This is a genomic window from Nocardia heshunensis (assembly GCF_054782115.1).
The window spans coordinates 1,015,003-1,071,310 of sequence record NZ_BAAGTC010000009.1 but is presented as its reverse complement, the minus strand read 5'-3'; the positions used below and the strand labels follow the sequence as shown (position 1 = coordinate 1,071,310).

The following is a 56,308-nucleotide window of genomic DNA, read 5'->3' as shown; positions in this document are numbered from 1 at the left end:
ATCTCGTCCGGGGTGTTGATGGCCTCGGCCATCACATCCAGGATCGTGTAGCGAGCGTCCTTGGCCTGGTTCAGCGCACCGGCCAGCACCTGCGACGGGATGCCGTCGAGCTTGGTGTCCAGCTGCAGCGCGGTCACGAACTCGCGGGTACCGGCGACCTTGAAGTCCATGTCGCCGAAGGCATCCTCGGCGCCCAGGATGTCGGTGAGGGCCACGTAGCGGACCTCGTCCTCACCCTTGTCGTTCTTCACGGTGTCCGACACCAGGCCCATGGCGATACCGGCGACGGGGGCCTTCAGCGGCACACCGGCGTTCAGCAGCGACAGGGTCGAGGCGCACACGGAACCCATCGAGGTGGAACCGTTGGAGCTCAACGCCTCCGAGACCTGACGGATGGCGTACGGGAACTCCTCCTGCGACGGCAGCACCGGCATCAGGGCGCGCTCGGCGAGCGCGCCGTGGCCGATCTCGCGGCGCTTGGGCGAGCCCACGCGGCCGGTCTCACCGGTGGAGTACGGCGGGAAGTTGTAGTGGTGCATGTAGCGCTTGGAGGTCTCCGGGCCGAGCGAGTCGACCTGCTGCGCCATCTTCACCATGTCCAGGGTGGTGACGCCCAGGATCTGGGTCTCGCCACGCTCGAACAGCGCCGAACCGTGGGCGCGGGGCACCACGGCGACCTCGGCGGACAGGGCGCGGATGTCCGCGAGCCCACGGCCGTCGATGCGGAAGCTGTCGGTCAGGATGCGCTGGCGGACCAGCTTCTTGGTGACCGAGCGGAACGCCGCGCCGATCTCCTTCTCGCGGCCCGCGAAGGACTCGGCCAGCTCGGAGAGCACATCGAGCTTGATCTCGTCGATCTTCGCCTCGCGCTCCTGCTTGTCCGCGATGGACATCGCCTGGTTCAGCTCACGCTTGGCGGTGCCCTCGACGGCCTCGTAGGCGTCGGCCTGGTAGGGCAGGAAGACCGGGAACTCGCCGGTCGGCTTGGCGGCCAGCGCGGCCAGGTCCGACTGCGCCTTGCACAGGCGGGCGATGAACGGCTTGGCGGCCTCGAGGCCCTCGGCCACAACGGTTTCCGTCGGCGCGGTGGCACCGTCGGCGATCAGGGTCAGCACGTGGCTCGGGGCCTCGGCCTCGACCATCATGATGGCGACGTCACCCTCGACCACGCGGCCGGCGACGACCATGTCGAACACGGCGCCTTCCAGCTGCTCCACGGTCGGGAACGCGACCCACTGGCCCTCGATCAGCGCGACGCGCACGCCGCCGACCGGACCGGAGAACGGCAGGCCCGCGATCTGGGTGGACGCCGAGGCGGCGTTGATCGCGACCACGTCGTACAGATCCTTGGGATCCAGCGACATGACGGTCACGACGACCTGGATCTCGTTGCGCAGGCCGTCGACGAAGGACGGACGCAGCGGCCGGTCGATCAGGCGGCAGGTCAGGATGGCGTCGGTGGAGGGACGGCCCTCACGACGGAAGAACGAGCCGGGGATGCGGCCCGCGGCGTACATGCGCTCCTCGACGTCCACCGTCAGGGGGAAGAAGTCGAACTGATCCTTGGGCTGCTTGGAGGCGGTGGTCGCCGACAGCAGCATGGTCTCGTCGTCGAGGTAGGCGACCACGGAACCCGCGGCCTGCTTGGCCAGGCGGCCGGTCTCGAAACGGATGGTGCGAGTTCCGTAGCTGCCGTTGTCGATCAGGGCGACGGACTCGAAAACGCCGGGCTCGACCTCGGCGGCGGAACTGGTCTGTGTGTCAGACATGTGTTTTATCTCAACCTCTCGTCTTCGCCGGGGTTCGCACATTCGTCTCGTGCGATCCGGCTCGTCGGCCGTACCCGACATGGGCGCGCGCCAACCCTCGTGGTCGGCGCACGCACACCCGGCCTGATCCCTGGGAAGGGCGACGCGGAGGCGATCATCGATCGAAGCCCTCCGGGCGCGCATGGTTCATCTCACTTCGCGCCCCGAAAAGCCACTACCGAAGACCGACGCCACGCGGCGGGTGCATACGGCTTCTGTTGGCGTATACCCGTCTCGACCTCCCCCTCCTGGGGAAATCGGACACATATACGAAAGGCCAACGAGGAGATTCTATGCCTCCTCGTCGGCCGGTTCGTCAACTACCTCCGCCCGCACAGGCATGTCGCCCCTGCATGACGGAATGACGTCACTGAAATCAGCGACGCAGGCCCAGACGCTCGATCAGCGAACGGTAACGCTCGATGTCGTTGGCCTGCAGGTACTTCGACAGGCGACGACGGCGACCGATCAGCGCGAGCAGACCGTGGCGGGTGTGGTGGTCGTGCTTGTGCACCTTGAGGTGCTCGGTGAGGTCGGCGATCCGCTTCGACAGCAGCGCGATCTGAGCCTCCGGGGAACCGGTGTCAGTCGGGTGCAGGCCGTACTCGGCGAGAATCGTCTTCTTCTGCTCGGTGGTGAGAGCCACTGAATCTCCTTGTTTCAGTCCGCGCGAAAAAGGTGACCGGGAAAACCCGATTGGGCAGCAACCGCGGACCGCAGCAAACCCGACGTGCCACCTTACCGGAGCGGTTGTTTCCGGCGGAAATCGGCCCTGCCAACCCGGTCCGAAGGGGCGAGGCTATTCACCGGTCTCGTCGTCGAGCACCTTGCGGGCCTGATCGACGTCCTTGCCGATGGCCTCCACCAGATCCTCGATGGAGTCGAATTTCCGCATGCCGCGCAGCTGTTCGACGAAATCCACCGCGACGTGCTTGCCGTAGAGGTCGGCGTCGAAATCGAGGATGTGCGGCTCGACGGTGCGATTGCGGCCGTCGAAGGTCGGATTGGTGCCCACGGAGATGGCGGCCATGTGTCGTTCGCCCGCCAGCGCGTCACCGGGTTCCAGCACGGTGAACCAGCCCGCGTACACGCCGTCGGCGGGGATCGCCGCATGCATGGTCGGGGCCACGTTCGCGGTCGGGAAGCCCAGGCCCTTGCCGCGGCCGTCGCCGTGCACGACCACGCCCTCGACGCGGTGCGGGCGGCCCAGCGCCTCGGCGGCCGCACCCACATTGCCGTCGCCCAGGCAGCCGCGAATGTAGGTGGAGGAGAAGGTGACCGCGTGCTCACCGAGCAACTGCACGCCGTCGACATCGAAGCCGTGCTCGCGGCCGAGTTCGCGCATGGTGTCGAGGGTGCCCGCGGCCTGCTTGCCGAAGGTGAAGTTGTCGCCCACCACGACCTCGGACACGTGCAGCCGATCGACGAGCAGCTCCTCGACATATTCCTGCGGGGTGAGCTTCATGAAGTCGCGGGTGAACGGCATCACCACGAACACGTCGATACCGAGTTCCTCGACCAGTTCCATCCGCCGGTGCAGCGTGGACAGCTGCGCCGGATGCGAACCGGGTCGCACCACGTCCAGCGGATGCGGGTCGAAGGTCATCAGCACCGACGGAACACCGCGCACCGCAGCGGATTTCACCGCGCGGCTGATGAGCTGGGCGTGACCGCGGTGCACGCCGTCGAACACCCCGATCGTGAGGACACACCGGCCCCAGTCCGCGGGCATCTCGTCGAGGCTTCGCCATCTCTGCACAGAGGAAGCCTACGCAAAGCGCGTCACAGACAATATTCGGCCGTGCCGATCTTCACGGGTGGAAGCATGCCCGTCACCGTGCGTTCACCGGGGCGGGGGCTTGCCGCGGCACGGTGCCTGCGCTCTGGACAACACGGTCCCTGCGCTCGGCGCGGCATCGCCCCTACCAGCGTGCGAGCCGATGTGGGAAACCGCGCCAGGTGTGCCTAAGCTCGGGTACGTGCCCGGAAAACGAGACATCGCCACCCGCCGCGAGTTGGCCGATACGTCCGCATCTTCCGAATCTCACGGGACCACCACGACCCATGCCACCAGCATCGCGCCGGAGCTGTCCTCGGTCGCGCAGGACTACCTGAAGGTGATCTGGACGGCCCGGGAGTGGTCGCAGGAAAAGGTGACGACCAAGCTGCTCGCCGAGAAGATCGGGGTGTCCGCGTCGACGGTGTCGGAGGCGGTGCGCAAGCTGGCCGACCAAGGACTCGTCGAGCACGCGCGCTACGGGTCCATCACCCTCACCGAGGACGGGCGCCGCGCCGCCATCGCCATGGTGCGCCGGCATCGGCTCATCGAAACCTTCCTGGTCAACGAGCTCGGCTACGGCTGGGACGAGGTGCACGACGAGGCCGAGGTGCTCGAGCACGCGGTCTCCGAAACGCTGATGGAGCGCATCGACGCCAAACTCGGCCACCCCGACCGGGATCCGCACGGCGACCCCATCCCGTCGGTCGACGGCGCGGTCCCCACTCCCCCGGCCCGGCAGCTCAGCGATTTCGACGCCGGTGAATCCGGCCGGGTGGCCCGCATCTCCGACTCCGACCCGGCCATGCTGCGCTACTTCGATTCCCTGGGCATCGCCCTGGACACCCCGATCGCGGTGGTCGAGCGCCGCGACTTCGCGGGCACCATCGCCGTGCGCGTCGAGGAACGCACCATCGACCTCGGCAGCATTGCCGCCGAGGCCATCTGGTTGAGCGAGGCGCACTAGCGGGTCAGACCAGCCGGTGGCCGCCGTCGACGTGCAGCACGGTGCCGGTGATGAACGGGTTGTGGATCACCGAAAGCACCGCCGCCGCAATGTCTTCCGGGCGCCCCAGGCGCTGGGCGGGGAGCTTGTCGGCCATGGCCCGCAGGCGCTCGTCCTTGTCGTCCCAGGGCATCGCGTCCCAGATGTCGGTGAGCACCCAGCCGGGCGAGACCGCGTTAACCCGAATCGGGCTCAACTCCACCGCGAGTGCCCGCGCCAAGCCCTCGAGCGCGGCGTTCACCGCGGCCACCATGGCCCCGCCGACCGCCGGGCGGTAGGCGGCAATGCCGGAAATGAAGGTGAGCGAGCCGTTCTCGCTCAGCCGCGCGTGCTTGGCCAGCAGCATCGTCCCGATCAGCTTGGTCTCGATCATGCCGCGGCCGTGTTCGAAATCGAAGTTTGCGATGGGCCCGTAGGAACCCCTGATATCCGCAGCGGTGGTGATGACGTGATCGACGGTCCCGACCGTCTCGAACAGCCGCGCAACCTGCTCCTCATCGGTGACGTCCGCGGCGATGGCGGTGAGTTTGCCGTCGCCGAGTTCGCGGACCGCGTCGGCCAGCCGCTGCTCCGAGCGCCCGACGATGATCACCTCGTTACCCTCGGCCAGCAGCGCGTCGGCGATCGCCTGGCCCATTCCGGAGCCGCCACCCACGACCACCACTCGGCCGGTCCGTCCTTCGAATCCCTTGTCTGTCATGACTTTCAGTCAACTCGCAGCGCGCATCACGGTCCACGACGCGCGATCGAAGGCGTGTGAGGCCCGGGCTAACGCCGGAGGTGATGTGGCCGAATCGGTCGCATATTGGACGAGTGACCAGTATGGTCCCCGGGTGTGAAACGTTCACGAGTCATGTGCTCGATGTTGACCGCGCTGGCCGTCATCGCCGGGAGTGCCGCCGTCGCCGCGGCGGACCCCGCCGACATCGCCGGGTCCGGCAGTTCCAGCGGGTCGGGTAGTGGTTCGGGCAGCGGGTCGGCCTCCGGGAGTGCGAGCGGGTCCGGGACCGGTAGCTCGGGCGCGCCGACCAGCGTTCCAGCGCTGGGGCCGGACTTCCTGTGGGGCGTGGCCATGGCGGGGTTCCAGTCCGAAGGGCATGCACCCGACAGCAATTGGCTGCGGTATGCCAATTCCGGGAAAGCGCATGACACGTACCGGAATTCGGTCGATTTCTACGACCGGTATGCCGAGGACATCGATCTGGCCGCGGGCATGGGGCTGAAGGTGTACCGGCTGTCCATCGAATGGGCGCGGGTGCAGCCGCAGCCGAACACCTGGGACGAGAACGGCTTCCAGTTCTACGACCGGGTCATCGCGAAGATCAAGGCGGCTGGGATGCGGCCGATGCTGACCCTGGACCACTGGGTGATTCCCGGCTGGGAGGCCGATCGCGGTGGCTGGAAGAACCAGGGCATGGTGGCGGATTGGCTCACCAATATGCGTCGCGTCGTCGACCGGTACGCCGCCGACGACCCGATGTGGGTGACCATCAACGAGCCGATGGGCTATGTGGCGCAATCGATTCAGATCGGCGACATCGGGCTGCTCGACGCCCCGGCCATGTTCGATCGGCTGGTCGCCGCGCACAGCGGCATCTACGACTACATCCACCAGCGGCAGCCCGGCGCACGCGTGACCAGCAATATCGCGCAGTACCCGATGGTGCAGAACCTGACCGACCTGCTCTTCGCCGACCGGGTCAAGGGCAAGCTCGATTTCGTCGGCCTCGACTTCTATTACGGTGTGTCCCTGCAGCATCTGCCCAGCGCCTCGCTGGTGGGCAGCGACCTGTGGAACAACGCCATCGAACCCGAGGGCATCTACTACGACCTGCGCACCTACGCCGAGAAGTTCCCCGGCCTGCCGCTGTATGTGGTCGAGAACGGCCTGCCGACCGATGACGCGGCACCACGCGCAGACGGCTACGACCGCGCCGATCATCTCCGCGACACCGTCTACTGGCTGCAACGCGCCAAGGCCGACGGCATCGACGTCATCGGCTACAACTACTGGAGCCTCACCGACAACTACGAATGGGGCAGCTACTCACCGCGATTCGGCCTCTACACCGTCGACGTCCGCAACGACCCGAGCCTGACGCGGCACCCCACCGACGCGGTACCCGCCTTCAAAACCATCACAGCCGCCCAGGGCGTGCCCGCCGACTACCGCCCGACCCGTAAACCGGCCCTCTGCTCGATCGTCACTCCGTTGGAGAGCTGCCTGCGGCCCGTGTCGGTCCCCTGACGGTCAGGCGGATCAGTCCGAGGACAGCCGCAATCCGCCCGCGAGCGCGTCGGCCATGGTGTGCAGCAACGGGTTGCGGGTGGTGGCGCGCCAGGCGGCCGCGTAGGTGATGACCAGCGGGCGCGGCTGCAGCGGCCGCCAGACCAGGCCGGGCACCGCGGCGGTGCGGGCGGAGCCCACGCCGATGGCTTCGGGACGCAGCGGCAGCAGTTGCAGCATCTGCGCGTGGCTCATGGCGCTGTCGCTGAGCACCACCGAGGCGCCCCGCTCCCGCAACTGCTCGAGCACCGAGTCGTGGACCTCCGGTGCCGCATCGCGGGCGAACATGATGAGTTCATGGCCGCCGATGCGGGACGGTTCCACCGAACCCGCTGCGGCCAGCGGATTCTCCCGGGACATGACGATCCCCAACTCCTCGTCGGCGATCGGCGTGCAAGTGAGATGGTCGGCCAGGCGCACCGGCAGGCGCAGCACCGCGAGATCGACCTCGTCGCGATCGAGCAGTCGGGCCTGATCGCCGCTCGTGCCGGTGGTGAGGGCGACCCGCACCCCCGGCTGCCGCGCCTTGAGCAGCGCCTCCATCCGGCCGGGCAGCCATTTCGGCGCGCCGTTCACGATGCCGAGCCGGAACACCGCATTGCCGGGCTGCGCGATCGCGCGGGTCTCCCGCAGCGCGATCTCGGCGGCCTCCAGGACATTTCGGGCATTCTTCAGCAGCACTTCCCCGGCCGCGGTCAACTCCACCCCGTGGTTGCCGCGAATGAGCAACGGCCCGCCCACTTCCCGCTCGATGGCGCGAATCTGCTGGCTCAACGTCGGAGTCGAAATGAACAATCGCTCCGCCGCCCGCCGAAAATGCAGCTCCTCCGCCACCGCGACGAAATACCGCAACTGCCGCAACTCCACCCCTGAACCGTACGCGGCCCCCACACCCGAACCACAACCCCGCGGAAACCCGCCGTGCGCGACACCCCGCGCGCGACCAGCCGGAACCGCCGCCGCCCACCGGCATTCGGCGACCGTGTCGAGGGCCGGTGACACGAAACGGCCCCGGGACGGTGATCCCGGGGCCGTGCACGTCGCGAGGGCAGGATTCGAACCTGCGATCTCCGGCATATGAGACCGGCGAGCTGACCGGCTGCTCCACCCCGCGTCGAGGGTTCTCACGCTACGGAGGACGTCGCCACGCGGCCAGCGAATTACGGCGCGACCGGTGTCGCGGAACGGCGACGGCCCCGGGCTGAAACCCGGGGCCGTCGGTCGTAGCGGGGGCGGGATTCGAACCCGCGACCTCTGGCATATGAAACCAATGCGCTGCCTAACTGCGCTACCCCGCGTCGAGGTATTTCACGCTACGCTCGCGGGCTCGTGCGTCGCCAGCGATTTTCGGTCGCGTCCGCACTGCTTGCCGCCGAATAGGTTGTCGGACTTGGGGTTACGCCCAGCCGGGATGCGGTGAAGGCTGGGTGACGGTGGCCCAGCGTTCGGCGATGCGGCGGCCCTGGAAGCGCCAGAGGACGAAGCCTTGGAAGGTCATGGGCTGGCCGGTGGCGCGGTCGGTCCAGCGCCAGATGTTGCGGCACATGACTTTGTCGCCCTCGGCGAGCATGTCGACCACGGTGACGTGCAGGTCGGGCATGGCCTCGTACATGCCGAGCATCATCTTCTCGTCGCCGGTGAGGTCGGTGGGCCTGCCGCCGGGGCCGTCGTGGTCGAGGAAGTCGGGGGTCATGTTGCGGTGGATGACCGCGGCGTTGCGCCGGTTCACGAACTCCTCGAAGTGGTCGGCGACAAACTGCTTCATGGATTCCTGCGACAGGTCGGTGGCCATGATCGCCTCCTCTACGCGGCCGAACGACCTTTCCATGGTGCGCCCGGCAGCATCGACCGCGGGCACGATTGGGCAGTGCCGGGTCGGCGGTTGGGCAGTGCCACGCGGAGATTCGCCGTCGGCGGTGCTGCGCGGCGATTCGCCTCCGGCGGGTCCCGCGCAGAGTTACACCGCTCAGAGGTTGGCGGGGCGCACCACCATCACCGAGGCGGCGCGCTTGCCGGACTCCTTGATCAGCGCGACAGCGTGTCCGGCCGGGTCGATGGCGGCGTAGACGCCTTGCAGACCAATCGGTTCCAGCCAGCGGCCGTTGCGCAGATCCCCCGCCTCGGCCTCGGTGATCTCACGGACCTCGAAGGCGGTGCGTACGGCGGCATCGATATCCAGGCTCAGCATGGGCTCACCGGCGGCGGCCGCTGCGGCCAGCTGTTCGAGGGTGCGGGCATGCTCGAGGGTGAAGGGGCCGACGCGGGTGCGCCGCAGCGCGGTGAGATGTCCACCGACGCCCAGCTTTTCACCCAGATCGCGGGCCAGCGCACGAATGTAGGTGCCCGACGAGCACTCCACCTCGACATCCAGGTCCACGAATTGTGTTGTCCCGGTGTCGATATCGCGGCGCTCCAGCACCTCGAAGCGGCTCACGGTGACGGGCCGGGCGGCCAGCTCCACCTCTTCACCGGCGCGGGCGCGGGCGTAGGCCCGCTCACCATTGATCTTGATCGCGCTGACGGTAGCGGGGACCTGCTGGATGTCGCCGGTCAATTCCGCGACGTACTTTGCGATCTCGGCATCCTCGAGATGCCCGGCCGCGGTCGTCGCGGTGACCTCGCCCTCGGCGTCATCGGTGATCGTGGACTGCCCCAGCCGGATGGTGGCGGTGTAGGCCTTGGTGGTCAGGATCAGCTGGCCGAGCAGTTTGGTGGCGCGCTCCACGCCCAGCACCAGCACGCCGGTGGCCATCGGGTCCAGGGTGCCGGCATGCCCGACCTTCTTGGTGCGCAACAGTCCTCGACCCTTGGCGACCACGTCGTGACTGGTCCAGCCACCGTCCTTGTCGACGATGACCAAGCCTCCGAACGCATCGACGAGCGGCGGCAACTTCTCGCGCCGGGGCGGTCGCGGCTCACGGGTCCGCTTGTCCCGCTTGCCCTCGGCGGACATCTCGCGTGTGTCCACGGTGGCCTTGTCGCGCTCCTCCGCGGCAGGCTTGTCCGGCCCGTCCCCGGTGGACTCGGCGCGCTCGTCCCCAGCGGGCTTGTCCAGCCCGTCCGTGGCGGACTTGTCGTACTCGGCCGCGGCGGGCAGGGTGCCCGGATCGGTCATCATCACGCCTCCACGATCGCGGTCAGGATGAGGCCGTCGCTGATCAGCCAGCGGCCGTCGAACGAGCTCAGCGGGGTGCCGCCGTCGGTCACCTGGCCGGGGATCAGCAGGTCGGTGTGGAAGGTGCCCGCACCGCCGCCCGCGGACTCCTCGTCCACGGTGAAAGTGATGTGCGCGTCCTCGAATCCGAGCCAGCGGCCGGTCAGCGGACGCCACGCCTTGTAGGTGGCCTCCTTCGCGCAGAACAGCAGCCGGTCCAGGTGCAGGTCGGTGCCGGGCAGCACGGCGGCCAGCCACTCACGCTCGGGCGGCAGGCTCACCGATTCCAGCACCCCGTCGGGGAGCCGGTCGTGCGGTTCGGCGTCGATGCCGATGGATCGCACCCGCAGCTTGTGCCCGAGCGCGGCGGCCTTGTACCCGTCGCAATGGGTCAGGCTGCCGACGATGCCGCGCGGCCAGGCGGGCGCTCCGTCCTCGGCCTTGCCGATGGCGACGGCCGGTTCGCCGAGCTGCGTGAGCGCCTGCCGGGCGCAGTACCGCGCGCCGATGAAGTCGCGCCGCCGTTTCTCCACCGCGCGGGCGATCAGATGTTCCTCGCCGGGATGCGGTTTCAGGTCCTCCGGGTACACCGTCAGCTCGGCCGCGGCGACCCCGTTGGGCAGAATCCTGCCGAGTATGCGCGCCGACTCCGTCGCCGCGACTGCCCGCTCCTCGATGACCGCCTCCTGCTCGCGTCCTGCACTGCCGGATCGAGCCTACCGGGCAGGCCGGGACCGCCTGACCGCTCGTACCGGCCGCGATCGTGGCCGCGCGCACTCTCGCGAACGTTGCTAGGCTTTTGCCAGCTCATCCCAACCGCAGTCCGGCAACCATCGCGGTACTCCTGCAGTCCGCGAGGCAGGAGGCGAGGCATGACAGTCGAACCGTCGAAACGGACCGGCATCGCACCGGCCGAATTCATCGGGCCCACCCGCACCATGACCACCCTGCGCGTCAACGGCCACGAGTACTACACGGTCCTGGAACCACGCACCAGCCTGCTGGACGCCCTGCGCGAGCATCTGCACCTGACCGGCACCAAGAAGGGCTGTGATCAGGGTGGTTGCGGGGCCTGCACGGTGTGGATCGACAACCGGCGCGTGCTGGCCTGCCTGACGTTGGCGCTGGCCGCCGAGGGCCGCGAGATCACCACCATCGAGGGCATTGCCGACGGGGACCGGCTGCATCCGGTGCAGCAGGCGTTCCTGGAGACCGACGGATTCCAGTGCGGCTACTGCACTCCCGGGCAGATCATGTCGGCCATCAAATGCATCGAGGAGGGCCACGCCGAATCCGGCGCCGAGATAGCGGAGTGGATGAGCGGCAATATCTGCCGGTGCGCGGCGTATCAGAACATTCGTGACGCCGTCTGCCAAGGCCGGGATGCCATGCTCCAGGACCGAGATACCGTGCGGCGCCAGGGCGGTGCGTCATGAAGCCGATCGCCTACGCCCGCCCAACCACCGTCGAACAGGCCGTCAGCACCGTGACCGCCAGGCCCGCAACGGTTTTCCTGGCCGGTGGCACCACGCTGGTGGACATGCTGCGCATCGGCGCGATGGAGCCGGACAATATCGTCGACATCACTTGGCTGCCACTGGGCGGCATCACCCATACCCCCGATGGCGGGCTGCGCATCGGCGCCCTGGCCAAGATGAGCGAGGTGGCGGCGGAACCCGGTGTGATGGAACGCTATCCGTTCCTGTCGGTGGCCCTGTGGAAAGGCGCGTCGGCGCAGTTGCGCAATATGGCGACCATGGGCGGCAACCTCATGCAGAAGGTGCGCTGCTCGTACTTCCGGGAGCCCGAAAGCGCCTGCAACAAGCGCGATCCCGGCTCGGGCTGTGACGCTGTCGACGGCCTGCACCGCGGGCACGCGATCCTGGGCACCAGCCCGCAGTGCTTCGCCACCCATCCCTCGGATGTGGCGATCCCCCTGGTCGCCCTGGATGCGATGGTCACCGTGTGGGGTCCGCGTGGGGAACGCCGTATCGCCTTCGGCGACTTCTTCCTGCTGCCCGGCACCACCCCGCACCTGGAGCATCCGATCGCGGCCGACGAACTGATCACCCGCATCGACGTGCCCGCCCTGCCGTTCGCGCGCCACTCGCACTACCTGAAGGTCCGCGACCGGGAGTCCTACGAATTCGCTCTCACCTCCGCGGCGGTGGCGTTGAGCGTCGCGGACGGCACCGTGCTGGATGTGCGGATCGGGTTGGGCGGCATCGCCACCAAGCCGTGGCGGGCCCGCATCGCCGAGCAGATGCTCATCGGCGTCTCGGCCACCCGGGAGAACTTCGCCAAGGCCGCCGCGACCGAACTGCAGGCCGCCGACACCTCGCATCCCATGAACGCCTTCAAGGCCGAACTCGCCCAGCGCACCCTGGTGCGAGCACTGGAAACGGTAGCGCAGCAGCTGAATTCGGGAGGCAAACGATGACCGCCACCGCGGCCCGGCCGCTGGTCGGGCAGGGCTTCGATCGCATCGACGGGCGCGCCAAGGTGACCGGCGCGGCGCAGTACACCGCCGAGGTGCCGTTGCACGGACTGGCGCACGCGGTGCTGGTGGGCGCTCGAATCGGCAGCGGCACAGTGCTGTCCGTCGATGTCACCGCGGCGCTCGCGGCCGGGGCGGTCGCGGTCTACACGCACGAGAACCTGCCCAAGGTGGCGGCGATCCCGCCGCAGTGGCCGTCCGGGTTCGGCGGCCCCTCCCCCGGGCAGACCTTCTTTCCCATGCAGGACACCGCGATTCACTACTACGGCCAGCCCATCGCGGTGGTCGTGGCGGACACCTTCGACATCGCGCAGCACGCGGCGGAACTCGTCACCGCCCGCTACGACGAGGGCCACCCGCTCATCCGGCTCGCGGACGGACGCCACGCGCAGTATCAGCCGGAGAAGGTGTTCTGCGATCTTGTGCCGGCGGTGCAGTCGCGCGGCGACTTCGACTCCACTCTGGCCTCCGCCGCCCATTCGGTCGATCTCACTTACCATTTCGCCGCCAACCACCACAATCCCATCGAATGCTCGGCCACGGCCGCGAGCTGGGACGGCGATACCGTCACCGTCTACGACGCCACCCAGGGCGTGTCGGCCACCCAGGCCACCGTGGCCGCCTACCTGGGCATGTCACCCGGCCACGTGCGCGTCGTATCGCACTATGTCGGTGGCGGTTTCGGGGCCAAGGCCCTGATCTGGCCGCACGTCACCCTCGCCCCCATGCTCGCCCGCGAGCTGGGGCGGCCGGTCAAGGTGGTGCTCACCCGCGAGCAGATGTTCTACGGCACCGGATTGCGCGAGGAACAAGAGCAGCGCGTCACCATCACCTGCGACGACCGCGGCACCTTCACCGGTCTGCGGCACCACAAGCTCTCGGTCACTTCACCTTTCGACAACTGGGCCGAGGTGTCACTGGGCGTGGCCGGGCAGGCGTACGCGATTCCCCACTGGGACGGCCAATATCGCCTGATTCGCGGCAACACCATGACCCCGACGTTCATGCGCGGGCCCGGCGAGGCGTCGGGCATGCTCGCCCTGGAATGCGCCGTCGACGAGCTCGCGACCGCGATCGGACGCGACCCCATGGCATTACGGCTGCACAACCACGCCACCATCGACCCGGAGAGCGGGCATCCGTGGAGCTCCGACGGGTATGCCGAATGCGTGCGTGTCGCCGCCGAACGCTTCGGCTGGCCCGACACCGGTCGCGGTCCGGCCCGCACCGACGGGAGCTGGGTCCTCGGCTGGGGCATGGCCACCGCCGGATATCCGGTCTACGAACCGGGGCAACCGCAGCGGGCGCACGCGCGGCTGCTGGCCGACGGGGCATTGATCGTGCAGGCGGGCACCCAGGAGTTCGGCACCGGCGTGGCCACCACCATGGCGCAGGTGGCCGGGGACGCCATGGGCATCGAATTCGACCGCATCCGAGTCGATATCGGCGATACCGACTATCCGAACATCGCCGCGGCGGTCGGGTCCATGGGTGCGGGCATGATCAGTGCGGCCGTGCACACCGCGTGCACCGATCTGCGCCAGCAGGTGATCGCGCTGGCGGTGGGTGACCCCGAGTCGCCGCTGCACGGCCGGATCGCGCTGGAGATCGAAACCGTCGCGGGCCGGTTGCGGGTGCGGTCGAATCCCGCGGTGGGCGAGACGTATTCGGCGCTGCTGGCGCGGCATCACCTCACCGATGTGGAGACCATCGGCACCTGGCATCCCCCGGCCGCGGATCTGCCGTTCGGCCGCATCAGTTTCGGGGCACAGTTCGCGGAGGTGGCGGTCGATCCCGAGCTCGGGTTGGTGCGGGTGCGGCGGATGGTCGGCGCGTACGCGCCCGGGCGGGTGCTGAATGCGAAGCTGGCGCGCAGTCAGGTGCTGGGCGGGATGAACTGGGGGCTGTCGCAGGCCCTGATGGAGGCGACGCTGCCGGATCGGCGCAGCGGGGCGTGGGCCAATCCCTCACTGCTGGAATATCTGCTGCCCGTCAATGCGGACGCGCCCGAGGTCGACATCAGCTTCGTCGAGGTCGCCGACGGGATCGTCAATCCGCTGGGTGTGAAGGGACTCGGCGAGCTCGGGATGATCGGGGCGGCCGCGGCCATCATCAACGCGATTTCGCACGCCACCGGAAAACACCTGCGCGAGATCCCGGTTCGTATCGAACATCTGCTCTGAGGGTCAGCCGGTCACCAACTGGTCGACCTCGGCGGCGAACAGCGCGGCCGGGTCGAAGTCCATCCCGGTGAAATGCCCGGCCAGCTCCAGCGACAGCACACCGTGCACCCGGGTCCAGAACGACAGGGCCCGGGGCAGGGCCTGCTCGGCCCGGACCGGCAGTTTGGCGTGGGCGGCGCTGAGCACGGTCATGATCTCGTCGGAGATCAGCGTGGTGTCCGCCGGCGCGTGATAGCCGGGGACGGGTGTGCCGTAGAGCAGGAAGTAGCGCTGCGGATCGCACAGCGCCCATTCCCGGACCACGTGCGCCAGTCCGGCCACGTCCGCGCCCGCGTCGAAGGCGGTACGGACGGCGTCGGCGAGGCTGCGATACGCATCGCGGATGAGCTCGGTGATCAAGTCGTCGCGCCCGGCGAAGTACCGGTAGAGCGCGGGACCGCTCATGCCGACCTGCTTGGCAATCGCATTGAGCGACAAGGCGGAAGCGCCGGAGGTCGCGATCTGCTCCCAGGCGCGCTCCTTGATCTCCGCACGGATCTGCTCGCGATAGCGCTCCCGCGAACTCGTCGCACCCACCACAGCGGCTCCTCGGTTCAGCTCGTCGGCGTCGTTCAGTTAGAGGTTATCACTTTCCCTATTGACTCTAACCATCGATCGGTTATAGCTTCTAACTAAATCGATAGCTTCTAACAAGTCGCGAATCAGGAGCAGCATCATGAACCGCACCCCCGCCCCGAAGTCCCGCCGCCGCGCAGCCCTGCTCGGCCTCGCACTGACCGCCGGAATCCTCGGCGCCACAACCACTCCCGCCGCCGCCGACACCCCGGAGCCCGCCCCGCTGAACTGCGAGGGACAGACCATCGACCTGGCCGCCCCCATCCACTACCGGACCGAGGCGCTCATCAAGGCGCCCCTGGACACCATCTGGAACCTGCAGACCGACGTCGAACGCTGGCCCGCCTGGCAGCCCCCGGTCGCCACCGTGCAGCGCCTGGATTCCGGTCCGCTGCAGCCGGGTTCGAGCTTCCACTGGACCACACCCGTCCCCGCCAGCGCCTCGACGCCCGCGACCACCCTCGGCATCACCTCCACCGTCCAGCAGGTCGGCGATCACCGATGCCTGCGCTGGACCGGACCCGCCGTCGGCGACGGGTTGACCATCGAGGGCGGCACCCATGTGTGGACATTCACTCCCGTCGCCGACGGCGTCCTCGTACAGACCGAGGAGAACTGGACCGGAGCGCAGGTAGAAGCGGACATTTCGACCTCCACCGGGTTCCTCGGCGCAGGCCTGGAAGCCTGGCTCACCGAGCTCCGAACGGCAGCGGAACACTGAACTCGCGCAGCGCAAACACCGGGGTGAGGACGGGGAGTCGTATTGTCGACGGCAATCCCCGACGGGGCTCACCGCTCGAGAAACCCTCCCGCGATGGCCCGACAAGGGATGATCAAGAAAGTGACGGGCATCCTGACCGTCATTGCTCGTCCCCCCTCATACGAAATGAGTTTGGCTATGGCCGACAGGCAGAGCGGGACCGTGAAGTTCTTCAACGACGAAAAGGGGTTCGGCTTCATCGCACCCGATGGTGGAGGCGATGACCTGTTCGTCCACTTCAAGGCGATCGAGAGCGATGGCTTCCGATCCCTCAAGGACGGCCAGCGCGTGTCGTTCGTCGCGGCCCGCGGCCAGAAGGGCATGCAGGCCGAACAGGTCCGCCCGGAGTGATTCAGCAGTGAACCCTGAGTAATTCAGCGGTGAATCGGGCCGTCCCCCTCATCGAGGGGACGGCCCGAAGCTCCGCCTGCCTCCGCGATGATCTGGGCGGCGATGGACACCGCGGTCTCCTCGGGGGTCGAGGCATTGAGGTCCAGGCCGAGCGGACTGCGCAGGCGGCCGAGGCGGTCGGGTCCGATGCCCGCGGCCGCCAGCCGCGCAACCCGGTCCCGATGGGTGCGACGCGATCCCAGCGCTCCGACGAAGGCGAGGCCGGGGAGCTCGAGCGCCGCGGCGAGCATGGGGACATCGAATTTGGCGTCGTGGGTGAGCACGCATACGACGGTGCGGGCGTCGAGGCGACCGCAGTCGTGTTCGCGGCGCAGATAGCGGTGCGGCCAGTCGACCACGACCTGCTGAGCGGCGGGGAATCGGGTTGCGGTGGCGAAGGTTTCGCGGGCATCCACGACGGTGACCCGGTAGCCGAGTTGCGCGCCGAGCCGACTCAGGGCGCGGACGAAATCATTGGCCCCGGCCAGGATCATGCGCGCGGGGGAACCGAAACTCTGCACGAAGGCGCGCGGCGGGTAGGGCGGCTCGCAATCCGCGGAACCGATGGTGCCGGTGCGACCGGATCTGGCCATGTTCACCGCGTCCCGGCTGATGTCGGCGGCCGTGTCGACGGGCCCGATCAGCTGCCACGCGGGTGAGCCGGTGAGGGTGGTCGCCAACGCGATGGACCGTCCGTCGTGAATCGCCTGTTCGAGCGCCTCGAGGTCGGGCAGGCGCTCGGCTCCGACGGGTTCGATGAAGACTTCCAGCTCACCGCCGCAGGTCAAGCCGATGGCGATGCCGTCCGGGTCGGCGATGCCGTAGTGCTCGAGCACCGCGCATCCGGTGGCCAGGACGTCGCCCGCCGACTCGACGACCGCGGCCTCGACACAGCCGCCCGACACCGATCCGATGACCTCGCCGGTGGCGGTGACGACCATGGCGGCACCGAGTTCGCGCGGCCCGGCACCGGTCACGGCCACCACTCGCGCCAGCGCGACCGGGCCCTGCCGGACCCGATCGATGAGCTGCGCCAGCACATCACGCACGCCCACCATCTTCACAGCTCAATAGCCTTGGCGCACGCCGTGCCACGCGCAGGGCAATGCTTCGGCTACCCGCCGGGGATGGACCGCTCAGACGCCGCGACGCCGTTCGGCGGTTTCCTTCATCTTCAGGGCGGCCGCCCGCATCTCCGGGGTGATCTTGAAATGGCCGCCCCACTCGTTGAGGGTGTCGCCGTAGTCCGGGACGGGCAGGATCTGGCGCAGCAGCGGGTCGGGCACGCCGCGGCGCTGCCATTCGCGCGGGTAGCCGAGCGAGACCTCTTCGAAGCGGACCCCGTCGTACCAGGTGGTGCGCGGAATGTGCAGGTGGCCGTAGACCATGCACACCACGTTGTAGGTGGTATGCCAATCCGAGGTGAGGTCGGTGCCGCACCAGAGCGCGAACTCCGGGTACCACATCATGTCGACCGGCTGGCGGACCAGCGGCCAGTGGTTGATGAGCACCAGCGGGGTCTCGGCGGGCAGCGCGTCGAGGCGGCGCTGGGTGTACTGGACGCGGGCGTGACACCAGGCATCGCGGGTCAGATACGGCTCGGCCGAGAGCAGGTATTCGTCGGTGGCCACCACATTGCGGTCCTTGGCGATGGCCAGGCCCTCGGCCTTGGTCTTCGCGCCCTTGGGCAGCCACGAGTAGTCGTAGAGCAAGAACATGGGGGCCAGCGTCACCGCGCCGCCGTAGTTCTCCGCGCCCGCGCCCTCCCACACCGGGAACGGGTCCTCCGGGGTGATCACGTCCGCGTCCCGGCACAGCGACACCAGGTAGTCGTAGCGGGCCGCGCCGTGCATCTGCACGGGATCCTTTGCGGTGGTCCACAATTCGTGATTGCCGGGCACCCAGATGACCTTGGCGAAGCGGGCGCGCAGGGTCTCCAGCGCCCAGCTGATGTCATCGGTCTTCTCCCCGACGTCACCGGCGAGAATCAGCCAGTCCTCGGGCGAATCCGCGCGAATCGCCTCGACCACCGGCTTGTTGCCCTGATGACCGACATGGATGTCGCTCACCGCCATCAACTTCGGAGTCACCCGGTTCCGCCTCTCTGTTCACGACCGATCACTGCGGCAACAGCCCCGGCCCCCACCAGATTCCCACGCCCGTCGCGAGCGGTGCTCAGCGCACCCAGCGGATGCGGGCGGCGGCGGCGAAGCCGGTAGCGACGGTGAGGCTTCCGCCCGTGTCGCGGCGGCAGGAGGCGATGGCGATGTGGCAGGGGCGCGGGATCTCGGGCGGGATGCGGACGCCGCCCTCGATTTCGTAGCGCATGTTGGTGACCTTCCAGCGGCGGGCATGCGGATCGTGCGGGTCGACCGGGGGCGCGTCGGGGCGGGCCACCACCATGACCTCGGTGATGCCGGTGGGCCACTCGAAGACCAGCAGGCCGCGCTGTTCGGTCAGGCCACGGACCGTGGGCATGCCGCTGGGGCGGTCGTCGGCGGTGCCGCGCGCCGTGTCGGCGTCCGATGTGCCGTCGGAGCGGGTCATTTCGGAGGTGCGGCCGGAGATCGACGCGACCACGCCGTAGACGGGCACGGCACCCGTGGAACCCGCGCCGCCGTCCTCGAGCGCGGTGCCGCGCGTGCGGCCCACCACTCGCCAGGACCCATCGACCAGCAACCGGGTCACCCGGTATTCCACCTGCTCGGTGGCCGAGGCGAGCCAGGCGATCACCACGGTCCCGTCCGGTTCCCGGCTGGCCGTCACCCGACCGGGCGCACCGACTCGCAACTGCGCCAGCGCCGCTCGCGCCTCCGCGTGATCGGCACACACTTCCAGCACGGCCAGCACCGCCCGCAATCGCGCGTCCGGCGGCTCCGCCGGCGCATCCTCGAACATTCGCCCCGCCTGAATAACCGCCGCCCGCGCCCGCCCGCTCAGCAGTTCCCGACTGGCCCCTCGCGGATCCGGATTCACGACATCCATCGCCCGCCGCTCCAGGAAATCCAGATGCTCGGTCAACGCCTCCACGAATCGTCGCCCCGCACAAGCGGATACAGCCGCCCGCCAATGCACCACCGCCTCGTCCAGCACGCGCCGAACCTCCTCGGCCACCGCCCGCACCGCTGTCGCCCCGACCGCATCGTCGCCAACGCCGCGCCGCGCATCCTCGACAAACCCGGCCGCCTCCCGAGGCCGCCCCGCCCGCAACGCCCCCCGCGCCGCCCGCAACGCCGCTTCCCACGGACGCCCGGCCCGCGCACCGGCCCCGAATGCTCCGGTCGCATTCTCCCGCGCACCACCGCCGCCATAGGGCGTCCGCTGCCAGTGCGCCGGATCGGGAGGACCGAACCCGCGCTCGCCACCCGAATCCCGGTGCGCGCCGGTCGCACTCGAAGAGCCACCGGCTGCCGCACCCGCGTCGCGGGACGAGGCCCCGCCGCGCCGCGAATCCTGCCGCGCTCCACCGGTTTCCGTCGCCTCGTTCGACGCACGAGTGGCGGCCTCGCTCGAATCTCCCCGCGCGCTGCGACCATCCGCCGATCCGCGTTCCGCCCCGCCGGGGGTGACGTTTCCGGAGGCCGTGCCGCCGGGTGGGGCGGCGAGGTGTTCGCGGCCTTCGACGATGGTGCCGAGTTCGTCGGTGAGGGAGATGAGGATTCGTTCGGCGGTGGGGCGGTCGAGGCCGGCGGTGATGGCTTGGCCGAGGAGGTAGTCGAAATCGGCTGCTACGAGGAGGTCTTCGACCAGGACGGCGGCGCGGACCTGGGGGCGGAGTTGGTCGGTGACGGCGTCGATGACGGATTGGAGGTAGGCGTCGACCAGGTCGCCGCCGGGTTCGAGGAGGTCGGCGATGTGGACGAGGAGTTCGTCGAGGACTACTCGGATGCGGCCGGGTGGGAGTTCGCGGGTGCGGGCGCGGAGAGCGTCGGCGCGGAGGCGGATCTCGGCGGTGTGGTGGGCGTCGGCGAAGTTCAGGCCGAGGACGTAGAGCAGGGTGGGGACGGGGTCGTCGTCGCGGAGGCGCTCGAGTTCCAGCAGGAGTTTACGGATCTCCCGGCGGCGTTCGGGGCTCAGTTCGGGTGCGGCCGGAGGCGGTGTGGGCGTGGGTGATTCGTCGATGATGCGGTGGCGGCGGACGTGGGCGGCGATCTCGGCGGGGGTGAGGCCGCCCATCCGGCCGATGTCCTCGAGCCCGGGAATCTTGCCCGCGGGAATCCCGCCGTAGCGCTGCACCAGTCGGTCGATCGCGGCATCGAGCATCTCGAAGCGTTCGGCCTCGCGCCGCGCCCGCAACTGCCGTACCCGGTCGGCCTCGATGAGCCGGGACCCGGTCTGTAGCAAGGGTTCCGAGAGTTCGCGGTGCGCGTCGACCAGCAGCCCGGCCAGCACCCGGAATTTGGGATGGTCGCGCAGCTTCTGCCACAACGTCCACACCTGCTGCACCCGCGCCGCCACCTCGGCATCACTCAGCCGCGCGGCCTCCGCGAGCGGAATGTCGTAGAGCTCGAAGGCATCCGACTCCTCGATGCCGCCCCGGCGTTCGACGGCGGCGAGGACGCGTTTGCGATAGTCGTTGGGATCGAAGGCGTGCATGGCTTTTCGTCGACGGCGGCTTCAGGAGTTCCGGCGGCGGGTGCGCTGCAGTTGATCCAGTTCCCGCTCGACATCCGCCTGCGACAGAGTGGCCCCGGTCTGCACCGACAGCGTCAGCGGAATATCGGCGTCCACGTGATAGGCGGTCACGTGCAGCACCCCGTCGAAGCCCATCTCGAAGGTCACCCGGACCTCACTGCCCTCCGGATAGCCGGGTGGAATATCGCTGATCCGCCCTTCCACCAAGACTTTCGAGTCTTCGGGCCGGGTCGAGGCCGCCTGCCCCTGCTGCTCGACGATGGTCAGCTCGATCTGATCCTGATCGGCGCGCACCGTCCCGTAGGAGCGCTTCACCTTGATCGGCAGCGTCTGATTGCGATGCACCAGCCAGCTGGCCGCCAGTCCGTTGAACGGGTCCAGCGCCAGCACCCCGAACCCGCGCGATACCACGGTGTCGACCTGGATCTCGAGCATGCGCCGCACCAGACCCACCGGCTGCGCGAAGGAGTCGGCGACCCGTTTGAGCGCCGCCTCGAAATCGACCGGGTCGGCCTCGAAAAGCGCTGCACCGTCGCGTAGTCGGCCGCGGGTGATCAGGTCGGCGGCCACCAGCCGCTCCATCTCGAGCTTCTCGCCGTAGAGGGCGGCGCCGCGCGCCACCGACAGGTCCGGGTCGCTCAGCTCGCCGAAGAGCCCGAATTCCTTCTGCAGTTGTTCGGCCACCATCGGCATTCGCGACGAGCCGCCGACCAGCAGTAGCCGATCCACGTGCCGCACCCCGCGCTGCCCGGCCGCGGCCAGCACGGCCCGGGTGAGGTCGAGGGTGCGCCGCATGAGCGAGGCGGTCATGGCCTCGAGTTCGCCGCGGGTCAGCTCGATGACGGCCCGCGCGCCGTCGTGCGCGATCACCACCTCGGTGGACTCGGCGGTGGTGAGTTCGTGTTTGGCCTGTTCGGCGGCGAGGACCAGCAGCTGGGAGCCGACCGAATCGTCCAGCGGGTCTTCGGCATCCGGGTTGGCGGCGCAGAAGCGTTGCGAGAGATGCAGTGCCAGCCGCTCGTCCCAATCCGCGCCGCCGAGTTGATGGTCGCCCTCCACGGCCAGCACCGAGATGCGCCGGTCGGCCAGTTCGATGACGGTGGCGTCGAAAGTACCGCCGCCGAGGTCGTAGACGAGCACGGTCTCACGGGTCGGACCCTTGTCGATCTCGATGCCGCCGTCCAGCCGCCCGAAACCGTAGGACAGTGCCGCCGCGATGGGTTCGGACAGCACGCCCGCCACATCGAAGCCCGCATACGTACCGGCCTGGATGGTGGCGCGGCGTTCCTCGTCACCGAAGTAGGCGGGCACCGTGATCACGACTCGCCGCACCGGTTCACCGCCGCCGAATTCGGCATCGGCGGCAAGGCTTTTGAGAATGAGCGAGGACACCGCGGGCGCGGACCACAGCTGCCCGTGCGCGCCGAAGCGCCATTCCGCATCCCCCATGCGGCGTTTCACCAGCGTGCAGACGTGGTCGGGGTCCAGGCGGGCCTGTCGCCGCGCGCCCTCCCCCACCACGTGATCGGTTGCCGAGGCGAACAACACGACAGACGGGACGGTCGGTTCGCCATTCAGTCCGATCAGCACCTCCGGCCGGCCATCCGCGTCGATTGCCGCAATTGCCGAATTCGTTGTGCCAAGATCGATTCCGTAGACCCCCACGTCGGCGATGGTAGCAGCCGGGACCGACGGCTGGGTCTATCGTTCCAGCATGACCGATCCAGCCCCGGCGGCCGCGATGACCGAGGTATCCGACGCCCCCGCGCCGCTACCCACGACCAGCCTCGACCGCATTACCGAACGCATCGACGATCTGGCGCGGGTCATCGCGCGGCAGGCCGCCACCATCGAGCGACTAGCCGACGAGGCGAAGGTGCAGATCCGCGACGAGCGCGCCGAGGCGGACGCACCGATGCTGCGGGATCTGTTCGCCCTGCACGGGCTGGCCCAGACGTTTGCCTCCACCTCGAATTCGGAGGCCGACCGCCCGGGCTTCGAGGCGATCAGCCGCCGCGTGGAACGCATGCTGACCGAACGCGGCGGTCAACTGGTGACGCCGTTCCGGGGTGCGGCCTTCGATCCGGACGTCATGGAGGCCGCCGAGCTCTCCGATACCGATGACCCGGAGGCGGACCGGACCGTAGAGTCCGTTATTCAGCCCGGCCTGACCGTCGGGGATCGGTCCATTCGCCCGGCGAAAGTCGTTGTCCGCCGGTATCGCCGGGCCTGATTCGGCCACGCCCGAAAACTGACACTTGTTCTATTAATCACAAGTGCTTAACCTCGGGCACATGACCTATTCCTCCGCGACCGCGATCGTGACGGGTGCCGCTTCCGGCATGGGGCGCGCGCTCGTCACCCGGCTGCTGACGCAGGGCGCGGCCGTCTACGCGGTGGATCGCGAAGTGGCGGGGCTGGATTCACTGGCGGCCGACAGCCGCGGCGATCTCACCACCATGGTCGCCGACGTCACCGACCGCGAGGCCCTGGCCGAGGTGGTGGACCGCGCCGTCGCCGAACACGGGCGGCTGGATCTGATGTTCAACAATGCGGGCATCGTGGTCGGCGGCGACTTCGCGGAGATGACCGACACTGTCTGGAACAAGATCGTCGACGTCAATTTCTGGGGCGTCGTGCACGGCACCCAGCTCGCCTACGCGCACATGCTCAAACAGGGTCGCGGGCACATCATCAACACCGCCAGCAGCGCGGGCGTCATGCCCGTCGCGCGCTCGACCGCCTACGCCGCGACCAAGCACGCCGTGGTCGGCCTGAGCACCTCGCTGCGCGCCGAGGCCGCTGCACACGGCATCAAGGTCAGCGTGGTGCTGCCCGGCGTGGTCGATACCGGCATCTTCGACAATGCCGTCAACCTGCCCGGCTACAACTACCGCGCCACCATCGACAAACTCCCCTTCGCCAAGGTGACGCCCCTGGCCGCCGCCGACGCCATTCTCGACGGCGTCGCGAAGAACAAGCAGTTCATCAGCTTTCCCGCCTACAACCGGATCATTATCGGGCTCAATCGAATACTGCCCGATGTGATGGCCCCGATCATCAATCGCGGAGGACGGCAATGAGTCAGAAGTATCGCAGCATCGATGTCGGCGAGCCGATGACCCGATTCGCCCGGGGCTGGCACTGCCTCGGGCTCGCGGAAACCTTCCGCGACGGACAACCCCACTCGGTCAACGCCTTCGGCACCAAAATCGTGATCTGGTCCGACAGCAAGGGCGAATTGCACGCGCTCGACGGGTATTGCCGCCACATGGGCGCAGACCTCGCCTACGGCAGCGTCAAGGACGACAATATCGCCTGCCCCTTCCACGATTGGCGCTGGCGCGGCGACGGCAAATGCGCCGCCATTCCCTACGCACGCCGCGTTCCGCCGTTGGCGCGCACCCGATCCTGGACCACCTGCGAGGAGAACGGGCAGTTCTTCGTCTGGAACGACCCGGAGGGCAATCCCCCGCAGCCGGAGGTCGCCATCCCGCACATCGAGGGCATGGGCACCGACGAGTGGAGTCCCTGGGACTGGAACAGCCTGCTCATCGAGGGCGCGCACTGCCGCGAAATCATCGACAACAACGTCGATATGGCGCACTTCTTCTACATCCACTTCGCGTACCCGGTGTACTTCAAGAATGTCTTCGAAGGGCATGTGGCCACCCAGTACTTGCATTCCAAGGGCCGCCCCGACATTCACGCGAAATCCAATTACTCGCAGGAGATGTCGCTGTTGCGTTCGGAGGCTTCGTATTTCGGGCCCTCCTACATGATCAACTACCTGCACAACGACTTCGGCGACAACACGGTGGAAGTGGCGCTCATCAACTGCCACTACCCCGTCACCCACAATTCCTTCATGCTGCAGTGGGGCGTCAGCGTGCAGCGCATCAAGGGCCTGCCGCCGGAGAAGTCCGGCAAACTCGCCAAGGCGTTCGGCAAGAGCTTCGGCGTCGGCTTCCTGCAGGACGTCGAAATCTGGAAGCACAAGACCCGCATCGACAATCCGCTTCTCACCCAGGAGGACGGACCCGTCTACCAGCACCGCCGCTGGTACGAACAGTTCTACGTCGACGTCGCCGACATCAAACCCGAAATGACCGACCGCTTCGAATACGAGGTCGACACCACCCTCGCCAACCAGCACTGGGAGGCCGAGGTCGCCGAGAACCTCGCCAAACAGGCCGCGGCCCAGGGCAACGGCTCCGGCGACTGACCTGCTCGGCTACACGACGCCGGTAACGCCACCCTCGGCTGCCGACCGCTCGATCGCGGCCAGCAGCCGGTGGTGGTGTAGCGCTGTCTCGAAACTCGGATGCGGTTGCCGCCCTTCGGCAATGGCGCACGCGACCTCCCGGTAGAGGGCCGCGATATTCGCGGGTGGACCCGACCGCACCTCGGCCGGGACGGTGCGATAGCCCTCGGGCACGGCCAGCACCTCGTCACCGATCCGAATATCCCAGTCACCCCAATGGATGAAGGTCCCGGGCTCGACCGGAGTGGCGATCAATGTCGCGTCGCTGCCCACGAATTCGAGCCGGAACCCGTCCCGAGCGGGCCCGTTGCCGCCGTGCACGGCGACGAGGGCGGTAGCGCCACCGGCCAGCAGTCCGTGCAGCAGCACGTGACTGGGCGTGGCATTGGGCACCGTCCGATCCGTCCCGGCAACCAGCACCCGATCGTGCGGCCGAGGCAGCCGGGCGGTCACTTCGATCAGCGGACCCGCGACGCGTTCGAGAGTGGCCAGGAAGTGACCGGCCATGATGGTCAGAACATTGGATCCCTCGGCCGGATCGAGGCCGAACACCAGGCTCGGCCAGATCCGGTTACCACCCCACGGTGCGCCTTCCGCCAGCAGCGCCACCGATTCGAGGGAGCCGATTCGCCCGTCCGCCAAGAGATCCGCAACGAAGCGGGCACTCGGCGAGTGATGGCCCTGCAACACGACCGCATGCACGACACCGGCGGCCTCCGCTGCCGCGGTCAGCTCGTCCGCCTCCTCGGCGTCGACGCCCAACGGCCATTCGGACACGACATGCTTGCCCGCCGCGAGCGCGGCCCTGATCAGCGCGGCATGCCCGGACGCCTTTACCGACACCACGACCAGGTCCACGTCGGGATGCGAAATCAGTTGGCCCGCATCCGCGAACGCGTGCCGGACACCGTGCGCGGCGGCTACCCGGTCCGCGCTCGCCTGGCCGGTGGTCGCGACCGCGGTCACCTCGAACTCCTCGAGTGCCGTGAGCGCGGGCAGATGTGAACTGTCCGCCCAACCGCTGGCTCCGACGACTCCGACTCGGATCATTCGCACCACTCCCTCAGTTCTGTACCGTCCGGTAAGAAATTAGGTGGCGCGACGCCCGTCCGCAAGAGGTAATGTACCGATAGGTAAAGAACTCGTAGGGAGTGAAGGAGGACGGTATGCCCGGCGGACGCCCCCGCTCGTTCGACGCCGACGCCGCCCTCGACCAGGCGCTGGAAGTGTTCTGGCGCAACGGTTTCGAAGGCACCTCACTGACGGATCTGACCACCGCGATGGGCATCAACAAGCCCAGCCTCTATGCCGCCTTCGGCAACAAGGAAGAGCTGTTCGGCAAGGTCCTCACCCGCTATCTCGACGGCCCCGGCGCCTACGCCACCGCCGCCCTCGACGCCGCAACCGGCCGTGAGGTGATCGAGCGACTGATCCAGGGTGCCGTCGAACTGACCGCCGGTGCGCGCACGCCCCGAGGTTGCCTGTGCGTCAAGACCGTTCAGGCCCACGGACCCGACACGGAAGCCGCCCGCCGCGACGCGGGCGCGGTCCGCAAGGCCGGGGAGACGGCACTGCGCCGACGACTCGAACAGGACACCGACCTACCCACCGGTTTCGATGCCGCGAGCTTGGCTGCACTCGTACACACCATCTCCGACGGCATCGCCGTCCAGGCCGCGGCCGGGCGCAGCCGCGCCGAACTACGGCGCATCGGCGACACCGCGGTGCGCGCACTGTACGCCCAGCCCTGAGGTCAGGCCGCCCGGCCCGGCACTTCCGCTCCCACCCGCGCCCAGCGGCCCGACAGCGCGCGCCAACTGACGGCGATCAGGCGGAGCAGCATGAAAGCGACCAGGCCCGTCCAGATTCCGCCGATGCCCCAGTCGTAGGCCAGCGACAGCCAGATCATGGGCAGGAAGCCGATCAGCGCGGAGCCGAGGGTGGCATTGCGCAGGAAGGCGGCATCACCCGCGCCGAGCAGCACACCGTCGAGGGCGAACACGATGCCCGCCACCGGGATCATGGCGACGAAGAACCACCACACCACGTGGGTGCGATCCAGCACCGAGGGATCGGTGGTGAACAGGCGGGGAATCACCGAATAGCCGGCCGCGAAGAGGGCCGCCAACGCTACCGAGAACATGGCCGACCAAGCCGTGATCCGCCGCGCCAAACCCTGTGCGCCGCGCGCGTTTCCGGCTCCCAGTGCCGCACCCACCAGGGTTTGCGCGGCAATGGCGAGCGAATCCAGGGTCAGGGCAAGGAAATTCCAGATCTGCAGGACCAGCTGATGCGCGGCCACCGAGGCCGCGCCGAAGCGGGAGGCGACCGCCGCGGCCGAAACGAACGAGGCCTGGAACGCCAGGCTGCGCACGATCAGATCCCGGCCGAGCACCAACTGCGCCTTCATGATCGTGATGTGCGGCGCGAGCGGCACCTTCGCCCGCCACAGGGCACTCACGAACAGTCCGCCGGAGATCGTCTGCCCCACCAGGTTCGCGATCGCCGAGCCCTCCAACTCCAGGCGCGGCGCACCCAGCAGCCCGTGCACCAGCAGCGGGCACAGAATCCCCGAAACCACCAGTCCCGCAAGCACATACAACAACGGCCGCCGCGTCTGCTGCACCCCGCGCATCCACCCGTTGCCCGCCATCGACAACAGAATCAGCGGCACCCCGAACAACGCGATCCGCACCCACGACTCCGCCTTGACCGCGATATCGTCCCCACCCGCGATGGCCCGCGTAATCGGCCCGGCAAAGATCTGTACCACCAACACGATCACCAGCCCCACCCCGACCGCGATCCAACTGGCCTGCACCCCTTCGATCACGGCCCCCCGCTCATCCCCCGCCCCATGCCGCCGCGAAGCGCGCGCCGTCGTCCCGTAGCTCAGGAACGTCAACTGCGAACTGACCTGCGCCAGAATCAAACCGCCGACCGCCAGCCCGGCCAGCGCCAACCCCCCCAGCCGCCCGACCACGGCCATATCGAACAGCAGATAGATCGGCTCGGCGACCAACACCCCGAGCGTAGGAATGGCGATCCCGAGAATCCGTCGCGGCCCCGCCGCCGCGGCCTCGGCCCCACGTGCCGCGGCCAGCGAGCCGTGAGACATTCCCTCTCCCTGAGATTGCCCGATAGATCCGGGATCCTCTCCCGCGCCGTCGACCACCTCGGTGCTGCTCATCAGCTCACCATCCCACACCGACCCGACACCATTGCTCATCCGCGCCGCATCGGGAGGTACCCCCGAATCTCTCGATCTGTGGCCTTCACCAGCGCTTTTTCCATTCTGGAACAAGCATGGGGACATCGCTGCCACTCGATTCGGGACTCATAGCAGAGCAAATATATGTCCGTTTCTGCATCCGACCGACCAGCCTCATTCCCGACACGGGCACCGCCACGCACAAACGCGTCGACGTGCGACGGCCACTCGGGCAGGCTGGGGACCATGGCGGATCTCGAAACCACGATTGCGGCAGTGACGGTCTACCCGGATCGGGCCCGGGTCACCCGGTCCGGGAAAGCGACACTCGAGGCGGGTGAGCATCGGATTCGGGTGGCTCCCCTGCCGATGGAACTGCTCCGCGACTCGATTCGCGTGGCCGGGCGGGGCGAGGTGACGGTGCTCGGGGTGGATATCGTCACCGAGCGGCAGCCCGAGCCCAGTGATGAGCAGGTCGCCGAATTGACCGCGCGCAGAGACGAAGTCGATGTCGCGCTCACCGAGCTCGCCGATGCGGATCGGGCCGCGGATGCCCGGGTGGAGTTCCTGCAGCGGCTGGTGCAGAAGTCCGCCGGGCAGCTGGCCAAGGAATCCGACGAGCGGGTCGTCGCCTTCGGTGACAGTCTCGAGGCCCAGTACGCCGCTGTGCACGCCGGACGCCGCGAGCGAGCCGCCGTGCGGCAGGACAAGATTCGCGAAAAGAACTCGCTCGAACGGCGGCTGGCCGACCTGGGCCGCAAGAACCGCCCCGACGTCCGCGCCGCGATCATCACCGTCGACGCCGCCCAACCGGCCACCGCCGAATTGGAGCTGTCCTACGTGGTGCCGGGTGCGAGTTGGTCGAGCACCTACGATCTGCGCATCGACGACAACGGCCTGAGCCTTCGCTGGTTCGGCCTGGTCACCCAGCAGACCGGCGAAGACTGGCCCGAATGCCGCCTCGAACTGTCGACGGCACGCCCGGCCGTCGCCCTCGATGTCCCGGAACTGGATCCCTGGTATCTCAGCACCACCCCGCCCGAGCCGACCCGAAAGCTGTTCGCGTCCCGTTCCTACGGCGGCGCGCCGGACGGCGCCCCCTTGCCTCCGATGGCCGCCATGCCCGCCCCCGCCGGTGCGATGCCGCCCCCGCCCCCGGTGCGCGAGGCGGTCACCACCGTCGAGCACGGCGCCACGGCCGCAACCTATTCCCCGCAACGACCGGTCGCCATTGCCGCCGACGGCAGCGAGCACCGCACGCTGATCACCGCCCTCGACCTCGAGGCCGACCTGGATCATGTGACCGCGCCGATCAATTCGCCCGATGCGATCCTGCGCGCGACCGCTCGCAACACCTCCGAACACACCCTGCCCCGGGGGCGCGCGTCATTGTTCAACGACAGCGAATACGTCGGCGCGACACAGCTCGACATCTGGGCCCCGGGCGAGGAGCGCGAACTCGCGCTCGGCGTGGACGATCGCATCCGGGTGGAACGAGAACTGGTGCGCCGCAATGCTTCCAAGGCGACGCTCGGCTCGGCCCGCCGCATCGAGATGGAATACACCATCACCGTCACCAACCACGGCAAGCGGCCCACCACCGTCACTGTGCTGGACCGGTTGCCCGTCGCCCGCGACACCACGGTCACCGTCAAGGAGACCGTCCTGAAGCCGGCCCCGACAGAACGCGACGACCTCGGAATCCTCACCTGGAAACAGGAACTCGCCCCGCAGGCCGACACCACGATCACCCTCGGCTACCGGGTCGAGGCCCCCAAGGGCGTCACGATCTTCGGCCTGCCGGACTGACCCACTCGGTCCGCCCCGGCCCCGGTCGCGGTCAGTCGGCGGGTTCGTCGTCGGATCGGTGCCCGCGCCGGGCATCCCGGTCGAAGATGCCGAGGATCTCGCACGGCTTGCCTTCGGTCCCGAGGGCGTGCGGCATCATGGTGGGAAATTCGGCGGCCTGATTGGTCTCGATGCGGAAGCGGCGGTCGCCGAGCAGCAGGATCGCGGTGCCCGACAATACGACCAGCCATTCCCGGCCCGGGTGCGCGCGCATCCGGGCCGGGTTGTCCGGCGGCTGGTCGGTGAGCCGCTGCCGGACCACACTCATGCCGGGATCGCCCTTGATGGGCCAGCGCATCGTCCGATGCGCATCGATCATCGGACTGATGACGACATCCTCGTCGGCGGTCTCGACCAGTTGGTCCAGGCTGGTGTCCAGCGCGCGAGCCAGGATGACGAGCTGATCGAGCGCGAGGCGGCGCTGTCCGTTCTCGATCCGGCTCAGCGAGGACTGGCTGAGATTGGCCCGTCCGGCCAGTTCCTCGAGTGACCAGCCCTGGGCGACGCGCAGCGCGCGGATCCGCTGGCGTACGAGGCCGTCCAGGCCGCCATCTTCTTGCGTCATACGCAAGACTATATGCCTCTCATGCAAACAGTGCCTATCGTCGCTGGTACGAGCACTTGCGGAGAGGAACCCATGAGCACGAACCAGGCCGAGCAGACACCGACAACCCAGGAGCAGACACCGACAACCCAGGAGCAGACACCGACAACCGGGGAGCAGACGTCGTCAACCGGGGAGCAGACATCGGCCACCGCCGCGCAGACACTGTCTACTCACGCGCAGACAGTGTCTACCAACATCCCGGATCCCCGACGACTGCGCGCGATCCTGATCGCCGTATCGATCGCCCTGATGGCGGTCATCGCCGCGGTATCCGGACTGAACGTCGCCCAGACCCAGATGGCCGTCGAATTCGGCGCGTCCCAAAGCACGATCCTCTGGATCATCAATCTCTACACCCTCGTGCTGGCGGCCCTGCTGCTGCCACTGGGCGCACTCGGCGACCGGTGGGGCCGCAAACCCATGCTGATCACCGGACTGACCGTCTTCGGGGCCGCGAGTATCGCTGCGGGCCTGGCCCAGTCGACCGAGGTGATGCTGATCGCCCGCGCGGCCGCCGGAATCGGCGCGGCCATGATCATGCCGATCACGCTCGCCGTCATCACCGCGACCTTCCCGCAAGACCAGCGCGGCAAGGCGATCGGCGTCTGGACCGGAGTCGCCGGGGGCGGCGGCATCCTGGGCATGTTCCTGTCGGCGCTGCTCGTCGATGTCGCGGATTGGCGATGGCTGTTCGTGCTGCCCGTCGTCCTGGTACTCGCGGCCTTGACGATGACCCTGCGATCGGTGCCCAATTCTCGTGCGCACTCCCCACATTCGTTCGACGGTGTGGGCGCGCTGCTGTCGGCCGTCGCCGTGATCGGCCTCATCCTCGTCCTGCAGGAGGGCCCGGAACGCGGCTGGACCGCACCCGTGACCGTGATCGGTCTCGCCACCGGGCTCCTCGCCGCCGTCGGCTTCACCGCCTGGGAGTTGCGACGCCGCGACACCGCACTACTGGACGTGCGCCTGTTCCGTGAGCGTGGACTCGCAGGCGGATCACTCACGCTGCTGGTGGTTTTCGGCGTGCAGGCCGGTATCGCCGTCGTCCTGTTCCCGTTCTTCCAAGCCGTGCTCGGTTGGTCGGGCCTGCTGTCCACGGTGGCCATGCTGCCGCTGGCCGTCATGATGATGGCGACCTCGGGCCTGGCCCCGAAACTGGCCGCCCGCATCGGCTCCCGCGCCACCATCGCCACCGGAATCGCCTTCGCCGCCGCGGGTTCGGCGCTGATGGCCGTCTTCGTCTCGGTCGACGGCGGCTACCTGCCCGTGCTGCCCGGACTGCTCGCCATGGGTATCGGCATGGGCCTGTCCATGACCCCCGCCACCGAGGCCATCACCGGCTCCCTGCCCCGAGAGCAACAGGGCGTGGCCTCCGCACTCAATGACGTCACCCGCGAATTCGGCACCGCGCTCGGCGTCGCGCTGCTGGGCGCACTGGTGTCCGCCGGCTACCGCGACGCCATCGACCAACGCTTGCAAGGCATTCCGGCCGCCGCCGCTGACACGGCCCGCGAGGGCATCGCGAATGCCGTCGAGGTGGCCGGCAGCACCGGCTCACACGCACAGAACCTGATCCACGCCGCCCAGCAGTCCTTCATCGACGGCTGGCAGCAGGCCATGTGGGCGGGCGTCGCCGTCATGTGCGCGCTGCTCGCCGTCGTCCTCGTGCGTGGCGTCGATCAGCGGGACTGAACCCTCAGATCAGGTTGGTGGCTTCCAGACCGTCGAAAACCGTTTCGGCGGTCTGGTACATCAGCCGCATCTCGAGTGCGGTCGCATCGTGCAGGGCCGGAGTCGCGAGAGCCAGGCCGTTGGCGAAGGAAACCCCGCGCACACTCTGGAACATGACGTAGCTGGTCGCGTTCTCCCCCAGCACCGAATCGAGGGCCGGGCCCACGAAGTAAGCGTGGAAGAAGTCCGCGAGCTTCGCGCCGTACACGGCGTTCAGGTCGGCGGTGATGTTGTTGGTGGTCGCGATGAGCGAGTCACCGATGGCGAAGAAGTCGCGGGTGTGCCCGACGCGAGTTCCGGTGGCGGCGATGGCCTCCGGAAAGTCGATGTGCAGATGCGCGTCGAGCGCCGCGGCGGCCACCCGCCCGGCCGAGCGGCCCGGGTCGACGGCCAGGGCGTAGTAGCGCGCCCACTCCGGAGTGACGGTGCCGCCGGTCAGGTGGCCGTGCAGATTCACCAGGTAGATGCGGAAGAACTCGGCACTGACCGCGCGAGCCCAGGCCGGATCGTCGAAGTCGCCCCGGTCCAGGACCGGGTTCGCGTCGCGCAGGATATTGCGATAGAAGATCGCGAAGATGCCGCGGCGATCATGCGATTCGGCGAAGATCTCGGCGATCCGCTCCATGCGGCGCTGACCGTCGTGCAGGTCCGCCATGGTGGCCGGATCCGACAGCGCCACCAGCTCGGCGTTCTCGGCCGGGGTGAGGGCACGTGCGGCACTCGACTCGGCGGGCGTGGTGACTGCGGCGGAACCGCTGGGCGCGACCGGATCGGCGGCAGCGGTGGCGGTGGAGGCGGCGATCGCGGTGGCGATGGCCAGCACGAGGGCGACGCGGGTGGCTCGGACCATGACTGTTGTGACTCCCAAGGACGAATGTCCCAGCGAGTCTGCCGACCAGGCTATTTCATAGCAAATTGCGATAATCGCTGATCCGAGCCCCGAACCGGGCCGAACCATGCGGCGGCACAAGGAGATCCGCGACCCACATCCCCCGCGCCGAGCGAGCCCGCCGGTGCGGTGATTCACGCGCCGCCCGGACGGTGGGCTCAGTCACCCAAGCGGGCTTTCAGCGCCTCAACCAGGCCGTTCAGCTCGCCGACAGTGGAATAGCCTGCGGCATACCGATGCCCGCCGCCGCCGAGCGCCGTGGCCACACAGGCGACATCGACACCGAGGGTGCCGTCGGCGTTGGCGTGCGAGCGCAGGGAGACCGTCCAGTGGTTCGCTTCCGCCCGAGACTCCTTGAAGACGGCAGCGACCTGGGCTTCGGCGGTGGTGCGGATGAGGTCGATGACGGATTCGACCTCTTCGGAGCGGACGGCTTCGGTGTCTTCGCGGCGGACCACGGCGTAGACCAGGCCCGCGCCGTGTGCGGCGTCGGGGAGGAGCTGGGCCGAGGACAGCACCCTGGCCAACATGGGGAGCCAGGCGAAGGGGTGGGTGTCCATCAAAGTGCGGGTGATAGCGGCGGCGTCGATGCCGGTGGCGACCAGGCGTTCGGCCAGGGCGTGGGAGCCGGGGCGCACCCATTTGAAAGAGCCGGTGTCGGTGACCAATCCGGCGTAGAGGCAATGCGCGATATCGCGGTCGATGGGCTCACCCCAGGCCTCCAGGATGCGCGCGATCACACCCGCGGTGGATTCGGCGTTCTCGTCGATGACGTTGACCTTGCCGAAGCGGGTGTTGGAGCGATGGTGGTCGATGACCAGAGTTGTTGCGGCGCTGTCCAATCGGTCGCGCAGCGCGCCGAGGCGACCGGCGCTGCCGCAGTCCACGGAGACCAGCACGTCGACCTCGCGCGGCACCCGGTCGGCGGGCACCAGCAGGTCGGTGGCGGGCAATGACCGCATGGCGAACGGCAGTTCGGCCGGTTCGGCGAAGGAGACGACGACCGGGACCCCGCGTCGACGCAGCACCTGCGCCAGCGCCAGCCCGCTACCGATGGTGTCGGCGTCGGGCTGGACGTGGCAGAGAATCGTCACCGATTTCGCGGCCGCGAGGATCTCGACGGCCGGGGTGACATCGACGGGGGTCACGGCAGGTCAGGCTTCGTCGTCTTCTTCGTCCTCGTCGGACTTGTACGGGTCGGCGTCACCGGCGTAGCTCGCGCCCACCGACACCTGCGCCACGCGGGCGTCGACGGCACGGGCCTTGGCCAGCAGCTCTTCCATCTCGCGCGCCGCCTCGGGCACCTTGTCGAGCTTGAACGCCAGCGTCGGGGTGAACTTCACCCCGGTGCCCGCACCGACCTTGGACCGCAGGATGCCGGCGGCCTTGGCCAGACCCGCGGCGGCTTCCGCGTAATCGGGTTCGGCGTCGATGGTCTCGCCCATGACGGTGTAGAAAATCGTCGCCTCGCGCAGGTCACCGGTCACTTTGGCGTCGGTGACGGTGACGAACCGCAGTCGCGGATCCTTGATCTCGTACTCGATCGCCGTAGCGACGATGGACGAGATGCGCTTGGCGAGTCGGCGTGCTCGTGCTTGGTCAGCCATGCCGAGCCCTCCTCACTTCTTCAGTCTTCGGGTCCGAAGATGCGGCGGCGTACTGCCAGCAACTCTAACTCCGGACGATTGGCGATGTGCCGTTCACACTTGTCCAGCACCTCGGTCAGGTGGTTCATGCCGTAGCTGACCATTGCCACACCGAGCAAGGTCCGTCGATAACGGTCATGATCTCCGCCCTCGGTCACACTCACGTCGAACTTTTTCAAGTCGGCCATGATCGGGCGAATGACAGAGCGCTTCTCCTTCAGTGAATGGACATCACCGAGCAAGATATCGAACTCGAGCGCTCCGAAAAACATCTTTTCAGTCATATGAACGCGTCCCGGGGAATACGCGCACAGTTACCCGGAAAGGGAAGGGGCACAACCCCGCCGGACCCGAAGGCCCGGCGGGATCGTGTAGAGCTTCCTAGTCGCGCGGCTTTTCCCGCAGCTCGTAGGCCTCGATGATGTCGCCTTCGCGAATGTCGTTGAAGGTCAACGTGATACCGCATTCGTAGCCTTCACGAACCTCGGTCACGTCATCCTTCTCGCGCCGCAGCGACGCGATGGTCACCGTCTCCGCGACAACGACGTTGTCACGCAGCAGGCGCGCCTTGGCATTGCGCTTGACCGAGCCGGAGGTGATCCAGCAACCCGCGATGTTGCCGAACTTGGAGGAACGGAAGATCTGACGGATCTCCGCCCGACCCAGCTCGTGCTCCTCGTAGATCGGCTTGAGCAGACCCTTGAGGGCCTTCTCGATCTCGTCGATCGCCTGGTAGATGACCGAGTAGTAGCGGATGTCCACGCCTTCGCGGTTCGCCAGCTCGGTCGCCTTGCCCTCGGCACGGACGTTGAAGCCGATGATGATCGCGTTGGAGGCCGACGCCAGGTTGACGTTGGTCTCGGTGACGCCACCGACACCGCGGTCGATGACGCGCAGACGCACCTCGTCGCCGACATCGATACCGAGCAGCGCCTCTTCGAGGGCCTCGACGGTACCGGAGTTGTCGCCCTTGAGGATCAGGTTCAGCTCCGAAGTCTCCTTCAGGGCGGCATCCAGATCTTCCAGGGAGATCCGCTTGCGGCTGCGCGCGGCCAGGGCGTTGCGCTTGCGAGCGTTGCGGCGATCGGCGATCTGACGCGCGATCCGGTCTTCCTCGACCACGAGCAGGTTGTCGCCTGCACCCGGCACCGAGGTGAAACCGATGACCTGGACGGGCCGCGACGGCAGCGCCGCCACGACATCGTCGCCGTGCTCGTCGACCATGCGGCGGACGCGACCGTAGGCGTCACCCGCCACGATCGAGTCGCCGACCCGCAGGGTGCCGCGCTGGATCAGCACGGTCGCCACCGGGCCACGGCCGCGGTCGAGGTGGGCCTCGATGGCCACACCCTGCGCGTCCATGTCCGGGTTCGCCCGCAGATCCAGGGAGGCGTCCGCGGTCAGGACGACAGCCTCGAGCAGCGACTCGATGTTGGTGCCCTGCTTGGCGGAGATGTCGACGAACATGGTGTCGCCACCGTATTCCTCGGCCACCAGACCGTATTCGGTCAGCTGCTGGCGAATCTTCTGCGGATTCGCGCCTTCCTTATCGATCTTGTTGACCGCCACCACGATCGGCACATCCGCGGCCTGCGCGTGGTTGATGGCCTCCACCGTCTGCGGCATGACGCCGTCGTCGGCCGCGACCACGAGGATCGCGATATCGGTGGCCTTCGCACCACGGGCACGCATGGCGGTGAACGCCTCGTGACCGGGGGTATCGATGAAGGTGATGAGCCGGTCTTCGCCGTTGACCTCGGAGAGCACCTGGTAGGCGCCGATGTGCTGGGTGATACCGCCGGCCTCGCCCTCACGGACGTTGGCCTTACGGATGGTGTCCAGCAGTCGGGTCTTACCGTGGTCGACGTGACCCATGACGGTCACGACCGGCGGACGGATCTGCAGATCGTCCTCGTCGCCGTCGTCCTCGCCGTAGGTGAGGTCGAAGTTGGCGAGCAGCTCGCGGTCCTCGTCCTCCGGGGAGACCACGTGCACGACGTAGTTCATCTCCGAACCCAGCAGCTCGAGGGTCTCCTCGTTCACCGACTGGGTAGCGGTGACCATCTCACCGAGGTTGAACAGCGCCTGGACCAGCGAGGCCGGGTTGGCACCGATCTTCTCGGCGAAGTCGGACAGCGAGGCGCCGCGGGCGAGGCGAACGATCTCGCCGTTGCCGCGGGGCAGCCGCACGCCACCGGCGATCGGAGCCTGCTGGTTCTCGTACTCGGCGCGCTTCGCCCGCTTCGACTTACGGCCCTTGCGGGGCGCGCCGCCGGGACGACCGAAGGCACCCGCGGCACCGCCACGACCACCACCGGAACCGGGACGACCACCGCCGCCACCGCCACCGGGACGACCACGGAAGCCACCGGGAGCACCGGTGTTGCCACCCGCACCCGCACCGGCACCCTGACCACCGGCACCGGGAGCACCGCCGCCGCGGTAGCCACCGCCACCGCCGCCTCCGGGACGACCGCCACCGGCACCGCCGGGACCACCCGGACGCGCCGGACGACCGGCGCCGCCGCCACCGGGACCACCGGCCGGACGCTGAGCGCGTGCGGGCATGGCACCGGGGTTAGGACGAGGAGGCATCGAGCCGGGGCTCGGACGCGGGCCACCGGGACGGGGACCACCCTGACCTGCGGCCGGACGCGGACCACCCTGACCCGGAGCCGGACGCGGACCACCCTGACCCGGAGCCGGACGCGGACCACCCTGGCCGGGACCCGGACGGGCACCGCCCTGCTGCTGACCGGGACGCGGACCGCCCTGCTGCTGACCACCCGGACGGGGGCCACCGGGACGCGGACCGCCCTGTTGCTGTCCACCCTGCTGCTGACCACCCGGACGGGGGGCCGGGCGCGGAGCGGGACGCTCCGGAGCCGACGAGAAGGGGTTGTTGCCGACGCGCGGCGCCTTCGGGCCGGGCTTCGGGCCGGCCGGACGCGGAGCGGCCGACGGGCTCGGAGCCGCAGCGTTCGAGGCAGCGGCGTTCGGAGCCGCAGCGTTCGGCTGCGCAGCCGCTGCCGGACGCGGAGCCGGCTGCGAGGGACGCGGGGCGTCCGGACGCGGAGCCGGGGTCGCCGGGGCGGAAGACGCTGCGGGAGCAGCGTTTTCACGCACGGCGGGCTTGGGCGCGGGGCCCGGACGGACCGCCGACGCGGGGTTGGGCGCCTCGGTGCGAGCGGCCGGGGCCACCTGCTCCGCCGCGACCGGGGTCACGGGCTTGGGCGCTGCGGGGGCCGGAGCCGGGGCCGGGGCGGGAGCCGCCGGACGCGGGCCGGGACGCGGGCCGGCACCCGGGGTCGCCGGCTTGGCCGGACGCGGGGCACCGTCACCACTGGGCTTGGGGGACGCCGACTTGGCGCTTCCATTGGCGGGGGCGCTCTTGGGTGCGAGCGACTCCCGCAGGCGACGCGCGACGGGTGCTTCCACCGTCGAGCTCGCCGACTTCACGAACTCGCCCTGCTCCTTGAGCCGCGCGAGTAGTTCTTTGCTCGTGACACCGAGTTCTTTAGCCAACTCGTGCACGCGGGCCTTGCCTGCCACTGCTCTCCTCACTCAGAGGTCGAGCGCGGCAGCCCGTTTCACGACGGGACGCGCGCACGACCTCGACTAATTTCGAAGGCCGATCATTTCTGGGACTTCACGGTGTGCTCATGAGTTCTCGTGCCTGTTCTCTACGTAATGCTCCAGGGCTGAGATATCCAGATGTCCGGACACTCGTAGTGCTCTGCCGATTGCTCGACGCCGAACTGCTTGGCTCAGACAAGCGGACGTGGGGTGCAACCAAGCACCCCGTCCGGGAAGTCTGCGCCGCGGATCCGGAACGATCACAATCGTCTGCCCAGTTTCGACAGACCCTTGCGTCACGACCCGCATCAGATCGACAGCCAGCTCGCGTTGGCGACATCCGATGCAAGTCCGGACGGGTGTTGATCTTGCTGACACCCGTTCGGCACGCAGAGAAGCCGACGACTCGCGCTGAGCCTTCGTCCACTCTACCGCTGTCACGTCCCGATCTCCGCATCCGTACCCCTTGGAAGTTACCAACCTGTCATCCGAGGGGTCTGTTTCACAAATCTCGGGAGCGACCGGGCCGGATGGATCCGGCAAGATCAACCCCGGTGGGCCTCGCCGCCACCGGCCGCCGCGGCCGGGCGCACACCGCCCTGCATATCCGGTGCGGCATCGGAGCGAATGTCGATCCGCCAGCCCGTCAGACGGGCCGCCAGGCGGGCATTCTGGCCCTCCTTGCCGATGGCCAGGGAGAGCTGGAAGTCCGGAACCACGACCCGTGCGGCACGGGCGTCGGGATCGACGATGGTGACCGAGACAACCTTCGAGGGGGACAGCGCATTCCCGACGAAAGTGGCCGGATCATCGGCGAAGTCGATGATGTCGATCTTCTCGCCCGCCAGCTCGCTCATCACGTTGCGCACGCGCTGACCCATCGGGCCGATGCACGCACCCTTGGCGTTGACGCCGGGCACGGTGGAACGCACCGCGATCTTGGAGCGGTGCCCCGCCTCACGCGCCACGGCCACGATCTCGACCGAGCCGTCGGCGATCTCGGGGACCTCCAGCGCGAACAGGCGACGCACCAGGTTGGGGTGGGTGCGCGAGAGGGTGATCTGCGGGCCGCGCGGGCCGCGGGAGACACCGACCACGTAGCACTTGATGCGGTCACCGTGCTCGTAGGTCTCGCCCGGTACCTGCTCGGCGGGCGGGATGACCCCTTCCGCGCCATGGGCTTCCGAGCCGATGCGGACCACGATGGTGCCGCGGGCGTTCATCCGGGCGTCGCGCTGCACGACACCGCCGACGATATCGCCCTCGTGGGTGGCGAATTCGCCGAAGGACTTCTCGTTCTCGGCGTCACGCAGGCGCTGCAGCACGACCTGGCGCGCGGTGGTGGCGGCGATGCGGCCGAAACCCTCGGGGGTGTCGTCCCATTCGGAGATGACATTGCCGTCGGCGTCGACCTCGCGGGCCATCACGCGCACGACACCGGTCTTCTGGTTGATGTCGATGCGGGCGTTGGCCTGGTGGCCGTCGGTGTGCCGGTAGGCGGTCAGCAAGGCGGACTCGATCGCGGAGATCACGGTCTCCATCGAGATCCCCTTGTCGGCGACAATCGCGCGCAGGGCTTCGATTTCGATGTTCATTCCACGATCCCTTCGGTCAGTGAATCGGATACGGCTGCTTCTGAATCGGATCCGTCGATGTCGGTTTCGGATTCCTCCCGAGCGCCGGGCTGGGGACGGCCCGGTGCTACTCCCCCTGCGAGTTCCAGTTCGGCCGCGCCGGGTGGATTGAATTCCACTTGGACGACGGCGGATTGGATATCGGCCAGCGGCACCGTCACCCGGTGTGGCTTCCGCTTGCCGCCGAGGACCAGCGCGATATCGGTGTCGGTGGCGACACCGACGCGGGCCTCGAACGTGGTCTTGCCCTTCTCCTCCGGTGATTCGGCGCCGGGGCGTAGGACGATCTTCACCTTGCGGCCCTGGGCACGCTGCCAGTGGCGCAGGGCGGTGAGCGGGCGGTCGATGCCGGGGGTGGTGATCTCCAGCAGGTAGGGCGTCTCGCCGAAGTCACCGGCGTCGTCGAGGGTCTGCGAGATCTCCGAGCTCAGCTCCGCGACGGCGTCGAGGTCGGCGGAGCCGTCGCTGTCGACGGTCACGGTGACCTTGGAATGTGCTGTACCGGCAGCCGAAAGCGCGACGCCTTCGAGGTCGAATCCTCGGCGTTCGACGAGCTCAGCTACTAGCTGGCTCACCCTTTCCTCGGTCGGCATCGGCATGTGGGGCGGCTCCTGGTTCAGTTGTCACGGGTTGAGTTGTCGGTGTTCGTACTGGTTGGCACGGTCGGCGGGCTGATGACGCCCCGCGAAGGGCGGATGCGGCGAAATACCGTGCCGGAGGTCTAGCGTAACGCGCGGAAAGAGTGTAAAGGACCAGCCAACTCGCTCGAGTTCGGCATGGTCGGCGCTGCGGTGCCCTCGGCGTGTCCACTCGCGACGCGCCCGTGACGGTTGCCCGTCGTTCCAGATCACAGGGTATCTGACCGGCCTCGTGCAGCAAGCCGTCGGCGACGGCTGGCACCATGTATGCCGTGCCCAGCAGTCAGAGCCGCCATTCGGCCGGTGTAGTCGGTTTCACGGTCCCGCCGGATCGCGTCGGAGCCGACCGACCCTCGCCCGAGCCTGCCCTTCCCGCCGTGAATCGTCGTGCCGCGCTGCGGCTCGCCGGTGGGGGTGCGCTGGCGGTGACGACCGTGGGTGCGCTGGCCGCCTGCGCGAAGGACGACAAGCCCAAGCCGCCGGATCCGCTGATCGCACAGGAGACTTCGGCGCGCACGGACGCCGCGGCCGCCACCGCCGCGATCGCGACCAACCCCGACAAGGCCGGGGCGTTGCAGATCATCGCCACCCAGCGCACCGCCCACGCCGATGCGCTGCGCACCGAAATCGACCGCGCCGTAGGCGTTTACGGTGACGGCACGCTGCCCAGTCGGCGCACGCCGCCGGTCACCCCGGCCGCGCCGGTGCCGCCGCCCGCGGTGGCCGCCGTGCGCACGCAGTTGCAACAGTCGCAGCGGTCGGCCGCCGATCTGTCGGTTCAGCTGTCCGGCTATCGTGCCGGTCTCGTTTCTTCGATCAGCGCGTCCTGCGCCACGCACGCGGGGGTTCTCCTGGCATGACCACGACCGACCAGCAGGCACTCATCGATGCGTTGAGCGCCGAATACGCCGCTGTCTACGCCTACGGCGTGATCGCCGCCTACGCCAATCACGACCGCGACAAGCTCGTCGCGGAGTACACCGCGTCCCACCGCGCCCGCCGTGACGCCACCATCGATGCCCTGGCGGCTTCCGGCGCAACGGTTCCCGAGCCCGCCGCCGCTTACACCTCGCCCATCCCGGTCAACGACCCTATCCCCGCCGCCAAGCTCGCGATCACCGTCGAATCCGACACCGCCGCCGCCTGGTATTCGGTGGTCGAACGCGCCGCCACCGCCGATCTCCGGCGCACCGGCCTCGACGCCCTCACCGAATGCGCGCTCCGCCTCGCGACGTGGCAATCCATCCTCGGCACCAACCCGGCAACCGTCGCATTCCCCGGAAAGCCCTGACCGCCGCTATCGAATTCCGCTCGGTTGTCACCGGGAATTCGCCGGGGCGTACTTGACGTTTCCGTGCGCGACCCTGGCCGGGCACTCTGGGGGCCTAGGGTCCTGGCGGCGCGGCTTTTCGTATTTTCCTGCCGCGCAACCATATTCGGTGCCGGGTCAAGGGAGATGTTGTGGCGGTGGATGTTGCGCGGGAAGAAAAAGCGCTGCGGGAGGTGACCGATCGCCTGGTCGAGGACTATGGCGAGGCGCATCCGGCGGAGCGGGTCGAGGCCGTGGTGGGTGCGGTGCGCAAGCGGTTCGAGGGGCATTCGGTGCGGGATTTCGTACCGATTCTCGTCGAGCGGATTGCGCGGCGCGAATTGGATCCGACGCGGACCAAAAATTCCGCGACGCAGGTGGATTTGTCGAAGTCGGCGCCGAATTCGGCGGGCGGCGGCGGGAATTCACCCGACGGTCCCGGGGCGGAGACCACGAGCGTGTTCGCGGCCGTCGCCGGGCGATTCGTGCCGGTGCGGCTGGTGGAGCACAAGCGGGTGCTGGGCGCGGTCGCGGCCGGGGTGGCCGTTGTGCTGGCGCTGGGGGCGGCGTTCGCGGTGCGGCAGACGGATTCGCCGGCAAGCGGCACGGCCGCGCCCGCGTTGACGACGGTGCACGGGGTGGTGGGGTCGGAGAAGTCGGCGTTCTTCGACGATCCGAAGGTGGCCGACGCGCTGGCCAAGCACGGACTGAAGGTGGAGGTGGAGCCCGCCGGGTCGCGGCAGATCGCGACCTCGGTGGATCTGGGCAAGTTCGATTTCGCGTTCCCGTCGAGTTCGGCCGCCGCGGAGCTGGTGCAGCGCAAGAGCGGGGTGACCGGCAAGTACGTGCCGTTCTCCTCCCCCATGGCGATCGCCACCTTCAAGCCGATCGCCGAGCTGCTGACCCAGGCCGGGATCGTGCAGCCCGGCGCGACAACGACTTTCGACGTCGAGAAGTACCTGGCGCTGGCGGAGAAGGGGGTGCAGTGGAATCAGCTCGAGGGCAACTCGACGTACGCGGTGCCCAAGAACGTGCTGGTCTCCACCACCGATCCGCGCACGTCCAATTCCGCGGCCATGTATCTGGCGGTGACCGCGTACGTCGCCAACGACAACACCATCGTGCGCGGCGCGAAGGCGGAAGACTATGCGGTGTCGCGGGTTTCGCGCCTGTTCACCCGCCAGGGCTACACCGAGGCCAGCAGTGACGGCCCGTTCAAGGACTACCTGTCCAACGGCATGGGCACGGTACCGATGGCCTGGATCTACGAGGCCCAGTACGTCGACGCGGCGGTTCACGATCAGCTCAAGCCGGACATGGTGCTGATGTACCCGAAGCCGACGGTCATGTCCCAGCACACCGTGGTGCCGCTCAACGACAAGGGCGACAAGCTCGGCAAGCTGCTCACCACCGACCCGGACCTGCAGCGCCTGGCCGCCGAGCACGGCTTCCGCCCCACCGATGCCACCCTGTTCACGAATATCACCGCGGCCCACCAGGTTCCGGTGGACGTGAACCTGGTCAACCAGGTCACCCCGCCCGACTACGACACCCTCGAGCACCTCCTCGACGGCGTCGCGAAGTCCTACAACTGATCGCCCGGCCCGCCCTGTTCGGTCAGCGGTAGACGTCGACGGCCAGACGGGGTGGGTCGAGAAGCCTGGTCACGGTGAAGTGCGGGCGGGTGGCATCGGTGCCGATGAATGATTCGGTGGTGGATTGGGAGCCGTCGTCGTACGCCTGGGTGAGGTGAACTTCGGTGAGGGCCGGGAAGCCGGTGGCTGCGAGGGGGTTGGGGCCGATATAGGCCGGGAGGCCAACCTTTTCGGGTGCGGGGGCGTAGAAGAGGATGCGGAGGATGGAGCGGCCGGTGACCAGCAGGGCGGTGGGGCGGCCGCGCGGCGTCGCCTCGGCGACGTAGTCGGCCTGCCAGGCGGGGATGCCGACCGAACCGGTGCTGTAGATGACGCGGTCGAAGGTGTCGTGGTGTTCGAGTTGGATGCCGTCGACCGCGATGGGATCCGGCGGGGCTGGAGGGAGCGAGGTGGTCGACACGGGCGGCGTCGGCAATGGGCTCGTCGGCAGCACCACCAGGCCGGGCACCCGAGACGGGGTCGGGCAGGTCGGACAGTACTGGTCATCATGTTTCGGGTCGGAGTTGCCGGGGCTGTCGGCACTCGCCGTGATTGTGGTGGTGCCGGGCCCCTGACCGGTGTGGTCGGTGGCGCAGGCCGCCAAAGACACCGTGCAGGCCAGCAGAGTGATGGTTCGCACCGCCGATGATGACATCCCCATGACCGTGTGTCGGTGGAGACGGCCGGGATGTGACAGGGGCCCAAGGACCTTCGTCTGCCTCGAGCCCCTGATATGGCCATCCGCGCGGCTACCCGGCTGTCAGTAGGTTCAGGTTGGCCGCCACCGTGCGGCTCAACTCGGCGATCCGCGGGGCGGGGTGGCGGGAACGGTCGTAGGTGAACTCGATGTTCAGGCGGCCCTGGAAGGTGTAGGCGAAGTAGCTGATCTCGGGGCGGGCGGTGCCGGTGACGAAGCCGCGGAAGTCGGTGATGCGCAGTGCTTTCGGGGATGGCAGGGGCGGGACCACACCCCAGTTGGTGATGATGTTCGCCGCGTAGTCGCGCACGCCGGTCTCGGGGATATGGGAGGCGGCGAGCATGGTCGCCAGGGCGGTGCCGTTGTCGATGCCGTCCACGATCTGTGCCTTGGCCTCCTTGGCGAGGACGGTCAGGTCGGAGTCCGGGGTGCAGCAGGTGACGGTGGGGGCGCAGCCGAGGCCGTTGGTCGCGTCGGTGCGGCGGGCCGGTGGGTTCAGGTGCGGGCGGAGGTCGACGGCGTGGGCGATGACCATGGGCAGTTCGGTGCCGGGGGCACCGCAGGTCTCGTCGATCATCGTTCGTTCGGCCCGGATGACGGCCGCGCTCAGTAGCGCGTGCAGTGTCGTGCCCTGTGCTCTCGCGTAGTGCAGCAGGGCACTGGTTTCTCTGTCGGACAGGGTGATTCGTGCGGCGGGCGCGAGCCGGAGACCGGGTGCGCGGTCCTGGGGTGACGGGGCGAAGCTGTGCAAGCCGGTCAGTTCCGGCATGGTGGGCTCCGGCAGGGCGACGCCGCGGTCGGCGAGCAGATCCTCGAGGCTGCGCGGGAAGATCGGCGCGGCATCCGGGATGGTGGTGGCCGTGTCGAGAGCGGCTGCGGCCCGCCAGAATTCGTCCAGGATCTCGAAGCCCAGGTGGGCGTCGCTGATGGCGTGGCAGAGGCGCAGGGCGACGGCCGTGTGGTCGCCGTCGCGCACGATAGCGAGTTTCGCCAGGGCGACGGTGGGGTCGATCGGGCGGACACCGTAGGCGAGCCAGTCGGATACGTCGCCGTCGACGGTGTCGACGGCGACGCTACCGTGGTCGGGGATGTCCAGATGGCAGTCGCCGTCGATGAATTCGATGCGGCCGCCCAGCATCGGGTAGCGGCGGCAGGTGTGCGCGAAGGCTTCCCGCAGCAGGTCCTCGTCGGCCCGGCCGGTGCAGAGTGCGACGTACGAGACGGTGACCTCGGTCGGCAGGAAGCCCTGATCGATGGTGCCCAGACGGTATTTCACGATGTTCTCCCGGGTGTTCGGCAATGTCGGTTCGATCGTGCGAACCGCGCTCGAGCACCCGTTGAGCCACCGATGAACGCCCCGGTCAGCGGAGCCGCGCGCCTTGTCAGCGGAGCTGGGCGCGCACCTGCCGGGCTTCCTCGTCGCGGCCCAGCGCGGTCAATGCGGCCGCCTGGCAGTGCAGGGCGTGTGTGCGGCGGAACGGGTCGGCGGCTTCGGTGAGAACCGAGACCGACTCGGCGGCAGCGGATTCGGCCAGGGCGAAGCGGCGGCCGTGCAGGTTGATCTCCGCCTGCCGGTGCAGGGCCCAACCCAGCAGCAGTCGGCGGCCGTGCGCGCGGGCGACCCGCACGGCGTCCGCGCACATCGCGGCCGCCCGGTCGAAGTCGTTGTCGCGCAGCAGCACCACCCTGGCCACCTGGCAGCGGGCCAGGGAGTCGAACGCCGCGCCGCCGAGCCGGTCCGCCAGTCGGGTGGCGCGTTCGGCGGTCGCGGCGGCGTCGTCCCAGCGGGCGGCATCGCCGTAGCGGTCGGCGAGGGTCGCGCAGGCCCAGCCCTCCCAGGCCGGGTCTCCGAGTGCGTAAAAGATGTCGACCGCGGTGGCCATGTGGGTGATCGCCTCGGCCTCGCGGCCCAGGCTGAGCACGGCGGCGCCCAGGATGTGTTCGACGAAGCCGAGTAGGAGGCTGTTCCCCTTGGCCTGCAATGCCTTCCGCGCAGGGTGCAGGAGATCGAGGGCTTCGTCGCCGCGTCCCAGATCCAGGGCCAGTATCAGACCGAGCGTCGTCCGGGCTCGCAGTTCGGTGTCCTGGTCGCCGGCGCGTTGCGCGGCCGACAGCAGGCATCGCAGCGCGTGGGCCAACTGCCCGGACTGCGCTGACGGGTCGATGCCTTCGCTGATGAGCATGGCGACATTCACGCTCGCGGGCACCAGGGCCGGGTGGTCGGCGGCGATCTGGTGATGGAGGGCGATCAGGCTCGTGCGTTCGAGATCGAGCCAGGCGTGCGCCCCGGTCTCCGAGTAGATCGGCGCGCCGGGCCGTGTCGTCGGTGGCACGTAGTCGAGGCGGTGGCCCGGATAGCGCTGGTGGATAGTGTTTTTCGCCGTCGCCAGGTAGTGGTCCAGCAGCCGCGCCAGCAGCTGGTCCCGGTCCAGGTCGGGGGCGACCGTGTGGGCGAAGAGGCGCAGCAGGTCGTGATAGCTGTAGCGATCCGGGCCGAGGGATTGCAGCAGCCCGAGGTCGACGAGGGACTCGCACAGCTCCGTCGCCGCGGCGGCGTCCACATTCAAGATGGCGGCCGCCGACGCGACCGACAGGTCCGGCACGGCCGGGACCGCCAGCGCCACGAAGGCTTTCGCGGTGGCGGCGGGCAAGTCCCGGTAGCCGAAGGTGAAGCAGGCGTCGACGGTGAGATCGCCGCAGCGCAACTCCGTGAGCCGGTGACGTTCGTCGGACAGTCGCGCGGCCACGGCGGCGATGCTCCAGTGCGGGCGCGCCGTCAGCCTTGCGCCGATGATCCGCAGGGCCAGCGGCAGGCGGCCGCAGGCGGCGATCACTGCCTCGGTGGCGTCCGGTTCCGCGGCGATGCGATGCGTGCCGATGATGCGGCCCAGCAGGTTTCGCGCCTCGCCCGCGGACAGGACGTCCAGGTGCCGGTAGGTGGCGTCCGGCAACGGCAGCAGTGCGCGACTGGTGATGACGACCGCGCAGCCGGGTCCGCTCGGCAGCAGCGGGGTGACCTGATCGAGGGTGCCCGCGTTGTCGAGCACCAGCAGGATGCGGCGGTCGGCGAGCAGGCTGCGCAGTAGGGCGGAGCGTTCGGGTGCGGTGGGTGGAATATCGCTGTCGGACACCGTGAGTGCGCGCAGCAGCGGCGAGGATGCCGATCGGCTCGGCGGGTCGATCGTCCGCGCCGTGCAGATCCGCGTGGAGTTGGCCGTCGGGGAAACGCTCGCGGATCGCGAGGGCGACATGGGTGGCCAGCGTGGTCTTGCCTACCCCTCCCATCCCGGTGAGCACCACGATGGGCGGGGCGAATCCGGTGGGGGTCAGCGCTTCCGACAGCTCTTGGACCAGGGCTTCGCGGCCGGTGAAATCGGCTATTCCCCTGGGGAGTTGGGCGGGGCGTGGGGAACCCTGGGCTCCCGCAACGGATTCGGGCAACGGCGGCTGTGCGGACGACGAAGGCATCGGCTGTGGCTGCGGCTGCGGTATCGGCGGGGAGGGCGTCGACGAGAAAGGGGTCGGCGGAAAAGGGGTCGGTGCGGGAGGTGCCGGCTGCGAGAGCGAGGGTGCCGGTGGCAGGTCGTCGGCCAGGATGCGGTGATGCAGATCGGTCAGTTCTGGGCCGGGTTCGATGCCGAGCTCATCGATCAGCAGGCGGCGGGTGGCGGCGTAGACCGCCAGTGCCTCGCTGCGGCGGCCGCAGTGGTGCAGGGCGGTCATCCACAATCCGCGCAGACGTTCACGCAGCGGGAATTCCGCACTGGCCGAGGATAGTTCGCCGATCAGCTGAGCGTGGCGGCCCAGTCGCAGGTCGGCTTCGAGCCGGGACTCGAGCAGGGTGGCGCGCAGTTCCGACCAGTGCCTTCGCTGATCGGCCGCCGCCGGTCCCGGCACTCCGGCCAGCGGCTCGCCCCGCCACAATGCCAGCGCTTCACCGAGCAGCGTGCGTTCCCGCTCGAAATCTTCGGCGGCCCTGGCATCTTCGGCGGCAGCGGCGAGAGCCTTGGCCCGGAAGGCATCGACGGATTCGGGTGCGACGCGCAGTTCGTACCCGTCGCCGATCGAGACCAGCACCGCGGCCGCCGCCCGCCTGGCCCGGTCTGGTTCGACGAGCTTGCGCACCAGCAGCGCGTGCGAGCGCAGCGACCCGACCGGATCCCCGGGCAATTGTTCACCCCACACCGCGTCCACGAGTTGCGCCGCGGTCAGTGGCCTGCCACCGGCGAACAACAGCGCGGCCAGGACGGCTTGCGTCCGCGGCCGGCTCGAGGCCAGGGCCTGTTCGCCACGCCGAACCGTGACATGGCCCAGCACTGCGACATTCAGCTCCGCGGGATTCATCGGCCTCTCTCAGGGGAACAGGGGATCACCCGATCTTATGTGTCCGAAAAATCCGAATCGCTAGGTCCTTGACCTCCAGCCCCGCGACCAGCCCACCCGCCAGCGTCACCACCAGCAACTTCTTCACCCAGCCCCACGGTTCATGCAGGGCGGCCAGCGGTGGAGGAGTCTGATTCGTCATGATCGCGACGGTAGAAAGCCGCGATCAACCGCGAATCCCCCGCGTTGAACGGGCAATGAACGCGGGCCCGGCGACCGCTCAGACCAGCAGGACTCGACGGCCTCGGGTGTGCCCGGATTTGCTGTCGGCGTGGGCCGTTGCGGCGTCGGCCAGGGGGTAGGAGCGGTCGATGGGGATGGTGAGTCGACCTCGGGCGATGAGATCGACTGTCGCGGAGAGGGCTTCGGGCATGGAGCCGCCCACTCCGGCGAAGCGGATGCCGAGCATGGGGGCCTCGAGGTCGGCGATGGTGATGACCTTGTCGGGGTCGCCGGTCAGGGCGAGGAGGCCGGGGAGGACGCCGGTGCCGGTCAGGTCGAGGGCGGCGTCGATCGTGCCGAGGCGGCGGACTCGGTCGATCCAGCCGGGGCCATAGGCGGTGGGGGTCGCGCCTAGGGTGCGGAGGTAGTCCTGGTTGGCGGGGCCCGCGATGCCGATCACGGTGATGCCGCGATCGCGGGCGATCTGCACCACCGCGGTGCCGACGCCCCCGGATGCGCCGCTGACCAGCAAGGTCTGTCCGGACTCGACACCGACGAGGCGAAGGACGCGTAGCGCGGTTTCGACCACCGAGGGGTAGCCCGCCGCTTCGGCGAAGGCCATTCCGTCAGGCAGGCGCGCCCAGGAGGTGAGAACCGCGTGTTCGGCGTAGGTGTTCGCACCGCGGCCGAACACGGTGTCGCCGAGGTCGATTCCGGTGACGCCGGGTCCGAGCTCGTCCACGATGCCGGCGGCGTCCTGGCCCACGCCCGAGGGCAGCGCGATCGGGCGGATCCGTTCGAATTGACCCTCGCGGACGCGCCAATCGTGGGGATTCACACCCGCCGCTCGTACCGCGATGCGTATCTGACCAGGGCCGGGATGCGGTTCGTCCACCTCTTGAAGTGTCAGGACTTCCGGGCCGCCGAACTCGGCGAAGCGCATTGCTTTCATGAAGCCACCGTAGGACTAACGGTTAGTGTTTTGCAACGGATAGTTTTTTGGATCGGTTACTTATCCGGACCTGATAGTGTCAGGACATGACCGTGCCGACCGGCCGCCGCGAGCGTAAGAAGGCCGCGACCCGCCAGAAGATCGCCGATACCGCGCTGGAGCTGTTCCTGGAACGCGGGTACGACGCGGTCGGCATTCGCGATGTGGCCGCGGCAGCCGACGTCGCCGTCACCACGCTGTTTTCCCACTTCGCGGCCAAAGAGGCGCTGGTCTTCGAACAGGACGAGAATTTCGAACGACGCCTGACGCAGGCGGTCAGCGACCGCGCGCCCGGCGCGCCGCTCATCCCCGCGCTGCGCGACGAAGTACGGGACATGGTGCGGCACTGCGGTTCCGACTCAGCCGCGCCGGTCCGGGGTCTGATCGACCGCTCCCCCGCTCTGCAGGCCTACGAACAGTCGATGCATCTGCGCTACGCCGACTCGCTGGCGGCAGCGATCGCCAGCGACCTCGACCTGGCGTCCACCACCCCCGCATGCCGTGCGATCGCGCGGAGTGTGGTCGACGCGTACTCCCTCGCACGCGAGGCCGCCGATCCCGCCGCCGCGATCGACGACATCTTCCGAATGATCGAGTCCGCCTGGGCAAGTCGCCCGGTTCAGTGAGGGTGGTAGAGACCCTCGATGCCGCGGATCAGAACTTCCAGACCGAAGACGAAGTTGGCTTCGGCCGCGGTGGCGGGGGTGTCGGTGGCGGGGGTGTCGGTGGCCGGGGCGGCCGCGGTATCGAAGGTGCCGGACGAGAAGAGTTGTGCGGCATCGGGATAGCGGTCGGCGGTGACGAGCCGGGCCATCTGGCGGCCGTACTGCCGGGCGGCCAGCGCCGGGTCGATGTCGCCGTCGTGCCGCCAGCTCTGCGCGAGTTGCTGTGCCATGCGCGCAGAGGTGTTCACGTAGCCGCTGACCAGGGTGAGGATGCCGACCTTGGTCATGTGGTCCAAGCCCAAGGGGCGCATGGTGCGCAGTCCGGCGTCCATCCACGCCATGGCATTCGGGCCGCGCGGCGGGCTCGAGGTCGGCAGGTCGGCCAGCCAGCCGTGCGCCTGGTAGGCCCGCCAGAGGCCGCGCGCCCACTGCTGTAGACCGTCGTTCCAGGACTCGGCGGCGTCATCGCCGATGTACTCGGTGGCGAATGCGGTGTCGCCCATGAGGGTCAGCAGCTCGTCCTTGGATCCGACGTAGCGGTAGAGCGACATGCCGGTGACGCCGAGCTCCTCGCCGAGCTTGGGCAGCGTGACGCCCGCCAAGCCTTGCCGGTCGGCCAATTCGACGGCGGCCCGCACGACGCGGTCCACATCCAGTGCCGCGGGACGGCCCAGGCGGGAACCGGATCCGATGGGTCGTCGCCACAATCGCGCCAGGTCCTCCGGCAGTTCCGGCTCGGCCATCGGCTGCACTCTCCTCTGTGCTCGGTCGCGGAGTAATCCTATACAGTCACATACTTTGTCTTCTATAGTTTGTCAGTCATAGAAACTCGCCCGGGACTTCATCCCGCGAAAAGAGAAACGTCATGGCTACAACCCGCACCACTCTGCCCGGCGTCATCGCCCTGCTGGTCGCCCTGATCTCCACCGGACTGCTGGCGGGCGTCTACTACGCCTACGCCACCTCCGTGATGCTCGCGCTGCACAAACTCGACGACAAGACCTTCACGGACGTCTTCAACAAGATCAACGTGGTGATCGTCAACCCGTCGTTCATGCTCAGCTTCCTGGGGTCGGTGGTCTTCTCGATCGTCGCCGCGCTGTTCTTCCTGCGCGCCGACTACCGGCCGATCCTGATCTGGATCATCGTGGCCGTCGTCCTCAATATCCTGAGCCTGGCCATCAGCGGAATCTTCAACATCCCCTTGAACAATCACCTCGCCACCGCCGACAACGCCACCGGCCCCGTCGATTACGCGAGCCTCCGCAGTGCCTTCGAAACCCCCTGGGTCGCTTGGAACATCGTGCGCGGCCTGGTCAATACCGCTGCCCTCGGCGCTCTCGGCTGGGCCCTGATCCACTACGGCCGCATCACCCACGGCTGAGCTCGGGTGTCAGGGGGCATGTCAGGTCGGCGTCAGGGCGCTGTCAGGCGAGACGGACACAGTATGTCCATCAAGCAAGGCAGGGCCCGCAGCCACACCGGATACGGGCCACTGCCACAACAATTTTCGAAGGAGCCCGCCATGTCCACCCTGAACCTGACCGACCAGAACAAGTCCACCATCCGCTCGGCCGCCTACGGCGCGGTCTCCCTGATCGCCGCGGCGTCCACCAAGTCGCACAAGGCCGCTACCGCGGGCTCCATCGCCCTCGGCTCGGCCACCGGCCAGATCGGACACGTCCTCAGCGCGAAGGCCAAGGACATCCACCTGAGCGGCAAGACCGTCGCCGAACTCGCCGACCAGGTGCTCCCCGCCCTGACCGCGGCCGTCTCCCTGCTCGAGCAGCAGGACCCCGCCGAAGCCGACAACTTCCGCTCCACGGTCCTCGTCGCCGTCGAGGCCGCCGCCGGCCAGCCCGGCCCGGTCGTCGCCGACATGACCCGCAAGGTGGCCGCGGCCCTGCACACCGCCTGAGCGAACGACACCGAACACACCGAGCCATGCATCAAGAGATCTGATGCGTGGCTCGGTTTTTCGTCGTACCGGTTATCTGCGGGTGAGGTCACCGGTGGCGGTGAAGGGTGTTTTGGTCGGGTCGGTGCCGTACATGGCCGAGAGTTCGCGGTGACCGTCGGTGGCGATCGTCCAGTAGGTGAGGGTTACTGCGGAATCGGCGAGGGTGCAGGTTTGGGTGGGTGGGTCCAGCTTGGCGGTATTGCCTCGGGCCAGGAGGGACCAGTCGCAGCCGTCCGCCGTGTGGGCGGTGAGGCGGGCGGCGTAGTTCGGGGTGATCACGATCGAGCCGCTGAGCGGGGTGGGGGCCGCAGTGGGGGCGAGGCGGGTGTTGGCGCCGGTTCGGGGGTTCGGGGGGCCGTAGGTCCAGGTGCCTTGAAATGCGCTGGCGGACTTGGGGTCTGATTCGGGGGCTCGGGTGCGGGCACCGTGCGGGAGGTCGAATTCGTAGTCGCGGTCTTCGTGGTGGCTGATGGCCTTGATGGATTCGGTTTCGTGGCTGCCGGTGACGTGGATCGACCATTCGGTCATGGTGTAGGCGTAGCCCGCGGTCGGGTTGTGACAGGTCTGGTTCGGCGCGGCCAGGTCGAGACCGGTTGGGGTGATGGTGAATTGCCAGGTGCAACCGACGTCGGTGCGGCCGACGACGCGGTCGGGACCGGCCGGGGTGAATACGATGTCGCCGATCTGTGGGCCCTGGACGCCGTCGCCGATGTTCATGGTGGCGATATTGGTCATGGTGGCGGCATCGGGCAGGTCGTAATTCCAACGGCCCTGGTACGTCTCGGTGGCGGGTGCGGTGGGCGTCGAGGCGCAGGCGGCGGCCAGGGCGGCGGTGAACACGAGCAACAGTGGATTCGGATGGCGCACCATCGTCATTCCTCTCGGTAAGCTGATGTCGAGAAAATCTAATTACTAGGTTTCCTAGATATCAGGATGCCGAGAGGACTCTGGGATGTCAACGGAGAAGGCGCGTTTGATCGACGCCGTACTGGCGGGCGTCGGCCGCACCGCCGAGCTCGGTATGCGAATGAATCAGGCCGCCGCCGGTCGGCTGGGCATCAATGCCAGCGATATGCAGGTGCTGCAGCTGCTGCAGCACCGACCCCACACCGCTGGGGAGCTGGCGCGGCTCACCGGCTTGACCACCGCCTCGATGACGGGCCTGGTCGATCGCCTGGAGAAGTCCAGATTGGTACGGCGCGAACGCGATCCCGGGGACCGGCGCCGAGTCCTGGTGACCCTCGACGATGCCCGCGCCAGAGCCGATATCGCCCCGATCTTCGGCCCGCTGCTCGGGGCCTGGCGACGCGAGATCGGCGGCTACACACCGGCCGAACTGAAACTCCTCGCCGACTTCCTCGCCCGCATCGAGCACGGCTTCACCACCGAACTCGATCGGCCGAATTGACGGGTCAGCGCAGGATGCCGTGTTCGATGGCGTAGAGGGTGGCGGCACCGCGAGTCGAGGCGCCGATCTTGGTGTAGATGTGCTGGATGTGATGGTCGGCGGTCTTGGGTGAAATAACCAGGCGCGCAGCGATTTCCCGGGTCTTCAGGCCGATCGCCAGAAGTTGGAGGACTTCGATCTCGCGGGGGGTGAGGGCGGATGGGCGCGATGGCGGCGCGGCGCTGCGGGGGTGGCCCGCGGCGGTCAGGACGCGTTCGACGGCATCGGGGTCCAAGCGGTGTTCGGTGCTCATGGTGCGCAGGGCGGCGGCCGCGGCAGCAGGGGTGAGAGCTCGTCGATGCGGCCGGTCGGCGGTCATGGCCGCGTAGCAGTCGGCGGCGGCGATGACGCGCTGGGTGTTGTCGAGCTGAGCGCCGTGCAGGCGGCGGCAGTAGCCGGTGCCGTCGATGCGCTCGTGCGCGCCGGCGGCGGCTTCGGCGAGTAGCGCCAGCGACGGAATACGGCGCAGCAGTTGATCGGTGAGCAGGGCGTGGTATTCGACGCGATCGCGTTCGTCGCGGGTGAGCGGGCCGGGCTTGTCCCAGATCGTGTTCGGGACGCCGACCCGGCCGAGGTCGTGCACGAGTGCCGCCGCCTCGGCGGCCGGTCCGCCCGCCTCGCGCGCGAGCGCCGCGACGGTTCGGGAATGACCCGCCGTCCACGGTGATTTGAGGTCGGCGAAGTCCGCGAGTACCAGCAGTGCGGCATGGGTTTGCAGTTCATCGAGGGGTGCGCAGGGGGGCGCGGCGGCCAGGGCAGCCTCCCATGGATCGGCGGATTCGGCGGGCGCCCACCACTCGGCCGCGTGCGCGCGCAGCAGCTCGACCAGGGCCGGGTCGTAGGCGCGGCCGCTGCGGGCGCGAACGATGCCGAGCCCGGCGGGAACACCCTCGAGGCGGGCCAGGACCTCGAATTCGTAGCTCAGCTGGGCGATTCGCATGGCCCGGGGAATGTCGTGGCCGTGCAGGCCGTGCGGGTAGCCGTGACCGTTCCAGCGTTCGAACGAGGTGCGCAGCGCGGCCTGCACGGTGTCGCTCAGGCCGAGGCGGCGGGCGAGGATGTCGGCGACCTCGCAGGCGGTCCGGAAGTTGAATTCCGCGGCCTTGCGCCCACCAGCCGCTGCGGCGAGCATGGCGCGGTATTTGTCCCGGCCGTGCCGGTCGCGCCCGGCGAATCCGATCATGGCGCGGGCCATGGCCAGTGGGTCGGAGAGGTCGAGCCGGGCCGCCTCGGCCCGCATGACGATCTCGTCGCCGAAGACGTTCGCCATGTCGAAGGCGTGTCCGGTGCAGCCGAGGAACCGCAATGCCGAAGTCCACCAGACGGTTTCACACTCCGCGCGCTCGGCTCCCGCAGCTTCGGCGAGGCGGCGGCCGAGAACGGCGGCACGCAACTGGCAGCCCGGCGGCTGTCCGAGGGCGTGATCCTGCATGGTGGCCAGCAGCACGGCCACCTCGGCCCGGGTGGGCTTCACCTCCACCCGATGAATGATAGATAGGGAGTTCTCCCGACGCGGTGACCAGCGGTCCACGCGCATCCTCGAGTGACCCGCCGGGTCCGGTGACCCGGCCCCGATCATCGAGGAGATCATCATGACCACCACGGAACTCTCCGGCATCACCGCATTCCTGGACCGGATCGCCGTCACCTGGAAGACCAATGACGGCACGGCGATGGGCGAGCTGTTCACCGCCGACGGTTCGCTGATCAACCCGTTCGGCGAGCGCGCCGACGGACGGGACGCGGTCGCCGCGATGTACAGCGCGTATTTCCAGGGCATGCTCGGTGGCACCACCACGACCTGCGGCCTGGACAGTGTCCGCCCCGTGTCCGCCGACCACGCCCTGCTCGACGCCGAGCAGGTCATCACCGCCCCTACCGGCGAGCCCGCGCTGACCGTCCAC

52 protein-coding genes, 2 tRNA genes and 2 pseudogenes (2 of these 56 running past the window's edge) are annotated in these 56,308 nt (G+C 68.5%); 21 read left to right on the top strand and 35 right to left on the bottom strand.

The features are described from left to right. The 3 genes from ACYVN4_RS33155 to ACYVN4_RS33145 form a co-directional block, all read right to left on the bottom strand. Positions 1 to 1,769, bottom strand: the 5' portion of a protein-coding gene (locus ACYVN4_RS33155) for a polyribonucleotide nucleotidyltransferase (protein ID WP_460725912.1). The gene continues 493 nt to the left of window position 1, outside the view; the window shows 1,769 of its 2,262 coding nt (coding positions 1–1,769); its start codon is at positions 1,767 to 1,769; its stop codon lies beyond the left edge, outside the window. 415 nt (positions 1,770 to 2,184) lie between these two features. Then, entirely contained in the window at positions 2,185 to 2,454 is a 270-nt protein-coding gene (gene rpsO, locus ACYVN4_RS33150; RefSeq protein ID WP_460725911.1) for a 30S ribosomal protein S15, read from the bottom strand. A gap of 153 nt (positions 2,455 to 2,607) precedes the next feature. Further along, positions 2,608 to 3,567 carry a bifunctional riboflavin kinase/FAD synthetase gene (locus tag ACYVN4_RS33145; protein ID WP_460725910.1) on the bottom strand — a complete coding sequence of 320 codons (960 nt, stop codon included), beginning with the start codon at positions 3,565 to 3,567 and terminating at the stop codon, positions 2,608 to 2,610. 220 nt (positions 3,568 to 3,787) lie between these two features. On the opposite strand from ACYVN4_RS33145, the gene ACYVN4_RS33140 reads away from it, so the two are divergent. Further along, positions 3,788 to 4,552, top strand: a complete 765-nt coding sequence (locus ACYVN4_RS33140) for a metal-dependent transcriptional regulator (RefSeq protein WP_379356174.1) — start codon at positions 3,788 to 3,790, stop codon at positions 4,550 to 4,552. Between the two features lie 4 nt (positions 4,553 to 4,556). Here ACYVN4_RS33140 and ACYVN4_RS33135 read toward each other — a convergent pair whose 3' ends face one another. After that, positions 4,557 to 5,291, bottom strand: coding sequence for an SDR family oxidoreductase (locus ACYVN4_RS33135; protein ID WP_460725909.1), 735 nt, complete (start codon positions 5,289 to 5,291; stop codon positions 4,557 to 4,559). A 135-nt stretch (positions 5,292 to 5,426) separates the two neighbouring features. On the opposite strand from ACYVN4_RS33135, the gene ACYVN4_RS33130 reads away from it, so the two are divergent. Beyond that, complete coding sequence (locus tag ACYVN4_RS33130) at positions 5,427 to 6,839, top strand: family 1 glycosylhydrolase (protein ID WP_460725908.1); 1,413 nt, start codon at positions 5,427 to 5,429, stop codon at positions 6,837 to 6,839. Between the two features lie 12 nt (positions 6,840 to 6,851). On the opposite strand, the gene ACYVN4_RS33125 is transcribed toward ACYVN4_RS33130, so the two are convergent. The 6 genes from ACYVN4_RS33125 to npt all read right to left on the bottom strand — a co-directional run bounded on the left by ACYVN4_RS33125 (position 6,852) and on the right by npt (position 10,670). Continuing rightward, positions 6,852 to 7,745, bottom strand: coding sequence for a LysR family transcriptional regulator (locus ACYVN4_RS33125; RefSeq protein WP_460725907.1), 894 nt, complete (start codon positions 7,743 to 7,745; stop codon positions 6,852 to 6,854). A gap of 173 nt (positions 7,746 to 7,918) precedes the next feature. Beyond that, positions 7,919 to 7,992: transfer RNA gene (locus tag ACYVN4_RS33120), tRNA-Met, on the bottom strand. A gap of 110 nt (positions 7,993 to 8,102) precedes the next feature. Continuing rightward, a tRNA-Met gene (locus ACYVN4_RS33115) sits at positions 8,103 to 8,176 on the bottom strand. Positions 8,177 to 8,274: 98 nt separating this feature from the next. Next, positions 8,275 to 8,670 carry an ester cyclase gene (locus ACYVN4_RS33110; RefSeq protein ID WP_460725906.1) on the bottom strand — a complete coding sequence of 132 codons (396 nt, stop codon included), beginning with the start codon at positions 8,668 to 8,670 and terminating at the stop codon, positions 8,275 to 8,277. A gap of 174 nt (positions 8,671 to 8,844) precedes the next feature. Then, the gene (truB, locus tag ACYVN4_RS33105) at positions 8,845 to 9,996 is read right to left on the bottom strand and encodes a tRNA pseudouridine(55) synthase TruB (RefSeq protein WP_460725905.1); all 1,152 of its coding nucleotides are present in this window, start codon (positions 9,994 to 9,996) and stop codon (positions 8,845 to 8,847) included. After that, positions 9,996 to 10,670: a 4'-phosphopantetheinyl transferase Npt gene (gene npt / locus ACYVN4_RS33100; protein WP_460726813.1), complete on the bottom strand. Its 675-nt coding sequence runs from the start codon at positions 10,668 to 10,670 to the stop codon at positions 9,996 to 9,998. Before npt ends, truB begins: the two co-directional genes overlap by 1 nt. Before the next feature lie 234 nt (positions 10,671 to 10,904). On the opposite strand from npt, the gene ACYVN4_RS33095 reads away from it, so the two are divergent. The 3 genes from ACYVN4_RS33095 to ACYVN4_RS33085 are packed head-to-tail and all read left to right on the top strand — an operon-like array spanning position 10,905 to position 14,712. Then, positions 10,905 to 11,468 (top strand): (2Fe-2S)-binding protein, encoded by a 564-nt coding sequence (locus ACYVN4_RS33095; RefSeq protein ID WP_460725904.1) that lies wholly within the window; start codon positions 10,905 to 10,907, stop codon positions 11,466 to 11,468. Continuing rightward, positions 11,465 to 12,472 (top strand): FAD binding domain-containing protein, encoded by a 1,008-nt coding sequence (locus ACYVN4_RS33090; protein WP_460725903.1) that lies wholly within the window; start codon positions 11,465 to 11,467, stop codon positions 12,470 to 12,472. The genes ACYVN4_RS33095 and ACYVN4_RS33090 overlap by 4 nt, the downstream gene beginning before the upstream one ends. Continuing rightward, complete coding sequence (locus ACYVN4_RS33085; RefSeq protein ID WP_460725902.1) at positions 12,469 to 14,712, top strand: xanthine dehydrogenase family protein molybdopterin-binding subunit; 2,244 nt, start codon at positions 12,469 to 12,471, stop codon at positions 14,710 to 14,712. The genes ACYVN4_RS33090 and ACYVN4_RS33085 overlap by 4 nt, the downstream gene beginning before the upstream one ends. 3 nt (positions 14,713 to 14,715) lie before the next feature. Here the strand turns inward: ACYVN4_RS33085 and ACYVN4_RS33080 are convergent, their stop codons facing one another. After that, positions 14,716 to 15,288: a TetR/AcrR family transcriptional regulator gene (locus tag ACYVN4_RS33080; RefSeq protein ID WP_460725901.1), complete on the bottom strand. Its 573-nt coding sequence runs from the start codon at positions 15,286 to 15,288 to the stop codon at positions 14,716 to 14,718. Positions 15,289 to 15,427: 139 nt separating this feature from the next. Between ACYVN4_RS33080 and ACYVN4_RS33075 the strand changes: the two genes are divergently transcribed. Continuing rightward, complete coding sequence (locus tag ACYVN4_RS33075) at positions 15,428 to 16,048, top strand: SRPBCC family protein (RefSeq protein WP_460725900.1); 621 nt, start codon at positions 15,428 to 15,430, stop codon at positions 16,046 to 16,048. A 177-nt stretch (positions 16,049 to 16,225) separates the two neighbouring features. Continuing rightward, positions 16,226 to 16,438 carry a cold-shock protein gene (locus ACYVN4_RS33070; RefSeq protein WP_460726811.1) on the top strand — a complete coding sequence of 71 codons (213 nt, stop codon included), beginning with the start codon at positions 16,226 to 16,228 and terminating at the stop codon, positions 16,436 to 16,438. 23 nt (positions 16,439 to 16,461) lie between these two features. Here ACYVN4_RS33070 and ACYVN4_RS33065 read toward each other — a convergent pair whose 3' ends face one another. The 4 genes from ACYVN4_RS33065 to ACYVN4_RS33050 all read right to left on the bottom strand — a co-directional run bounded on the left by ACYVN4_RS33065 (position 16,462) and on the right by ACYVN4_RS33050 (position 22,777). Continuing rightward, positions 16,462 to 17,526, bottom strand: a complete 1,065-nt coding sequence (locus tag ACYVN4_RS33065; protein ID WP_460726809.1) for an XdhC family protein — start codon at positions 17,524 to 17,526, stop codon at positions 16,462 to 16,464. Between the two features lie 87 nt (positions 17,527 to 17,613). Then, positions 17,614 to 18,567 (bottom strand): metallophosphoesterase family protein, encoded by a 954-nt coding sequence (locus tag ACYVN4_RS33060; RefSeq protein ID WP_460725899.1) that lies wholly within the window; start codon positions 18,565 to 18,567, stop codon positions 17,614 to 17,616. An 85-nt stretch (positions 18,568 to 18,652) separates the two neighbouring features. Then, on the bottom strand, positions 18,653 to 21,073 hold the full coding sequence (locus tag ACYVN4_RS33055) for an Ig-like domain repeat protein (RefSeq protein WP_460725898.1): 2,421 nt from the start codon (positions 21,071 to 21,073) through the stop codon (positions 18,653 to 18,655). A 21-nt stretch (positions 21,074 to 21,094) separates the two neighbouring features. Next, positions 21,095 to 22,777, bottom strand: coding sequence for an Hsp70 family protein (locus tag ACYVN4_RS33050; RefSeq protein WP_460725897.1), 1,683 nt, complete (start codon positions 22,775 to 22,777; stop codon positions 21,095 to 21,097). Positions 22,778 to 22,826: 49 nt separating this feature from the next. Here ACYVN4_RS33050 and ACYVN4_RS33045 point away from each other — a divergent pair, with 49 nt between their 5' ends. From ACYVN4_RS33045 to ACYVN4_RS33035, 3 genes are all read left to right on the top strand, one after another. Beyond that, on the top strand, positions 22,827 to 23,345 hold the full coding sequence (locus ACYVN4_RS33045) for a nucleotide exchange factor GrpE (protein WP_460725896.1): 519 nt from the start codon (positions 22,827 to 22,829) through the stop codon (positions 23,343 to 23,345). Between the two features lie 61 nt (positions 23,346 to 23,406). After that, positions 23,407 to 24,195, top strand: a complete 789-nt coding sequence (locus tag ACYVN4_RS33040) for an SDR family NAD(P)-dependent oxidoreductase (RefSeq protein ID WP_460725895.1) — start codon at positions 23,407 to 23,409, stop codon at positions 24,193 to 24,195. After that, positions 24,192 to 25,337, top strand: coding sequence for a Rieske 2Fe-2S domain-containing protein (locus tag ACYVN4_RS33035; protein ID WP_460725894.1), 1,146 nt, complete (start codon positions 24,192 to 24,194; stop codon positions 25,335 to 25,337). The genes ACYVN4_RS33040 and ACYVN4_RS33035 overlap by 4 nt, the downstream gene beginning before the upstream one ends. Positions 25,338 to 25,346: 9 nt before the next feature. On the opposite strand, the gene ACYVN4_RS33030 is transcribed toward ACYVN4_RS33035, so the two are convergent. Beyond that, entirely contained in the window at positions 25,347 to 26,426 is a 1,080-nt protein-coding gene (locus ACYVN4_RS33030) for a Gfo/Idh/MocA family protein (RefSeq protein WP_460725893.1), read from the bottom strand. 116 nt (positions 26,427 to 26,542) lie between these two features. On the opposite strand from ACYVN4_RS33030, the gene ACYVN4_RS33025 reads away from it, so the two are divergent. Then, a complete protein-coding gene (locus ACYVN4_RS33025) occupies positions 26,543 to 27,127 on the top strand; it encodes a TetR/AcrR family transcriptional regulator (protein WP_460725892.1) in 585 nt (194 codons plus the stop codon). A 2-nt stretch (positions 27,128 to 27,129) separates the two neighbouring features. Here the strand turns inward: ACYVN4_RS33025 and ACYVN4_RS33020 are convergent, their stop codons facing one another. Then, positions 27,130 to 28,494 carry an MATE family efflux transporter gene (locus ACYVN4_RS33020; RefSeq protein WP_460725891.1) on the bottom strand — a complete coding sequence of 455 codons (1,365 nt, stop codon included), beginning with the start codon at positions 28,492 to 28,494 and terminating at the stop codon, positions 27,130 to 27,132. 339 nt (positions 28,495 to 28,833) lie between these two features. Between ACYVN4_RS33020 and ACYVN4_RS33015 the strand changes: the two genes are divergently transcribed. Further along, the gene (locus ACYVN4_RS33015; RefSeq protein WP_460725890.1) at positions 28,834 to 30,396 is read left to right on the top strand and encodes a mucoidy inhibitor MuiA family protein; all 1,563 of its coding nucleotides are present in this window, start codon (positions 28,834 to 28,836) and stop codon (positions 30,394 to 30,396) included. A 31-nt stretch (positions 30,397 to 30,427) separates the two neighbouring features. Here ACYVN4_RS33015 and ACYVN4_RS33010 read toward each other — a convergent pair whose 3' ends face one another. Next, positions 30,428 to 31,000 carry a helix-turn-helix domain-containing protein gene (locus ACYVN4_RS33010; RefSeq protein ID WP_460725889.1) on the bottom strand — a complete coding sequence of 191 codons (573 nt, stop codon included), beginning with the start codon at positions 30,998 to 31,000 and terminating at the stop codon, positions 30,428 to 30,430. Between the two features lie 225 nt (positions 31,001 to 31,225). On the opposite strand from ACYVN4_RS33010, the gene ACYVN4_RS33005 reads away from it, so the two are divergent. Then, positions 31,226 to 32,734, top strand: coding sequence for an MFS transporter (locus ACYVN4_RS33005; RefSeq protein ID WP_460725888.1), 1,509 nt, complete (start codon positions 31,226 to 31,228; stop codon positions 32,732 to 32,734). A gap of 4 nt (positions 32,735 to 32,738) precedes the next feature. On the opposite strand, the gene ACYVN4_RS33000 is transcribed toward ACYVN4_RS33005, so the two are convergent. From ACYVN4_RS33000 to rimP, 9 genes and pseudogenes are all read right to left on the bottom strand, one after another. Next, positions 32,739 to 33,623, bottom strand: coding sequence for a DUF5995 family protein (locus tag ACYVN4_RS33000; protein ID WP_460725887.1), 885 nt, complete (start codon positions 33,621 to 33,623; stop codon positions 32,739 to 32,741). Positions 33,624 to 33,820: 197 nt separating this feature from the next. After that, positions 33,821 to 34,810, bottom strand: coding sequence for a DHH family phosphoesterase (locus tag ACYVN4_RS32995; protein ID WP_460725886.1), 990 nt, complete (start codon positions 34,808 to 34,810; stop codon positions 33,821 to 33,823). 6 nt (positions 34,811 to 34,816) lie between these two features. Next, positions 34,817 to 35,269, bottom strand: coding sequence for a 30S ribosome-binding factor RbfA (gene rbfA / locus ACYVN4_RS32990; RefSeq protein WP_460725885.1), 453 nt, complete (start codon positions 35,267 to 35,269; stop codon positions 34,817 to 34,819). A 20-nt stretch (positions 35,270 to 35,289) separates the two neighbouring features. After that, entirely contained in the window at positions 35,290 to 35,580 is a 291-nt protein-coding gene (locus tag ACYVN4_RS32985; RefSeq protein WP_460726807.1) for a DUF503 domain-containing protein, read from the bottom strand. A 109-nt stretch (positions 35,581 to 35,689) separates the two neighbouring features. Beyond that, positions 35,690 to 38,509, bottom strand: coding sequence for a translation initiation factor IF-2 (gene infB / locus ACYVN4_RS32980; RefSeq protein ID WP_460726805.1), 2,820 nt, complete (start codon positions 38,507 to 38,509; stop codon positions 35,690 to 35,692). 258 nt (positions 38,510 to 38,767) lie between these two features. Beyond that, positions 38,768 to 38,842 (bottom strand): annotated as a pseudogene (locus ACYVN4_RS32975) (translation initiation factor IF-2 N-terminal domain-containing protein); the annotation flags it as partial. Between the two features lie 126 nt (positions 38,843 to 38,968). Continuing rightward, on the bottom strand, positions 38,969 to 39,277 hold the full coding sequence (locus ACYVN4_RS32970) for a YlxR family protein (protein ID WP_460726803.1): 309 nt from the start codon (positions 39,275 to 39,277) through the stop codon (positions 38,969 to 38,971). Positions 39,278 to 39,429: 152 nt separating this feature from the next. After that, a complete protein-coding gene (gene nusA, locus ACYVN4_RS32965) occupies positions 39,430 to 40,479 on the bottom strand; it encodes a transcription termination factor NusA (protein ID WP_460725884.1) in 1,050 nt (349 codons plus the stop codon). Further along, positions 40,476 to 41,117: a ribosome maturation factor RimP gene (rimP, locus tag ACYVN4_RS32960; RefSeq protein WP_460725883.1), complete on the bottom strand. Its 642-nt coding sequence runs from the start codon at positions 41,115 to 41,117 to the stop codon at positions 40,476 to 40,478. The genes nusA and rimP overlap by 4 nt, the downstream gene beginning before the upstream one ends. Positions 41,118 to 41,533: 416 nt before the next feature. Here rimP and ACYVN4_RS32955 point away from each other — a divergent pair, with 416 nt between their 5' ends. The 3 genes from ACYVN4_RS32955 to ACYVN4_RS32945 all read left to right on the top strand — a co-directional run bounded on the left by ACYVN4_RS32955 (position 41,534) and on the right by ACYVN4_RS32945 (position 44,060). Beyond that, on the top strand, positions 41,534 to 42,016 hold the full coding sequence (locus ACYVN4_RS32955; protein WP_460725882.1) for a hypothetical protein: 483 nt from the start codon (positions 41,534 to 41,536) through the stop codon (positions 42,014 to 42,016). Then, complete coding sequence (locus ACYVN4_RS32950; RefSeq protein WP_460725881.1) at positions 42,013 to 42,447, top strand: ferritin-like domain-containing protein; 435 nt, start codon at positions 42,013 to 42,015, stop codon at positions 42,445 to 42,447. The genes ACYVN4_RS32955 and ACYVN4_RS32950 overlap by 4 nt, the downstream gene beginning before the upstream one ends. A 170-nt stretch (positions 42,448 to 42,617) precedes the next feature. Continuing rightward, positions 42,618 to 44,060: a three-helix bundle dimerization domain-containing protein gene (locus ACYVN4_RS32945; RefSeq protein ID WP_460725880.1), complete on the top strand. Its 1,443-nt coding sequence runs from the start codon at positions 42,618 to 42,620 to the stop codon at positions 44,058 to 44,060. A 22-nt stretch (positions 44,061 to 44,082) separates the two neighbouring features. Here ACYVN4_RS32945 and ACYVN4_RS32940 read toward each other — a convergent pair whose 3' ends face one another. From ACYVN4_RS32940 to ACYVN4_RS32920, 5 genes and pseudogenes are all read right to left on the bottom strand, one after another. Continuing rightward, positions 44,083 to 44,754 (bottom strand): AMIN-like domain-containing (lipo)protein, encoded by a 672-nt coding sequence (locus ACYVN4_RS32940; protein WP_460725879.1) that lies wholly within the window; start codon positions 44,752 to 44,754, stop codon positions 44,083 to 44,085. Positions 44,755 to 44,848: 94 nt separating this feature from the next. After that, positions 44,849 to 46,072 (bottom strand): phthiocerol/phthiodiolone dimycocerosyl transferase family protein, encoded by a 1,224-nt coding sequence (locus ACYVN4_RS32935; protein WP_460725878.1) that lies wholly within the window; start codon positions 46,070 to 46,072, stop codon positions 44,849 to 44,851. 106 nt (positions 46,073 to 46,178) lie between these two features. After that, positions 46,179 to 48,047 (bottom strand): hypothetical protein, encoded by a 1,869-nt coding sequence (locus tag ACYVN4_RS32930; protein WP_460725877.1) that lies wholly within the window; start codon positions 48,045 to 48,047, stop codon positions 46,179 to 46,181. A gap of 400 nt (positions 48,048 to 48,447) precedes the next feature. Continuing rightward, positions 48,448 to 49,140: pseudogene (locus ACYVN4_RS32925) on the bottom strand (AfsR/SARP family transcriptional regulator); the annotation flags it as partial. A gap of 259 nt (positions 49,141 to 49,399) precedes the next feature. Continuing rightward, positions 49,400 to 50,293, bottom strand: coding sequence for an NADP-dependent oxidoreductase (locus ACYVN4_RS32920; protein ID WP_460725876.1), 894 nt, complete (start codon positions 50,291 to 50,293; stop codon positions 49,400 to 49,402). Between the two features lie 86 nt (positions 50,294 to 50,379). Here ACYVN4_RS32920 and ACYVN4_RS32915 point away from each other — a divergent pair, with 86 nt between their 5' ends. Then, a complete protein-coding gene (locus ACYVN4_RS32915; protein WP_460725875.1) occupies positions 50,380 to 50,958 on the top strand; it encodes a TetR/AcrR family transcriptional regulator in 579 nt (192 codons plus the stop codon). Here ACYVN4_RS32915 and ACYVN4_RS32910 read toward each other — a convergent pair. Then, a complete protein-coding gene (locus ACYVN4_RS32910) occupies positions 50,952 to 51,740 on the bottom strand; it encodes a TetR/AcrR family transcriptional regulator (protein ID WP_460725874.1) in 789 nt (262 codons plus the stop codon). The genes ACYVN4_RS32915 and ACYVN4_RS32910 overlap by 7 nt on opposite strands. A gap of 122 nt (positions 51,741 to 51,862) precedes the next feature. Between ACYVN4_RS32910 and ACYVN4_RS32905 the strand changes: the two genes are divergently transcribed. Both ACYVN4_RS32905 and ACYVN4_RS32900 read left to right on the top strand, forming a co-directional pair. Next, positions 51,863 to 52,381 carry an anthrone oxygenase family protein gene (locus ACYVN4_RS32905; protein ID WP_460725873.1) on the top strand — a complete coding sequence of 173 codons (519 nt, stop codon included), beginning with the start codon at positions 51,863 to 51,865 and terminating at the stop codon, positions 52,379 to 52,381. Positions 52,382 to 52,522: 141 nt separating this feature from the next. Then, complete coding sequence (locus ACYVN4_RS32900; protein WP_460725872.1) at positions 52,523 to 52,915, top strand: hypothetical protein; 393 nt, start codon at positions 52,523 to 52,525, stop codon at positions 52,913 to 52,915. A 72-nt stretch (positions 52,916 to 52,987) separates the two neighbouring features. Here the strand turns inward: ACYVN4_RS32900 and ACYVN4_RS32895 are convergent, their stop codons facing one another. Next, complete coding sequence (locus tag ACYVN4_RS32895; protein ID WP_460725871.1) at positions 52,988 to 53,827, bottom strand: hypothetical protein; 840 nt, start codon at positions 53,825 to 53,827, stop codon at positions 52,988 to 52,990. 82 nt (positions 53,828 to 53,909) lie between these two features. On the opposite strand from ACYVN4_RS32895, the gene ACYVN4_RS32890 reads away from it, so the two are divergent. After that, entirely contained in the window at positions 53,910 to 54,365 is a 456-nt protein-coding gene (locus tag ACYVN4_RS32890; protein WP_460725870.1) for a MarR family winged helix-turn-helix transcriptional regulator, read from the top strand. Positions 54,366 to 54,369: 4 nt separating this feature from the next. Here the strand turns inward: ACYVN4_RS32890 and ACYVN4_RS32885 are convergent, their stop codons facing one another. Beyond that, entirely contained in the window at positions 54,370 to 55,884 is a 1,515-nt protein-coding gene (locus ACYVN4_RS32885; RefSeq protein ID WP_460725869.1) for an HD domain-containing phosphohydrolase, read from the bottom strand. Between the two features lie 112 nt (positions 55,885 to 55,996). Between ACYVN4_RS32885 and ACYVN4_RS32880 the strand changes: the two genes are divergently transcribed. Further along, positions 55,997 to 56,308, top strand: partial view of an SgcJ/EcaC family oxidoreductase gene (locus ACYVN4_RS32880; protein ID WP_460725868.1) — the 5' portion only. The gene runs 81 nt beyond the window's last position; only the first 312 of its 393 coding nucleotides appear in the window; it begins with the start codon at positions 55,997 to 55,999; its stop codon lies off the right edge, out of view.

What these genes read in the sequence shown, in the direction of transcription:
- ACYVN4_RS33055 (WP_460725898.1), bottom strand. Translation starts at nt 21,073, where the DNA reads ATGCACGCCTTCGATCCCAACGACTATCGCAAACGCGTCCTCGCCGCC.
- ACYVN4_RS33040 (WP_460725895.1), top strand. Translation starts at nt 23,407, where the DNA reads ATGACCTATTCCTCCGCGACCGCGATCGTGACGGGTGCCGCTTCCGGC.
- ACYVN4_RS32940 (WP_460725879.1), bottom strand. Translation starts at nt 44,754, where the DNA reads ATGTCATCATCGGCGGTGCGAACCATCACTCTGCTGGCCTGCACGGTG.
- ACYVN4_RS33030 (WP_460725893.1), bottom strand. Translation starts at nt 26,426, where the DNA reads ATGATCCGAGTCGGAGTCGTCGGAGCCAGCGGTTGGGCGGACAGTTCA.
- ACYVN4_RS32950 (WP_460725881.1), top strand. Translation starts at nt 42,013, where the DNA reads ATGACCACGACCGACCAGCAGGCACTCATCGATGCGTTGAGCGCCGAA.
- ACYVN4_RS32985 (WP_460726807.1), bottom strand. Translation starts at nt 35,580, where the DNA reads ATGTTTTTCGGAGCGCTCGAGTTCGATATCTTGCTCGGTGATGTCCAT.
- ACYVN4_RS32905 (WP_460725873.1), top strand. Translation starts at nt 51,863, where the DNA reads ATGGCTACAACCCGCACCACTCTGCCCGGCGTCATCGCCCTGCTGGTC.
- ACYVN4_RS33070 (WP_460726811.1), top strand. Translation starts at nt 16,226, where the DNA reads ATGGCCGACAGGCAGAGCGGGACCGTGAAGTTCTTCAACGACGAAAAG.
- ACYVN4_RS33075 (WP_460725900.1), top strand. Translation starts at nt 15,428, where the DNA reads ATGAACCGCACCCCCGCCCCGAAGTCCCGCCGCCGCGCAGCCCTGCTC.
- ACYVN4_RS33000 (WP_460725887.1), bottom strand. Translation starts at nt 33,623, where the DNA reads ATGGTCCGAGCCACCCGCGTCGCCCTCGTGCTGGCCATCGCCACCGCG.
- ACYVN4_RS32915 (WP_460725875.1), top strand. Translation starts at nt 50,380, where the DNA reads ATGACCGTGCCGACCGGCCGCCGCGAGCGTAAGAAGGCCGCGACCCGC.
- ACYVN4_RS33045 (WP_460725896.1), top strand. Translation starts at nt 22,827, where the DNA reads ATGACCGATCCAGCCCCGGCGGCCGCGATGACCGAGGTATCCGACGCC.
- ACYVN4_RS32890 (WP_460725870.1), top strand. Translation starts at nt 53,910, where the DNA reads ATGTCAACGGAGAAGGCGCGTTTGATCGACGCCGTACTGGCGGGCGTC.
- ACYVN4_RS33035 (WP_460725894.1), top strand. Translation starts at nt 24,192, where the DNA reads ATGAGTCAGAAGTATCGCAGCATCGATGTCGGCGAGCCGATGACCCGA.
- ACYVN4_RS32930 (WP_460725877.1), bottom strand. Translation starts at nt 48,047, where the DNA reads ATGTCGCCCTCGCGATCCGCGAGCGTTTCCCCGACGGCCAACTCCACG.
- ACYVN4_RS33110 (WP_460725906.1), bottom strand. Translation starts at nt 8,670, where the DNA reads ATGGCCACCGACCTGTCGCAGGAATCCATGAAGCAGTTTGTCGCCGAC.
- ACYVN4_RS32910 (WP_460725874.1), bottom strand. Translation starts at nt 51,740, where the DNA reads ATGGCCGAGCCGGAACTGCCGGAGGACCTGGCGCGATTGTGGCGACGA.
- ACYVN4_RS32920 (WP_460725876.1), bottom strand. Translation starts at nt 50,293, where the DNA reads ATGAAAGCAATGCGCTTCGCCGAGTTCGGCGGCCCGGAAGTCCTGACA.
- ACYVN4_RS33015 (WP_460725890.1), top strand. Translation starts at nt 28,834, where the DNA reads ATGGCGGATCTCGAAACCACGATTGCGGCAGTGACGGTCTACCCGGAT.
- ACYVN4_RS33025 (WP_460725892.1), top strand. Translation starts at nt 26,543, where the DNA reads ATGCCCGGCGGACGCCCCCGCTCGTTCGACGCCGACGCCGCCCTCGAC.
- ACYVN4_RS33010 (WP_460725889.1), bottom strand. Translation starts at nt 31,000, where the DNA reads ATGACGCAAGAAGATGGCGGCCTGGACGGCCTCGTACGCCAGCGGATC.
- ACYVN4_RS33095 (WP_460725904.1), top strand. Translation starts at nt 10,905, where the DNA reads ATGACAGTCGAACCGTCGAAACGGACCGGCATCGCACCGGCCGAATTC.
- ACYVN4_RS33020 (WP_460725891.1), bottom strand. Translation starts at nt 28,494, where the DNA reads ATGTCTCACGGCTCGCTGGCCGCGGCACGTGGGGCCGAGGCCGCGGCG.
- ACYVN4_RS32895 (WP_460725871.1), bottom strand. Translation starts at nt 53,827, where the DNA reads ATGGTGCGCCATCCGAATCCACTGTTGCTCGTGTTCACCGCCGCCCTG.
- ACYVN4_RS33085 (WP_460725902.1), top strand. Translation starts at nt 12,469, where the DNA reads ATGACCGCCACCGCGGCCCGGCCGCTGGTCGGGCAGGGCTTCGATCGC.
- truB (WP_460725905.1), bottom strand. Translation starts at nt 9,996, where the DNA reads ATGATGACCGATCCGGGCACCCTGCCCGCCGCGGCCGAGTACGACAAG.
- nusA (WP_460725884.1), bottom strand. Translation starts at nt 40,479, where the DNA reads ATGAACATCGAAATCGAAGCCCTGCGCGCGATTGTCGCCGACAAGGGG.
- rbfA (WP_460725885.1), bottom strand. Translation starts at nt 35,269, where the DNA reads ATGGCTGACCAAGCACGAGCACGCCGACTCGCCAAGCGCATCTCGTCC.
- ACYVN4_RS33090 (WP_460725903.1), top strand. Translation starts at nt 11,465, where the DNA reads ATGAAGCCGATCGCCTACGCCCGCCCAACCACCGTCGAACAGGCCGTC.
- ACYVN4_RS32900 (WP_460725872.1), top strand. Translation starts at nt 52,523, where the DNA reads ATGTCCACCCTGAACCTGACCGACCAGAACAAGTCCACCATCCGCTCG.
- rimP (WP_460725883.1), bottom strand. Translation starts at nt 41,117, where the DNA reads ATGCCGATGCCGACCGAGGAAAGGGTGAGCCAGCTAGTAGCTGAGCTC.
- ACYVN4_RS33135 (WP_460725909.1), bottom strand. Translation starts at nt 5,291, where the DNA reads ATGACAGACAAGGGATTCGAAGGACGGACCGGCCGAGTGGTGGTCGTG.